This is a genomic window from Actinophytocola xinjiangensis, assembly GCF_001921215.1.
Taxonomy (GTDB): Bacteria; Actinomycetota; Actinomycetes; order Mycobacteriales; family Pseudonocardiaceae; genus Actinophytocola; species Actinophytocola xinjiangensis.
On the sequence record NZ_MSIF01000035.1, the window covers coordinates 1 to 56114 of the forward strand.

Consider the following 56114-nt stretch of genomic DNA (forward strand, 5'->3'; position numbering starts at 1 on the left):
GCCTCGCCGTCCGCTCCCGCCGCCGCCCCGGCTGCCGGTGCCCAGGACCCCGACGGCCACCCCGGCCGGCGGACCGCCGGTCCCGCCGCCGGTCCCGCCAGCAGCGCCGCCGCCGCGCCGGGACAACCGGATGCTGCTGTTCGGTGCCGGCGGGGCGGTGGCCGTGGTGGTCGCGGTCGTGCTGGTGGTGGTGCTGAACGGCAGTGGCTCGGGCAGTGGCTCGGGCAGTGGCTCGGGCAGTGGCTCGGGGGACGGGCCGCCGTCGTCGTCGGCGGCGACCGGCCAGCCGCCGCCGACCAGGATCATCGCCCAGTACGAGTACCAGTTCGCGCTGCCGGAGGGCTGGTCGCAGTCCGGCGCCGACGAGAACCTGCTGCGCACCGAGCTCAAGCCGCAGGGCGCGGAGAGCGGCCGCGACCGGTTGCTGGTGGAGGAGATCCGGCTGGCGTTCGACAGCTCCACCGACCGCACCCGCGCGGTGACCAAGCTGCGCGACGACTTCGAGCGCGCCGGGGCCACCTACGCCGACTTCGACGAGCGGGCCTCCTTCGGCGGCCGCGAGGTCGTCAGCTACTCCGAGCGGCTCGCGGACGCCACAGTGGACTGGTACGTCGTGTTCGACGGACGCACCCAGATCAACATCGGCTGTCAGTACGCCGACGACAGTCCGGCGGCGCGGGACGTGCGCACCGCCTGCGAAACAGTTGTCGCAACGTTGACCGTCACCGGCTAAGCAGTCGCTACGCTCCACCCGGAGGTACCTATGACCGGGCAGGATGGCGGTTTCCGGGCTGCGTCGGCACGCTTCTCGGCCGAGGTCGCGGCCGCGTTGACCCGCGCCCGCCGGGCCGCGAGCGAGGCGAAGGCCCAGTCGGCCGAGTTCCGCAAGAAGACCAGCGAGCTGGCCGAGCAGGCGAAAACGGGGCGGTTGCGCGGAGTTCACCGCGACCAGGTGGAGCCGACCGGTGAGGCCGCCCGCACGGACGCGGCGAAGTTCAGGAACGACAACGGGTTGCCCGTCGAGGACCTGCCGGCCGCCGACGCGCTGATCGGCCGGCTGCCCGAACCCGAGCCGGTTCCCGACGACGATGATCTCGACGAGGACTTCTCCCAGCACGCGGTCATGGTCGACGTGGACGAGCGCGCCGTGCCGGCCGAACCCGTCCAGCCGGTCCAGGATCCCCCCGACGATCGCCCCGACGATGGTTCCCGCGACGTTTCCCGAACCCGCGAAACCGTCGGATCCGACTCCACTGTGCCGCCGAACACGCCGCCGAACGTGGGGACCGTTCCCGACGACGAGGACTTTTCGCAACAGCGAATCCTGTTCGACGTGAGCGGTGAAACCTACCGCCCGAGCGCGTTTCCGGACTCCGTTCTCGGCCTCTCCGACGAACAAAACCCCAGCTAGAGCGCACTTTTGCGGGATTGCCAGAGCAAACGTCCTTGTGCTGCGGGAAATCTGTTGACCCAGCCTGTCCAAACGCAACTGACCAGCGGTTCCCCACCGGGGCGTTCACTGACGCAACGACCTCGGAACAGGTGGCGACAACGTGGAACCGAACGTGGCAGGGTCTACGTCGCAGAAGGCGTACGAACCAAGAAGCGTACGACCACCACAGACCCGAACGAAGGGGGCTAAGTCCCGATGGGTGACTTCAAGACAGGGACAGAGCAGCTCGCGACCGCGGCCGACCAGATGGTCGACACCAACGAGCTGCTCCAGGACAACGGCCGCAAGCTGGCCCAGGGTGTCGACTCGGTGCAGGGCGCCTGGTCCGGTGCCGCCGCCACGGCGTTCACCAACCTGATGACGCAGTACCAGGCCGACTTCAAGACGCTGAACGACTCGCTCTTCCAGATCGCCGAGCAGGTCACCGGTTCGTCCCGTGACTACGCCCAGCAGGAAGAGACCGCGGCGTCCGACGTCTCCGCCATCATGGCGACGCTGGAAGACGGCTGATCGTTCCTCATCCCCAGTCAGACACTCGTCATCACATCTAGGAGTTAGGTTCAATGGGCGACATTAGGGTTACATTCGGCTCCCTGGAGGAGCTGGCGGGCACCATCAAGTCCCAGGTTGCGGCCATCGAGGGCAACCTGGACACCCTCGGCAACCAGATCCGCAACCTGGAGCAGGACTGGGAGGGTGGCGCGTCGGCCGGCTTCCAGACCACCAAGACCCAGTGGTTCACCTCCGCCGACCACCTCCGCGCGGTGCTGGCCAAGATCGAGATGGCCGTCGTGCAGAGCACCGACGGTTACCGCGACACCGAGCAGCGGAACACCGCTCGCTGGGAGTGAGTCGGTAGCTCCACACCGAACATCACGCGAGAGGGGCCCGGGAGATCTCCCGGGCCCCTCTCGCGTGCTGGGTGTCAGTTGCTGTTCTGGCGGGCGTTGAAACCCGCCCAGAACTCGTCGGCCTTGGCCTTGTCGGTGATGACCGTCACGTCCTTGGGGCCGGGCGCCTCGGGGAAGTCGTCCTCGGTGGCCTTGCCCAGCACCTCGTAGCCGATCTGGATCTCCAGCGGGACCGCGTCGCCGTCGGTGATCTTGCCCCGGATGTCGAACCCGGTGAACCGCATCTTCTCGTTCAGCGAGAACGTCACCGGCACCATCGACTCGCGCATCGGGTCGGTGATCTCGTCACGCTGGTCGTCGGGGACGGTGATGAAGCCCTCGTCGAGCATCAGGCCCAGCAGCGCGCCGGTGGTCACCTCGTAGCCGTCGTCGGTGCGCACGACCTCCCGCGGCAGCCGGTCCGGGGCCTCCAGCTTGGTCTGGGCCAGCGCGTTGTCCAGGTGGCAGGCCACCCACGCGGTCAGCAGGAAACAGGTCTGGAACCCGCCCTGGTAGAGCGTGGGCACCGACACCCAGGGGGTCGGCGCGAGGTTCTTGTGCCGCTCGTCGAGACGCACCAGGTCGACCGGCGCGTCCGGCTGGTGCAGGATCGCCGACTGGTCGCCGTCCTCGTTCTGCCGGCGCAGCAGCAGCGTCACCGGCGGCTGGCCGAGCTTGTACGACTCGTGCTCGGTGGTGATCTTGGTGTCGCCGTGGTTGAGGTAGTTGTAGACCCGCGCGTGCTCGTCGCCCAGACCGCCGAAGTGCTCCTGGAACGCCTTGAGCGCCTTGTCGACGATGACCAGGTCGGCCGCGGCCTGGTTCGGTACCGGCGCGCCGGCCGTCGGTTGCGCGCACCCGGCCAGTACCACCAGCGTGGCCAGCCCCGCGACGAGTCGTCGGATCACCATGACACCCCTCCTGATCACCCGGCTGCACGGTAGTCGAGGGCCGGCGTGAGGGCACAGGTCCCGGCTCAGAAGGGGGGCGCTTTGACCCTGCTCACGGACGACGGGTATCTTCCTGTGTTGTTGCGCGGCGCGGGCTCGTGCCCGTTGACGCCCGCGCAGGCACCCAGACGAATGACGACGAGGTAGATCCGTGCGCACGTACAGCCCGAAGCCTGGCGAGGTGGACCGCACCTGGCATGTCATCGATGCCGAGGACGTGGTGCTCGGCCGGCTTGCCTCGAATGTCGCCACGCTGCTGCGCGGCAAGCACAAGCCGACGTTCGCGCCGCATGTCGACACCGGTGACTTCGTCGTCATCGTCAATGCCGACAAGGTCGTGTTGACCGGCAACAAGCGTGACCAGGCCTTCGCCTACCGGCACAGCGGCTACCCCGGCGGTCTGCGCAAGCAGTCCTTCGGTGAGCTGCTGGACTCCAGGCCGGAGCGGCTGCTGGAGAAGGTCGTCAAGGGCATGCTGCCGAAGAACAAGCTCGGCCGCGCCCAGGGCAAGAAACTGAAGGTCTACGCGGGCCCCGACCACCCGCACGCCGCCCAGAAGCCGACGCCGTTCGAGATCGCCAAGGTCAGCCGGTAATTCCGGCTGCCAGCACGAATTGAGGACCATTGACTACCCCTGAGACCGACGCCGCCGAGCCGGTGGCCGAGCCCGCCACGCCGCGCGTGACCGGGGAGACCGCCCAGACCGTCGGCCGGCGCAAGGAGGCGGTCGTCCGCGTCCGCCTGGTGTCCGGCACCGGCCAGTTCGTGCTGAACGGCAAGTCCCTCGAGGAGTACTTCCCGAACAAGGTGCACCAGCAGCTCATCCGTGAGCCGCTGGTCATCCTGGACAAGCCCGAGGCCTTCGACATCCGCGCGAACCTCAAGGGCGGCGGCATCACCGGCCAGGCCGGTGCGCTGCGCCTGGCGATCGCCCGCGCGCTGATCGAGATCGACAGCGAGGACCGTCCGGCGCTGAAGAAGGCTGGCTTCCTCACCCGTGACCCCCGGGTCAAGGAGCGCAAGAAGTACGGCCTGAAGAAGGCCCGCAAGGCGCCTCAGTACAGCAAGCGCTGATCACCCGGCACGAGCTGGTGTGGATCACGCCGTAGCTTCACCGAACGCCACGGCCGGTGCGACAACGCATCGGCCGTGGCGTTCGCCGTTTTCGCCCTCTGGAGGTTCCCCCAACGATGGCGCGCCTGTTCGGTACCGACGGTGTCCGTGGACTGGCCAACGGCGATCTCGGCCCTGAGCTGGCCCTGTCCGTCGCGGCGGCGGCCGCCAGGGTGCTGGCCGCGCACGACAGCTCCCACCGGCCGGTCGCGGTCGTCGGCCGGGACCCGAGGGCCAGCGGGGAGATGCTGCAGGCGGCCGTCGCCGCCGGGCTGACCTCGGCCGGCGCGGACGTCATGCAGGTCGGCGTGCTGCCCACTCCCGGCGTCGCCCACCTGGTCGGCGAGCTGAACGCCGACCTGGGCGTGATGATCTCCGCCTCGCACAACCCGATGCCGGACAACGGGATCAAGCTGTTCGCGGACGGCGGGCACAAGCTGGCCGACACCATCGAGGACGAGATCGAGGCCACCATCGCCGGCGGGGCCGGGTTCACCCGCCCGACCGGCGCCGGCGTCGGCCGGATCTACGACATCTCCGACGCCCTGGACCGCTACCTGGCGCACCTGCTCAAGGCCCTGCCCAACCGGCTGGAGGGCCTGCGCGTGGTGGTCGACTGCGCCAACGGCGCCGCCTGGGCCGCCGCCCCGCAGGTCTACCGGGAGGCCGGCGCCGAGGTCATCGCCATCCACGCCCTGCCCGACGGCGAGAACATCAACGACGGCTGCGGGTCGACCCACCTGGAGGACCTGCGCGAGACGGTCCTCGCCGAGCGGGCCGACCTGGGCATCGCCCACGACGGCGACGCCGACCGCTGTCTGGCCGTCGACGCGGCCGGCAACGAGATCGACGGCGACCAGATCATGGCGGTGCTCGCGCTGGCGATGAAGGAGGCCGGCGAGCTGACCGACGACACGCTGGTCGCCACCGTGATGAGCAACCTCGGCCTGCACCTGGCGATGCGCGAGCACGGGGTCACGCTGCGTACCACCGCCGTCGGCGACCGGTACGTGCTGGAGGAGCTGCGCGCCGGTGGCCTGTCGCTGGGCGGTGAGCAGTCCGGGCACCTGGTGCTGCCGGCCTACGCCACCACCGGCGACGGTCTGCTGACCGCGATGCGGCTGATGGCCAGGATCGCCGACACGGGGCGGCCGCTGGCCGACCTGGCCGGGGTGATGACCCGGTTGCCGCAGGTGCTGGTGAACGTGAAGGTCGCCGACAAGGCCGCGGTCGCCACGTCGGCGACGGTCAACGAGGCGGTCGCCGAGGTCGAGGCGAGCCTCGGCGAGACCGGCCGGGTGTTGTTGCGACCGTCGGGCACCGAACAACTCGTCCGGGTGATGGTGGAGGCACCGTCACACGAGGAGGCCGAGGCGGCCGCCCAGCGGCTGGTCGGCGTAGTCTCCGCGGCGGGCTGACCACTGCGTCACTGAGGGAGCTCCAAGCATGCCGCAGGGCTTCGAGTACGACCCGACGATCGTTCGCGCCCGCGCCATGACACTCCGAACTCCCCGCACGTCGGCGGCCGACTTCGGTGCCGCGTGGTCCTGTCGCGGGGCGGCTTTCCGGGTGTCGCTGGCGGTTCTGGCCGAGGACCTCACCCACCTGCCGTCGACGCTCACCGCCGCCGACCTGGCCCCGCTGCGCACCTTCCCGCTTCGGGCGGCCGAGGCGAACGACGAGCCAGACGCCGCTGCCGCCGCGAAGCCCGCCTCCAGCGCCGGAGCCGCCTCCTCGGCCGAGGCCGGCGCGGAGACGACCGGGTCAGCCCCGGAGGCGGACGGGAAGGCCGACACCTCCGCCGGGGAAGCTGGAGCGGCCGCGAAGGCCGGTGCCGCTGCCGAGAAGGCCGAGGCCGGTGCCGTCGGGGAGGCCGAAGCCATCGCGCCCGAGGCGGCGGAGTTCTCCGGGGATTCGTGGGAGATCGTCGGCGGGGCGTTGGGCGGGGTGTCGGCGCAGCGGCGGGGGGAGCTGCGCGGGCTGCACTTCGGTCGGGTCCGGGAGGACCTGCGGCGGCTGGACGCGGTGGCGGACGCCCTCGACGGGCAGGCCCCGCTCACCGACTACGCCCGGGCGTTGCGCGGCGCCGTCGCGGGGTTGCGTTCGGCGTTGGGGGCGGCGCACCGGCGGCTGGTCGCCTACCGCGCGACGCTGGAGGCCGGCTCCGCCCCGGCGAACGCCACCGCGGACGTCACGTCCGATGTGGACGATCTGCTCGGGTCGGCGCTGGCCGGGCTGCGGGCCGTGGTCGCGGTGCGGCCGTTCAGCGCGGGGCGGCAACTGCTGGCGCTTGGCCGCCAGGTCACGGTCGTCGACGGCGGGATCGACCACGTGACCGTCACCATCGCCGACGGGGCCGGCGACCCGACCACCTACGACCTGGACTTCGACGCGGCCAGCGGGCAGGCGCTCACCCCCGCCCGGACCCGCCCCAGTGCCCGGCGGATCCCGGCCGGTACCAACGGAAAGTGCGTCTTCGACCACCCTGGGGTGACGGTCACCGTCGAACGGGACCTGTTCGACGCCGCCACCGTCATCCTGACTCTCGACGACGGCCGCGCCGAGCCCAGCACGCACACCGTCGCGGTGTCGCCGGCGCCCGTGCTGCCCCGGGTGCCCGAGCAGGCCGCCGGGTCCGACGAGATCGCCGCCGGCGGCGCTGCCGGCAGCACCGCCGGCAGCACCGCCGGCAGCGCAGTCGGCACCGCAGCCGGCACCGGGTGGAGCGTGCACGGCGACCTGTTCGACACCCGCGACCCGGTGCACAGCGTGCACGGCGTCCTGTCCCTCGACGACCGACCGGGGAACTGAACCAGGTTTGGGTATGCAAATACCTGGTGTTGGCATGTCCTGGACCTGCTGATAGGTACATTCTGGGAGCGGATGGAACGGCACCGGCGGCCGATTCGTCACGTCGAACGTTGCGTCGCGCACGCACCGTGCCTTGATTCTGAGGGGGAACCGGTATGACCAGCCACTCGACCTCCGGCGGCGTCGCAGCCCCGGAGGGGTACACCACCGACACCGACCAGATGGGTTCGTCGGGCCGCACCATCAACAACGCGGCCGAGGACGCGCAGGACGAGGTCGAGGACCTGAGTCAGACCGAGCTCAGCGCGCAGGAGTTCGGCACCGCCCACTCCGAGAAGCACGGCGACTACTCGGCGGCGATCCAGCTGCTCGGCGAGGGCGCCACCGCCATGTGCACCAACCTGATCTCCTTCGCCGGCCAGCTCGGCGGCGCCGGCCAGTCCTACGCGTCCGAGGAGGCCTCCGCGACCAGCACGGTCACCGCTTCGGGGAGTGACCTTTGAGCCACTCCTGGGAGGACGTCAGAGCCTTACTCGACGACCCGTTCGTCGACGCCGACACCAAGGAACACCTGCTCGGCGCCTACATGCAGGAAAACGGGATGGCGTACGGCTCCATGGTCCTGTCGGACAACATGCCGCCGGAGGTCCGCCAGTACTACGACCAGTACCCGATCCGGGGCGGCGACTTCGACCAGGGCTCGCTGGACGAGGTCTACGACCGGGCGCAGGGCCAGTCCGACGAGGCCGGCTACGCCTCGCGTCTCGTGCAGGAGGACCTCGCCGAGAACACGTCCACTTTGGACGGTATGACGGCGCCGACGTCCTCGTCCTCCGGGGTCGCGACCTCCGACGAGCTGTTCGACCTCGCCCGGCCGGCGCTGCGGGTGTTCGAGGACTTCATCCCGGTCAACGACAAGGTCCCCGGCGACTCCGTCGGCCCGGCCGGCCGGTTCACGATGGAGGACGTCAACACCAAGTTCGACGAGCAGCTGGGCATCTCCTTCAAGAAGTTCCTGGAGGATGCCGAGCGGATCCGGGCCGCGCACGAGGCCATCACCAACCTGGACACGACCACCCAGACCGAGCTGAACACCGTCTACCAGTCGTGGACCGGCCCGGCGGCCAACGCCTCCTACCAGTACTACTCCGAGCAGATCGAGCCCAACTCCGCCGAGCTGATCGAGTTCCTGGCCGCCACCCCGGACACCATCACCACCACGGTGGAGAACGTGTTCGCCGAGTGCAAGGCCAAGGCCGACTACGTGATGGGCATCTACACGCCCACGATCGGCAACGCCACCCCGGACATGGCCGGCAAGGTCGTGGCCCTGGCCAACGGTGACGGGCTGGACAGCGAGGACAAGATCCTCGAGGTCGCGGCCTGGGTCGACTCGGTGTGCGGCACCGACATCGAGAACCGCATCCGCGACGACGACTGCGAGCTCAACGACGAGAACAAGGCCTACGTGCAGAGCGAGTGCAAGGCCTGGATCCGGGACTCGTTCAACCCGCACCTGCACGAGAGCCTGTACGAGACGTTCGTCCAGACGTGTGAGGACACCCTGGACGCGATCAACGCCTACTACGACGAGCTGAACAGCTACCTCGGCGACTACGAGAACGACTTCGGTGAGGCGCCCCCGCCGTTCGCCGGCGACCAGGGTCCCGGCGATCCCGGTGGTCCGGGTGACGGCGGCGGCTCGGGTGGCGGTTCCGGTGGGGGTTCGGGCGGTGGCTCGGGCGGCGGCTCCGGCGGTGGTTCCGGTGGTGGTTCCGGGGGCGGGAACCCGGAGATCCCCGAGATGCCGTCGCCGACGGGGCCCGGTGGCGGTCCCGGGGAGGCCCCGGAGGTGGAGACCCCCGAACTGCCCGGCGACCCGTCAGACCCGGCGGACCCGTCCGATCCGGACGCGTTCGCGCCGACGACACCGACGGCTCCCGGCGAGCAGGAGACCGTCACGATCGACGACGGGGAGCGTTCGATCGAGGTGACCAGCCCGGACGGCCAGGGCCAGGTGACGGTGACCGTCGATGACGGCTCCGGCGAGCCGAAGACCTACACCCTGGACTTCGGCGACGGCACCGAAACCCCGGGCACGCCAGGCACTCCGGGTACGCCAGGCACTCCCGGGGCTCCGGGCGGCCCGGTGACCACCCAGCCCGGTTCGGCGTTCGGCCCGGAGGGCAGCCAGCCGCCGACGGTCGACGAACCGATCCAGCCCGGCGCCGACGGCAAGTGCGTCATCCAGGACGGCGACCTCACGATCACCGCCGAGCGTCCCGAGGGCTCCACCGACACCGTGATCGTCACCGTCGACGACGGCTCGGGTGAACCGGTGACCTACAACCTCGACTACTCGGGCGAGGAGGGTGAGGCCACCGCGCGTCCGCTGCCGGCCATGCCCGCCGCCCCCGGCGGCGGTGGCGGCGGGGAGGACGTCCGGATCATGCCGGCCCCGCTCGACCCCGACGGGCCCGGCGACCCCGAGGCCCAGTTCGGCCTGCCCGACCCGCGCGGCCAGTTCGCCGACACCGGCGCCCCGCTGCCCCAGGGCCAGTTCGTCGACGGTGGGCCCGGTGGCGGCCCGGGCGGTCTGCCGGATCCGCGCGGCCAGTTCGCCGACGGTGGCTTCGGCGGTCCGGGCGGCCCGGACCCCCAGGGCCAGTTCGGCGGCGGCCCCGGCGGTGGCTCCGGTGGCGGCCCCGGTGGGCTGCCCGATCCGCGGGGGCAGTTCGCCGACGGCGGGTTCGGTGCTCCCGACCGGCAGGGGCCCTTCGGTGGCCTGCCGGACCCGCAGGGCCAGTTCGGCGGCGGTCAGGGTGGTGGTCCGGGCGGTGGTCCGGGTGGTCTGCCGGACCCGCGTGGGCAGTTCGCCGACGGCGGGTTCGGCGGCGAGCCGGGGCGGTTCGGCCCGATGCCCGCCGAGTTCGACGTGCGGGACCCGGGGGCCCAGTTCGGGGTGACGTCCGCGCAGTCGGCCGTCGGCGGGTTCGGCGAGGGGCTGTTCGACGAGGACGGCGGCGGCTCCGGCGAGGCCGGGTCCTTCGGCGTGCCGCGCGAGGGCGACTACACCGGGACGCCCGGTGACGGGCCGGGTGAGGCTGGACTCGCCAGCGCGGCGGAGGATGATGGAGCCCAGCAGCACGACCAGCGGGACGGGTCCTCGGGCGGCGGTTCGGACGGCAGCGCGTCCGGCATGGCCGGCGGGATGGGCGGCGGCATGCCGATGATGGGCGGCGGTGGCGGTGGTGGTGGCGGCGGTGAGCAGGAACGGGCCGGCAGCCAGTGGCGCACCACCGGCGACCTGTTCGACGACGTCACCGATGTCCAGGTCCGTGGTGCCTTCGGCGAGGGCAGCCGGTAGCAGGGGAGGGTGAGATGGGCGCGCACGACAGGGCGGCCAAGGCCCGGGAACGCATGGACCAGGTCCGCCGGGAGATGTCCGAGCGGCGGGCGCTGCGTGCCCGCAAGGCCCGCGAGGCCAAGGACCGCTCGGCGGACAACCTGCGCAAGCAGGGAGCGGTCTCCGCGCAGATGACCAAGCACCTCAAGGAGATCGGCCGGCGGCGCGCGCAGGCCGGCGGCTGGGCCACCGAGAAGACCGAGCGTGACCGCGACTACGTCATGGGGTTCGGCAGCGAGGACGAGGACGGCAAGCAGCGGTTCACCTTCCGGCCGCCGCCGCCCCGGGCGCGGACCCAGCCGGGCGGCATCGGGTCCCTTGAGGACGATCCGCCGGCGCCCGAGCCGGCCCTGCCGCCGCCCCCACCGCCCCCGCCGCCGCCGCCCGCGCCCAGGGCGGTGCCGCCGCGCCGGCCGGCCGCCCGGCGCGACGAGATCGACGACGACGACGACTTCTCCAACCAGTCCTGGATGCGGCGCAAGTGAACGCGCGGGTCGCCGAGCGGGCCGGGGAGATCAAGGCGGTGGTGTGCCGGGTGCTGGAGGTCGACGAGGCCGCCGTGTCCCCGTCGGACAACTTCGTCCAGGTCCACGGCGCCGACTCGATGAAGCTGATCGAACTGCTGGCGAACCTGGAGATCGAGTTCGACGTCGACGTCGACTCCGCCGAGTTCGACCGGATGGTCGACCTGAACGGCGTCTACGACGTGTTGAGCACCGCGCTGGAGGGGTGAGGCGGCGTGCGTCGGGTGGTGGTCACCGGCCTCGGCGTGGTGTCGAGCATCGGGACCGGGGCGGTCGAGTACGCCGCCGGGCTGCGGGCCGGGCGCAGCGGTGCCCGGCCGATCGGCGCGTTCGACACCACCGGGTTCGCGCACGCGGTGGGCTGCGAGGTCGTCGGGTTCGAGCCTCGGCGGTGGCTGGCCGCGCCCGCGACGCTGCCCAGGGCCGCCCAGTTCGCCGCGTCGGCGGCCACGATGGCGGTGCGTGACGCCGGCCTCGACGGGCTGGCCGACGCGCGCACGATGATCTCCGTCGGCACCACCGACGGCAGCGGTGACCGGGGCGAGCGGATCGCCGGGGCGGTCGTGCGGGGTGCGGACGTCACCGCCGCGCAGGTGGCCCAGGTGCCGGCGTCGTGGCTGTCGGTCGGTGTCGCCCGCGAACTCGGGCTGTCCACTGTGGACGTCTCGACGGTGGCGACGGCGTGCGCCGCCGGCAACTACGCCATCGGCGACGGCTACGACGCGGTCGCCACCGGCGACGTCGACGTCGCGCTGTGCGGCGGCGCGGACGCCATGTGCCGCATGACCTTCACCGGGTTCTACCGCCTCGGCGCGGTCGACCCGGTGCACTGCCGGCCGTTCGACACCGACCGCAAGGGCATCCTCACCGGCGAGGGCGCCGCCGTGCTGGTGCTCGAACCGCTCGACGCCGCGCTCGCGCGCGGCGCCCGGATCTACGCCGAGGTCCTCGGCCACGGCCTCAACTGCGACGCCGGCCACCCGGTGGCCCCCGACCGCGAGTCGGTGGCCCGCTGCATGCGCCTGGCCATCGAGGACGCCGGGCTGGTACCCGGCCAGGTCGACCTGATCTCCGCGCACGGCACCGGCACCCGGGCCAACGACGTCACCGAGTGCGGCGCCATCCGTGACGTGTTCGGCGACACACCGCCGCGCACGGTGGCGGTCAAGTCGATGCTCGGGCACACCATGGGCGCGGCCAGCGCGCTGTCGGCCGCCGCGTGCGTGCTGGCCCTGGCGCACGGGTTCGTCCCGCCGACGATCAACCACGTCCGCACCGACCCGGAGTGCGCGGTGGACTGCGTGCCGAACACCTCGGTCGAGGCTGACCTGCGGGTGGTGCAGAACAACGCGTTGGCCTTCGGCGGCAACAACTCCGTCGTGCTGTTCGGCAGGAAACCCTGATGGCGCTCGAGATCGCCGCCTGGTCGGCCACCTCCCCGTTCGGCCACGGCCACGACGCGTTCGCCGCCGGGGTGGCCACCGGCGCGCCGGCCCCGGCCGCCCAGGTGTCCGACGAGTGGTTCCCCGGCCCGGACACCGCCCACCTGGTGCCCGACTTCGACATCCAGGACCTGTTGGGGCGCAAGGGAACCGGCGTGATGGACCGGACCACGGCGCTGGCCGTGCACACCATCGGCCTGCTCGGCGAGCAGGACCAGCGGGTGCGGATCGACGCCAGGACCGGGGTCGTACTGGGCACCACCAGCGGCAGCACGCTCACCCAGTTCACCTTCACCGCGCACTCGCTGACCCGCCGCAAGCCCTACCTGGTCGACCCGGCGCAGATGCCCTTCGCCCTGATGAACAGTGCCGCCGCGCGCGGCGCCAGCTGGCACGGGCTGACCGGGCCGAACACCACGCTGGCCGCCGGGCGGCTCTCGGCGGTCGCCGTGCTGCGCTACGCCGACCGGCTGCTGCGCACCGGCCGGGCCAGCGGCCTGTTCGCCGGCGCCGCCGAGGAGTACAGCGGGCCGCGCGCACTGCTGGAGCGCCGCGCCGGCAACCGGGCGCGCCTGGGCGAGGGCTGCGCGGTGCTGTTCGTCCGGGCGGTACCGGAAGGGAACCGATCGGCGGCCGCGACGGTCGTAGCGTTGGACACCCGCCTCGCCGGGGACGGCGAGCAGCGGGCCGCCCTCACCGCGAGCCTGCGGCACGCCCTCACCGGGGTGGCGCCGGAGGAGGTGTGGGGTCTGGCCGTGTCCGGAGTGGACGGCGTGGAGAGCGAAGCGGTACGCGAGGTGTTGGGGATGCCGGTCGAGCGGGTCGTCGAGCCGAGCCGGCTCGTCGGCGACACCGGTGCGGCGTCGGGCGTGTTCGGCCTGGCGGCGTTGCTGGCGTTGGCCGAACGTGCCGGCGCCGCTCGGGGCCGGGTCGCGGTCGCCACGGCCGTCGAACGGGACGGGATGGTCGGCTGCGTGGTGGTCCGCCTGCCCGGCGGACCGGTGGGTGAGGGGAGCGGGACATGAGCGTGCGGGACCGGGCGGCACTGGCGATCGCGCGGATGGACCAGACCCGGCGGGAGATGGCCGAACGCCGGTCGCTGCGCGAACGCAACTCCCGTGAGCTGCTCGCCAGGACGGCCAAGGCCATGCGTGAGCAGGTGCCGGGGATGATCGAGGCGGCCAAGCAGGCCGCGGCCGTGGCCCAGCACCGGGAGAAGGCCGGCGGCTGGGCGACCACGAGCACCGACCGCGACCGCAGCCACGTCATGGGTTTCGGTATCGACGAGGAGAACGCGGGCGGCTACCGGCCGCCGGCCGCCCAGCCGGGCAGGACCGCGTTCGTGCCCGGCCAGGACGACGAGCGGCCGGCCGGACAGGCGCCCAGCGCCCCGCCGGCCCCGCCGGCCCCGGCCGCCCCGGCTCCGGCCGCGCCGCCGGTGAGAGCGGCGCGCGCCCGGCCCCCGGACGAACTCGACCTCGACGACGAAGACGACTTTTCCAACCAGTCCTCGTGGCTGCGCAACCGGTAGGGGTAGTTGATGAGCAGGTCGTGGACCGAGGTCAAGGCGCTACTCGACGACCCCTACGTCGACGGGGACACCAAGGAGCATCTGCTCGCCTCGTACATGAACGAGAACGGTTATCCGTTCAACATGGACGAGCTCGACCCCGAGGTGCTGGAGTACGCCGAGAGCTACTCCCTGGAGGGCGGTGACTTCGACCAGGGTTCGCTGGACGAGGTCTACGACCGGGCGCAGGGCGAGTCCGACGAGAACGGGTACCAGAACCGGCTGACCACCGAGGCGCTGGACGAGGCGCGGACCACCATGGACGACCTGGGGTCGCCGACGCTCACCAGCGGCCCGGAGACCTCCGACGAGATCCTCGAACCGGCGCGCGAGGGCCTGGACGTGTTCGAGACGTGGTTACCGATCAACGACCAGGTGCCGGCCGGCATGCTCGGCCGCCACGGCCGGATCGCCCTGGGCGACCTGCAGACCCGCTACGACGAGCAGCTGGGCATCAACTTCCGCAAGTTCCTCACCGACGCCGACCGGATCCGCACGGCCAACACCGCGCTCACCGAGCTGAACACCACGACCGAGGGCGAGCTGAACAGGACCTACGAGTCGTGGACCGGCCCGGCGGCCAACGCCTCCTACCAGCACTGGTCCGAGCAGATCACGCCGAACATCGCCGAGCTGCTTGAGGCGACCGCCGCGGCGCCGGGGCTCATCGAGACGACCGTGGAGAACCTCTACGCCGAGGTCCGCTACAAGGCCGAGCAGGTCATCGACCTGTACCAGCCGCTGATCGGCCTGGCCACCCCGGACATCGCCGACTCGCTGGTGAAGATGGCCGCCGGTGAGGACATCGGCAAGGACCGGCAGATCCAGGTGGCGTCCTGGCTGGACCGGACCTACGGCACCGAGTACGAGGACTTCTCCAACAGCATGGACCTCGTCTGGGAGATGGTCGTCATGCAGATGGTCGAGTTCTCCGGCAACTGGGTGCGCAACGCCTTCAACCCGGAGCTGCACGACTACCTGTACGAGAACTTCATCAGCCTGTGCGACGACACGAAGGAAGCGGTCGACGGCTACTACGAGGAGCTGAACTCCGCCCTCGGCGAGTACGACAACGACTTCAGCGAGGCCGGCGCCATGCCGCCCGGCCCGGAGGGCCCCGGCGGCCCGGGAGACCCCGCCGGCCCCGGCGGTCCCGGCGGCACGGGCCCCGGACCCGGCGGCATGGGTCCCGGTGGCGGTCCTGGCGGCGGTGGCCCCGGCGGCGGTGGTCCTGGCGGTGGTGGTCCCGGTGGTGGCGGTCCCGGTGGCGGCTCGCCGGCCATGCCGGAGATCCCCGAGATGCCGATGCCGACCGCGCCGTCGGGCCTGACCGACCCCTCGGGCGCGGGCGGCGGTCCCGGCGGCGGTCCCGGTGGTGGCCTCGGCGGCGGCCCGGGCGGCATCCCCGGGATGCCCTCGCCCGGTGACCCCACCGGTCCCGGCGGGATGCCGCTGGTGCCGGGCATGCCCGGGATGCCGGGCGGCGGCCCGGGAACCCCCGGCGCCCCCAAGCAGGTCACGATCCGCGACGGCGACCGCACGATCACCGTCGGCCAGCCCGACGAGCAGGGCCGCAGCACGGTGACCGTGGACAACGGCACCGGCGAGCCGTCGGAGTACGTCGTGGACTGGACCGACGACCCCGGCGAGACCGCCGAGGACGGCGTGATCCGCGCGGTCGACGGCAAGGCCGTGATCAAGGACGGCGACGCCGAGATCACCCTGGAGCAGCTGCCCGGCCCGACCGACCGGCTGAAGATGACCGTCGACGACGGCACCCCGGAGACCTACGACGTCGACTTCGGCCCGGACACCGAGGTGCCCGGCCTGCCCGACCCGGCGGCCCCGTCCCTGCCCGGCGCGTCCAGCTTCGGCCCGGACGGCGGCGGCGCGGGTGGCGGCGCGGGTGGCGGCGGCCTCGGTGGCGGCGGCGGAGGTGGGCTCGGCGGTGGTGGCGGCGGTGCGTTCAGCGGCGGCGAGACACCCGGTGTCGGTGCCGGCGCCGGTGGTGGCACGGCCGGCGGCGCGATGGTCGGCGCGGCCGCGCCCGACGGCGGCGACCAGCGGGCGGCGGCGGCCGGTGGCGCGGCGGCCGGCGGTGCCGGTGGCGGCGCCCCGATGGGCGGCATGCCGATGGGCGGCATGGGTGGCGGCAGTGGCCAGGGCGGAGACCAGACCCGGCAGAGCAAGTGGCGCACCACCGGCTCGCTGTTCGACGACCCCGACCCGGCGGCCAACTTCAGCGGTGTCGTCGGCCGCGACCCGGCGGAGAAGCCCGCCAAGCCCAAACGCTAGGCGGGGCGGTCGGTGCCCTTGAGATCGGCGTCCAGGACCGCCTGGAAGCGGGTCTCGCCGGCCAGGTGGACCAGGAAGAACGCGGTCAGCATGATCCGCGCGACCCGCTGGGTGGTCGACTCGGCCTTGCCGGGCAGCAGCAGCGTCGACCAGTGGCGGCCCTCGGTGAACCCCAGGTGGGACGCCTTGGTGACCGTCCGCAGCTGCGCCGGGCCGGCCCAGTTCGCGGCGATCGCGCCCACGTTGCCCGCCGTCGGCGCGACCAGGTCCTGGCCGGCGGCCAGGTGCAGCGAGGGCATGGCACAGCGGCTGGCGGCGTCGGAGGCGTAGGGCCGGGTCTGGGTGGCGGCCAGGGTCGCGACCGCGCGCACCCGGGAGTCGTCGGCCGCCGCCAGCACCGCGCAGCCGCCGCCGACCGAGTGCCCGGCCAGCCCCAGCTTCTCCGGGTCGACGCTGATGTCGCCCTCGCCCAGCCGCACCCCGACACACACGTCCAGCGCGGTCCGCAGGTCGGCGGCGAACAGCCGGTGCGAGGCCAGCGGCCCGAGCTGGGTGCCCGGCGCGGCCACCACGAACCCCCAGGACGCGAGGTGGCGCAGCAGACCCCGGTAACGCGCGGGCGGCTGCAACCAGCCGTGTCCGAAGGACACCGCCGGTAGACCGAGTCCGCTCGTTGGCGTGTACACCACGCCCGGAAGGCCGACCAGGGCCAGGTCGCCGCGTAGCACCCGGTGGGGCCCTCGGTGGGTCAGCTCCTCGATCAGGTGTTTCGGCTTGGTCACCAGCTTGGGTGGCATGGTCGATGACCCTAGCGACAGTTCCGTCGTTACGCTCTCAAGGAGTCCGGAACGGCCCGCGGGTGGAGTGGCGCGTGTATGGCGTGTGGACGGTTGACCAGGTCAGGGCCGCGGAGGACGTGGCGCTCGCGAAGGCCCCCGACGGGGCGCTGATGCGCCGGGCCGCCTTCGCGGTCGCGGTGCGCGCGGCGGCGATGCTGCGCGCGGCCACCGGCGGGGTCGCCGGCCGGCACGTCGTGCTGCTCGTCGGCTCCGGCAACAACGGCGGCGACGCGCTGTGGGCGGGGGCCTTCCTGCGCCGCCGCGCCGTCGCGGTCACCGCCGTGCTGTTCGCCCCCGACCGCACCCACCCGCCCGGCCTGGCCGCGTTGCGCCGCGCCGGCGGCCGGGTCGTCGACGCCGGCGACCAGGTCGCCGCGGGCCGCCGTGACCTGGTCACCGGCGCCGACCTGGTGGTCGACGGGATCGTCGGGCTGTCCGCGCGTGGCCCGCTGCGCCCGGCCGCCGCCGCGTGGGTCGCCGCCGTCACCTCGCCGGTGCTGGCCGTGGACCTGCCCAGCGGCGTCGACCCGGACACCGGCCACGCCGAGCCGTCGGCGGTGCGCGCCGACGTGACGGTGACCTTCGGTGCCCACAAACCCGCGCACGTGCTGGCCGCCCCGCGCTGCGGCCTGGTCCAGCTGGTCGACCTGGGCCTGGACCTGCCGGCGCCGGACCTGGAGGTGCTCGGCCCGGCCGACGTCGGGCGGGCGTGGCGGCTGCCCGGACCGGCCGACGACAAGTTCACCCAGGGCGTGACCGGGGTGGCGGCCGGCTCGGCGACCTACCCCGGCGCGGCCGTGCTGGCCGTCGGGTCGGCCGTGCGGGCGACGTCCGGGATGGTCCGCTACGCCGGCTGGGCGGCCGACGAGGTGCGTTCCCGCTGGCCGGAGGTGGTGGCCACCGGCTCGGTCGCCGACGCCGGCCGGGTGCAGGCGTGGGCGGTCGGGCCGGGGCTGGGCACCGGGCAGGCCGGCCGGGACGTGCTGGCCGCCGTCCTCGACGCGGGCGTTCCGACCTGCGTGGACGCCGACGGCATCACGCTGCTGGCCCGCTACCCCGACCTGTGGGACCACCGCGAGCCGGACCGGACCGTGGTGCTGACCCCGCACGACCGCGAGTTCGCCCGGATCGCCGAGCCGCTGGGCATCGAGTTGGGCACCGACCGGGTGGCCGCGACCCGCGAGCTGGCCCGCCGGCTGAACACGGTCGTGCTGCTCAAGGGCCACGCGACGGTGATCGCCTCGCCGGGCGGGCGCACGCTGGTCAACGCGGCCCGCTCGGCGTGGCTGGCCACCCCCGGCTCCGGTGACGTGCTGACCGGGCTGGTCGGCGCCGCGCTGGCCGCCGGCGGCGACCCGCTGGTGGCGGCCGGGGCGGCGAGCTGGCTGCACGTGCGGGCCGGTGAGCTGGCCGCCGGTGGCGCGCCGACCTCGGCGTCGGCGGTGGTCGCCGCGGTGCCAGGGGCGGTCCGCGCGGCGCTGGTGTCGGCCGGCCGGGCGCCGGGGGAGACGGGGGAGCTGTGCGACCATGAACGGCGTTATGGCTGATCGAAATCTGCCGAGGGCCGAGGTCGTGGTCGACCTGGAGGCCCTGGCCCACAACGTCGCCCTGCTGGCCGGGCGGGCCGCCGCGAGCGGGGCCGCCACGATGGCGGTGGTCAAGGCCGACGGCTACGGGCACGGCGCGGTCCCGGTGGCCCGCGCCGCGCTGGGCGCCGGCGCCAGCTGGATCGGGGTCGCCTCGCAGGCCGAGGCGCTCGCGCTGCGCACGGCCGGCATCGACGCGCCCGTGCTGAGCTGGCTGGACACCATCGACACCGACTTCGCGCCCGGCATCGCCGCCGGGATCGACGTCTCGGCGTCGAGCACCCGCGAGCTGGGCGCGATCATCGAGGGCGCGCGGGCCGCCGGTGCCACCGCCAGGGTGCACCTGAAGATCGACACCGGGCTGTCCAGGAACGGTTGCCCCGCAACGGAATGGCCCGAACTGGTGGCCGCCGCGAACGCCGCGCCCGAGGTGGAGACGGTGGCCGTCTGGTCGCACCTGGCGTGCGCCGACGAGCCGGGGCACCCGTCGATCGACCGGCAGGCCGACCGCTTCGCGCGGGCCTGCGCGGCCGTCGACGGGCGCCCGCTGCGCCACTTGGCGAACTCCGCCGCCACCCTCACCCGGCCCGACCTGCACCTGGACCTGGTGCGCGTCGGGATCGCCATGTACGGGCTGAACCCGGTGGCCCAGCCGGAGGATCTGCGTCCGGTGATGAGCTTCCGCTCGTCGGTCGTGCTCACCAAACGGATCGCCGCCGGCGAGTCCGTCTCCTATGGACAGACGTGGACCGCCGCCACCGACACCAACCTGGCGCTGGTCCCGGCCGGCTACGCCGACGGTGTGCCGCGCGCGCTGTCCGGCCGGCTGCACGTGTGGCTGGCCGGCCGGCGCCGCCCGGTCGTCGGGCGGGTGTGCATGGACCAGCTGGTCGTCGACTGCGGCGACGACCGGGTGCCGGTCGGCGAACAGGTCGTGCTGTTCGGCGACGGGTCGGCCGGCGAACCGACCGCCACCGAGTGGGCCGACACCCTGGGCACCATCGACTACGAGATCGTCACCGGCCTGTACCGGCCGAGGGTCACCCGCACCTACCGGGGCGCCGAGTGACGGTCTCCCGCAGGGTCGGCGCGCTCGTCGGCGCCGCGGTCGGGCTGGCCGCCGCCGGCACCGCGATCGCCATCGGCGTCGCCCGCCGCCGAGACGAGCCCCCGGAGGGCGTGCGCACGCTGCCCGCCGACCGCACCGTGAGCGTGCGCACCGACGACGGCCTGGAACTGGTGGTCGAGGAGGTCGACCCGGCCGACGGCGGCGCCCCCGAGCTGACCGTGGTCTACGTGCACGGGTTCGCGCTGTCCCGGCGGTCGTGGCACTTCCAGCGGCGCGCGCTGGCCAGGCTGACCGAGCCGAGGGTGCGCCAGGTGCTCTACGACCACCGCAGCCACGGCGGGTCCGCCCGCGCCACCGAGTCCTCCAGCACCATCGACCAGCTGGGCCGCGACCTCGGCACGGTGCTGGACGCGGTGGTGCCGCACGGCCGCGTCGTGCTGGCCGGGCACTCGATGGGCGGGATGACGATCATGGCGCTGGCCGAGCAGCGCCCGGAGCTGTTCGCCGACCGGGTGTGCGGGGTCGCGCTGATCGGCACGTCGGCCGGCGAGGTCGGCAAGAGCGGGCTGCCGCGCCCGCTGCTGTCCCGCTACAACCCGCTGACCCGCAACCTCGGCCGGCTCGCCGACTGGCAGCCCGGCCTGGTCGAACTGGCCAGGGCGGCCGGCGGGCAGCTGACCCGCCGGGCCGTGCGCTCACTCGCGTTCGGCTCCCGCGACGTGGCCCCCGAGCGGGTGGACTTCCTGCTGGAGCTGCTCAACGCGACACCGGTGCGGGTGCTGGCCGACTTCATCGACACCCTCGGCACGCACAACCGCTACGCCGCGCTCGCCGGCCTGCGCCACACCCACGTCCTGGTGCTCAGCGGCGACGCCGACCGGCTGACCGCGTTCAGCCACGCCGAGCGGATGGCCGCCGAACTGCCCGACGCCGACCTGGTGCGGGTGCGCGGCGCCGGGCACATGGTGATGTTCGAGCAGCCCCAACTGGTCGACGACCACCTGGTGCGGCTGGCACAACGCTGCGTGCGCGGCGAGGGAGAGGGATGACCACCGTGGAACTGCCCACCGAGGCGGACACCGTCGACCTCGGCCGCCGGATCGGTGCCCTGCTGGTGCCCGGCGACGTGGTGCTGCTGGCCGGCCCGCTCGGCGCGGGAAAGACCGTGCTGGCCAAGGGAATCGCGCAGGGCCTGGGGGTGCTCGGCCGGGTCAGCTCGCCGACGTTCATCATCGCCCGCGAGCACCGCCCGGCCCCCGGCGGCCGGGGCATCCCGCTGGTGCACGTCGACGCCTACCGCCTCGGCGGCCTGGACGAACTCGACGACCTCGACCTGGACACCACCCTGGTCGAGGCCGCCGTGGTCGTCGAATGGGGCGAGGGCGCCGGCGAACGCCTCTCGGCCGACCACCTGCTGATCCGCCTCCACCGCCGCGACGACGACTCCCGCCTGGCGAGCCTGGAGCCGCACGGCACCTGGACCGAGCGGCTCAGCCCAGCGCACTGATTCCGGCGCGCGGGGTTCCGTCTGGTGCTGTGTGGTGTCTGGGTCGGGTGGTTTGGCTCGGTTCGCTGTTTTCGGCGTGCTGGCTCTGCCTGGGGCTGTGCGGTGCCGGGTCGAGTGGGTTCGGCTCGGTTCGCTGATTCCGGTGCCCTTGGCTCCTGGCGCCGTCGTGCACCGCGTTGCCAGGAGCCGATGTTGTCCACAGGCGCCCCGATCGCGGACCAGAACTGTCGGTCCCGCGCAGTAGGCTGGAAAGCGGGGGCCCCCGCCGGCCCCGGGGTCAGTACGGGTGGTCGTGGGCGGGGGTGGTGGTCAGGTTCTCGCGGTGCAGCCGGTGCCGGCCCCATTCGCCGAGGGGGCGCAGTGCCTCGTTGAGGGCGGCGCCGTCCTCGGTGAGGGAGTACTCGACCTTCGGCGGCACCTGCGCGTGGACCTCGCGGTGGACCAGGCCGTCCTCCTCCATCTGGCGCAGGTGTTGGGTGAGCATCTTCTCGCTGACGCCCGGCAGTCCGCGCCGGAGCTCGCTGAAGCGCCGGACGCCGTGGGCGTGCAGCTCCCACAGGACCAGGCCCTTCCACTTGCCGCTGACGACGTCCAGCGCGGCGTCGATGCCACAGACGTACGGTCCCGACCTCGGTCCCTTCGCCACGGTCCCCGCCTTCCGCTAACCAATTGGTAAGTACCGAAGAATATAGTGGGTACTTACCAAATCCGGCGTCACTGTCCAGCATGGACGTATGACTTCAGCCACCACCCCGGACACCGTCGCGGTTGTCGGGCTCGGCGCGATGGGCAGGGCGCTGGCCGCCCGGCTGCTCGACACCGGCCACGGCGTGACCGCGTGGAACCGAACCCCCGGCCGGGACGCGGACCTGGGAGTACGCGCCAGCGCCACCGTGGCCGAGGCGGTCGCCGCGTCGCCGCTGGTCGTCGCCTGCCTGCTGCGGCACTCCTCGGTGCACGAGACCCTCGACCCGGTCGCCGGCCGGTTGCGCGGCAAGGCGTTGGTCAACCTCACCACGACCACGCCGAACGAGGCCCGCGAACTGGCCGGGTGGGCCGCCGGGCACGGGATCGACTACCTGGACGGCGCGATCCTGGCCGTTCCCGACATGATCGGCTCGCCCGGCGCGCAGGTCTACTACAGCGGCTCGCGGGCCGTCTTCGACCGGTTCCGCACGGTGCTCGACGCGTGGGCGACCAGCACCTTCGACGGTTCGGACGCGGGCCGGGCGTCGCTGATCGACCTGGCCATGCTGTCGGGGATGTACCAGATGTTCGCCGGTTTCCTGCACGGCGCGGCCATGGTGGGCTCGGAGGGCATGTCCGCCACCGACTTCGCCGCCCGCGCGACCCCGTTCATCAGCGCCATGACCGACGGTTTCGCCGGCTTCGCGCAGGTCGTCGACGGCGGTGACTACACGGTCGCCGGCCAGCAGAGCCTGGACTTCTCCGACCTGTCCGACATCGTGCGCGCCAGTGAGGAGCAGGGCGTGAACTCGGCGACGCTCGCGGTGGTGCAGGCCCTCGTGAGCCGCCAGATCGCCACGGGCCACGGCTCGGAGGGGTTCGCGCGCCTGTACGAGAGCTTCCGCGCGCGGGCGGTCCGGTGACGGTTGCCCGGCCGGCGGGCGTGCTACTCGGCCGGCACGTACACGCCCCGTTCGGCCGCGACGGCCGCCGCCGTGGCCGCGCGGTCGGCGACGGTGTGGTCCGGCGGTGTGGCGGTGGTCAGCAGCCGGTAGTACAGCGGGGCCGAGACCGCGCGGATCACCTCCCCGGGGTCGGTGCCGGCCGGCACCTCGCCCCGGGCGATCGCCTGCTCGACGCACGGCGCCCACTCGGCGACCCGGGTCTCGTAGAACTGGTGCAGGGCCTGCGCGGTCCGCTCGTCGCAGGTCGCCGAGGCGATGAGCGCGGCGAACAGGGGGCCCTGGCGGGGGTCGGTGAGGGTGTCGGCGACCAGGCGGGCGTTGGCCGTGAGGTCGCCGAGCAGGGTGCCGGTGTCGGTGCGCGGCAGGGACTCCTCGGCCATCTCGTCGAGCAGGTCGGCGACGAGCGCGGCGACCGTGCCCCACCGCCGGTAGACGGTGGTCTTGCCGACGACAGCGCGGCGGCCGATCTCGGCCAGGTCCAGGTGTCCGAAGCCCTGCTCGGCCAGCATGTCCCCGGCCGCGCGCAGCACGGCCGAGCGCACGCGCGCGGACCGGCCACCGGGACGTGTGGTCGTCATAACGGGACTCCGGTTCCTTTAGTGGCTCACGTGGTGCTAGCTTAATGGAACTATAGTTCCGTTAAGGGAGGGTGTCATGGAGTACCGACAGTTGGGGGCCTCCGGGCTGCGGGTCCCGGCGCTGGCCTTCGGCGCCGGCACGTTCGGCGGTCGCGGCGACCTGTTCGGCGCCTGGGGCAACACCGACCTCGCCCAGGCCAGACGCATCGTCGACCTGTCGCTCGACGCCGGCGTGACCCTGTTCGACACCGCCGACGTCTACTCCGACGGCGCGTCCGAGGAGGTGCTCGGCGCGGCCCTGCGCGGGCGCCGCGACCGCGCCCTGATCTCCACCAAGCTCGGTCTGCCCACCGGCGACGGCCCCAACGACGCCGGCTCCTCACGCGCCCGGCTGATCACCGCCACCGACGCCGCCCTGCGCCGGCTGGACACCACCCACCTCGACCTGTTGCAACTGCACGCCTTCGACGCCTACACCCCGATCCCCGAAGTGCTGTCCACATTGGACGACCTGGTGCGCGCGGGGAAGGTCCGCTACGTCGGCGTCTCCAACTTCGCCGGCTGGCAGCTGATGAAGTCCCTGGACGTCGCCGACCGGCACGGCTACCCGCGCTACGTCGCCCACCAGGTCTACTACTCGCTGGTCGGCCGCGACTACGAGTGGGACCTGATGCCGCTGGGCAGCGACCAGGGCGTCGGCGCGGTGGTGTGGAGCCCGCTGGGCTGGGGCCGGCTGACCGGAAAGATCCGCCGCGACCGCCCACTGCCCGAGGTCAGCCGGCTGCACCGCACCGCCGCCCTCGGCCCGCACGTGCCGGAGGCGCTGCTCCACGACGTGGTCGACGTCCTGCTGGAGCTGTCGGCGGAAACCGGCCACACCGTGCCGCAGATCGCGCTGAACTGGTTGCTGGGCCGGCCGACCGTGGCCTCGGTGCTCATCGGCGCGCGCACCGAGGAGCAATTGCTGGACAACCTGGGCGCCGTCGGCTGGTCGCTCGACGCCACCCAGATCGCCCGCCTGGACGCGGTGAGCGCCGTGCCAGCGCCGTACCCGCACCACCCGTACCGCGTCCAGGAGGGGTTCGCCCGCCGCAACCCGCCGGCCGCCTGAGCGCCGCCCCGTAGGCTGGAACCCATGCGCGCGGTGATTTTCGACTGGGGTGGCACGCTCACCCCGTGGCTGTCGGTCGACTACCGGGCGGCGTGGCGCAGCTACGCCGACGCCCTGCACCCCGGCGACGTCGACCAGGCCACCCGGGTGACCTCGGCGATCCTGGCGGCCGAGGCCGACGCGTGGCGGGTCGCCCGCGACGAGCACCGGGCGTTCACCCTCGGCCAGGTGCTCGCCACCGCGCAGGCCGCCGAGCACCCCGGCGGGTTCACCGCCTACCGCGCCTACTGGGAGCACGCCACCTACACCGACCCGGAGGTCGCGCCGCTGCTCACCGGGCTGCGCGCGCAGGGGCTGAGGGTCGGCGTGCTGTCCTCGACACCGTGGCCGGCCGCCTGGCACGAGGAGGTGCTGCGCCGCGACGGTGTCCTTGACCTGTTCCACGCCACCGTGTGGAGCAGCGACCTGGAGTACACCAAGCCGCACCCGTCGGCGTTCCGCGCGGCCATGGCCGCCGTCGGCGTCGACGACCCGGCCGACTGCGTCTACGTCGGCGACCGGCCCTACGACGACATCAGCGGCGCGAAGGGCGTCGGGATGCGCGCGGTGCTGGTGCCGCACACCGAGATCCCGGTCGAGCAGCAGGTGCCGGTGGACGTGGAGCCGGACGCGGTGCTCCAGCGCCTGTCCGAGCTGCCGGCGGTCCTCGACCGGTGGCGCTGAGGGTCCGACTGGCCTGCGGCTACGCTTGAGCGTCGTGCTGGTTCTCGCAGTCGACACGGCGACGCCCTCGGTCACGGCCGGGGTGGTCGCCGTCGACGGATCGTCCCCCGAGGTGCTCGCCACCCTGGTCACCGTGGACGCCCGCGCCCACGGTGAGCTGCTCACCCCGCACATCCTGGGTGCGCTCGACGACGCCGGCCACGCCTTACCGGACCTCGACGCGATCGTCTGCGGGGTGGGTCCCGGCCCGTTCACCGGCCTGCGGGCCGGCATGGCCACCGCCGGTGCGCTCGGTCACGCGTTGGGCGTGCCGGTGCACCCGGTCCGCACCCTGGACGCCATCGCCGCCGGCACCACCGGCCACCTGCTGGTGACCACCGACGCCCGCCGCCGGGAGCTGTACTGGGCGACCTACGCCGACGGGGTGGCGCTGACCAACCCGGCCGTGGACCGCCCGGCCGACGTGCCGGCCGACGCGCCCCGCCGCGCCGGCACGACCCTCTACGGGGACGTGCTGACGATGCCGCACACCGGCGAGGAGTACCCGACCCCGCTGGGTCTGGTGACCGCCGCTCTGGGGCAGCTGGACCGTCCGGCCCGGCCGTTGGTGCCGCTGTACCTGCGCCGCCCGGACGCCACCGTGCCCGGCACCCGCAAGCGGGTGACGGCGCCGTGAGCGTGCGGCTGGCCCCGCTGGAGTACGAGGAGCTGCCCCGGGTCGCCGAGCTGGAACGCCAGCTGTTCGCCGGTGACGATCCGTGGAGCGAGTCGATGCTGCGCGCGGAGTTGGACCACGGCAACCACTACGTTGGCGCGCACGTCGACGATTCCCTGGTCGGCTACGCCGGTCTGGCCGTGGTCGGCACCCGCCGCGACGCCGAGGCGAGCGTGCACACGATCGGCGTGGACCCCGCGTGGCAGCGCCACGGTGTCGGCCGCGCGCTGCTCGGTGCCCTGCTGGCGGTGGCCGACGAGTTCCGCGCGCCGGTGTACCTGGAGGTGCGCACCGACAACGCCGCCGCCATCGGCCTGTACCGGGCGCACGGCTTCACCACGATCGGCCTGCGACGCGGCTACTACCAGCCCTCCGGCGCCGACGCGTTCACCATGGCCCGCCCGGCTCGGGTCGGCGAGGAGGCACAGTGAGTCTCGTTCTGGGTATCGAGAGTTCGTGCGACGAGACCGGGGTCGGCATCGCCAGACTGCACACCGACGGCCGGATCGAGCTGCTCGCCGACGAGGTGGCCTCCAGCGTCGACCAGCACGCCCGGTTCGGCGGCGTGGTGCCGGAGGTCGCGAGCCGAGCCCACCTGGAGGCCATGGTGCCCACCATGCGCCGCGCCCTGGCGGCGGCCGAGGTCGACCTGGCCGACATCGACGCGGTGGCCGTGACCTGCGGCCCCGGCCTGGCCGGCGCCCTGCTCGTCGGCGTCTCGGCGGCGAAGGCCTACTCGGCCGCGTTGCGGGTGCCGCTCTACGGCGTCAACCACCTGCCCGGTCATGTCGCGGCCGACACCCTGCAACACGGTGCCCTCCCGTCACCGGCGTTGGCGCTGCTCGTCTCGGGCGGCCACACCCAGCTCCTGCGCGTCGACGACCTGGCCACCAAGATCACCGAGGTGGGCTCGACCATCGACGACGCCGCGGGCGAGGCGTACGACAAGGTGGCGAGGATCCTCGGCCTGCCCTACCCCGGCGGTCCGCCGATCGACAAGGCGGCCGCCAAGGGCGACCCGGAGGCGATCCGTTTCCCCCGGGGCCTCACGGGTCCCCGGGACGCCAGGTTCGACTTCTCGTTCTCCGGCCTGAAGACGGCGGTGGCCCGCTGGGTGGAGAACCGCGAACGCGACGGCCTGCCCGTCCCGGTGGAGGACGTGGCGGCCTCGTTCCAGGAGGCCGTGGCCGACGTGCTGACGATGAAGGCCGTCCGCGCCGCGCACGAGCTGGGCATCGGCACGATGGTCCTGTCCGGCGGGGTGGCCGCGAACTCGCGCCTGTCGTCGCTGGCCAGGCAGCGGTGTGCCGAGGCCGGTATCGAGTTGCGCGTGCCGCGCCCCCGGCTGTGCACGGACAACGGCGCCATGATCGCCGCGTTGGGCGCGCACCTGGTGGCGGCCGAGGTCCACCCGTCCCCCCTGGACCTGAGTGCCGACCCCGCGCTTCCCGTGACCACGGTCTCCGTCTGAAAACCTATTACCAGCGGTAACATGTACCGATGGACGCCCCCCATGACGACGACGGCTACGAGGGCCCCGCGACCCTGCGCGTCGACGACACCGACCTCCCGGTGACGGTGACCCTCGCCGGCCACTTCGAACCGATCGACGGCAAGTACCACTGGTACGGCCGCATCCAACCCAACGAGTCCCTGACGGCGTTGCTGGGCACCCGCCGCGCCACGGCCAACCTGACCACGCCGACCGGCCAGGCGCAGGGTGACCTGACCGACCCCGACCCGTGGGGCCGCTACCGCATCACCGGCACCACCCCGCCGCCCTTCCCCACGGATCTGCACTGAGCACAGGCGTGCGGGGCCGACCACCTGGCCGACCCCGCCCGTCTCACGCCGTCCTCACCGCGAGAACGACGGCCGAATGTCCACCTCCGCCGCGTTCACGTAGGCGATCCGATGCCCGAACTGGACCTGCACGTAGGTCATCGCCCCACGAACGACCCGGTGATTGGCCGAGTCGAACGTCACCGCGTAGTAGTACTCCGACCCGGTGACCAGTCCCACCGCGTACTTCTGCCCGGCCGGCAGGGAGTACTGCAGGGGAACGACGGCCTGCGCCGGCACCCCTTCCGGGTAGGCCGCCGCCTCCGGATAGGCCCGCCCGTAGACCGGAACGGAATCCAGCCCACGCTTCGGCGTGACCACCAACCCGCCGGACCACACCGCCGTCGGCGCCGAGCGTGGGTTGTGGAACCACCCCTTCTGCCCCAGGTACCACACGGCGGTCCACTCGCCCTGCCGGTCAGCCACGGCGAACCGCTGCCCGGTCTCCACCCGCGACGAGTGGTCCGAGATGTGCATCGTCCCTGGCGAACCGTCCGGTCGCAGCCCGATGTCCTTGAGCAGCGGCGAGTCGAACGACGGTTCCGAGTGGAGGATCACCGAGGTCGATCCCCGGGAGGGGCAGGGCTCGCCGGTGGCGTCGCAACCGGTGAAGGCCGGTCGGTTCCGGTCGAAGTCCGGTTTGATCGTCACCAGGCCGGCGCGCTCGTTCCCGACGCCACGCAACGGTGCGCCCAACAGGTCGAAGTAGTGGCCCCAGTCCCAGTACGGGCCCGGGTCCCAGTGCATTCCCCGCACGGTCGAGGGAATGGTCCCCGGAACGTTGTCGTGACCGATGATGTGTGCCCGGTCCAGCGGAATGCGGTGCTTCGCCGCGAGGTAGCGCACCAGTTTCGCGGAGCTGCGGTACATGGCCTCGGTGTACCAGGTGCCCTGGGCCGCGAATCCCTCGTGCTCCAACCCGATCGACTTGGAGTTGACGTACCAGTTCCCGGCCTGCCACGCGACGTCCTTGGCCTTGACGTGCTGCGCGATGTGCCCGTCGGCCGACCGCAGGCTGTACTGCCAGCTCACGTACGTCGGGTCGGCGACCAGGTCCAGCGTCGTCTGCCAGCTGGCCTCGGTGTCGTGGATGACGATGTAGTCGATCTTCTGCGACTGCGGACGGTTGGCCTTGTCGTGGTTGCCGTAGTCGCCGTCGCCGAACTGTTCGTAGGGCGCCGGGAGCCACTCGCAGCCCAGCCCGCGCGGGCACTCGGCCTCCGACCGTCGGGTCTCGCGCAGCCCGAGCGCGTCGAGCTGACCGGTGTCGGGCGTGAGGTCGGTGGCCGCGAGCCGCACCCGCTGGCCGTCGTCGGTGACCCGGTCGGCGCCCTGGCCGATCGTGGCGAACACCTCGTCGGCGAACGCGGCGGCCGTGTCGGTGTCGGTGGCGCCGGAGTACCGGGCGACCGCGCCGTACCAGTCCGCCGGGTCGTCGCTGTCGATGCCGAGCGTGCGCTGGTGGTGGGCCAGCAGCGCGGCCCCACCGCGGATGTTCTGCGTGACGTCGGTCCGCAGGGTGGCCCGGTCGACCCCGGTCAGGTCCTCGGCCCGCTCGATGGTGCGCAGTGTCGGCGACGACAGGTCCACCGCGCGGGGCTCGGGCAGCAGCGTCGGCCGCGCGGTGTCGCCCCGGGGGTCCTCGGTCCCGCCGTCATGATGGCTTCCGCCGGCGTTGGCGGCGGCGACGTCGGTCAGGTGCATCGGCCCGTAACCCGCGCTGGTACTGGGAGTTCCGCTGTTGACGTTCCACCGGGACTCCAAATAGGACACTCCGAGTAGGACGCTGTCCGGAACTCCGAACTCGGCGGCCGCGGCGGCGTAGACCTCCTGGCGCCCCGGCACTTCGGCGGCCGCGTCGACCACCCCCACGCCGAGAGCCGCGGTGGCCACCGCGACGAGGAACACAGACGACCGGCGCATGGCGGCCTCCCCGGGAAGGGCGAATTCCGGACAGGATCACTCTGGTGTCCGCCACCGGGGCCGTCAACGTTTTACGTCCAAACGGCTTAGTTGGTAACAGACTGTCAGCCGGGGTGGCCCGCTCCGGCACGTCCCGGCGTGCGGTCATGGCCCCGCGCGAACGGGTCCCCCATGACAGTCACCACCCTCGTTGCACGGTTAGCAGTCGCATGGGTAGAGTGCCAGCGAACGGCCGACACCGCCCCGGCACCCGCGACGGCGGGGTGGCAGGAGCCGCAGCTACAAGGTAACTGCCAACGCAATCGAGTCGACCCGTGGAGGTCACAGCGGTGAGCGTGAACATCAAGCCGCTCGAGGACAAGATCGTTGTCCAGGCGAGCGAGGCCGAGGCCGTGACGGCTTCCGGTCTCGTCATCCCGGACACTGCCAAGGAGAAGCCCCAGGAGGGCAAGGTCATGGCCGTCGGGCCGGGCCGGATCGACGACAACGGCAACCGCGTCCCGCTGGACGTGGCCGTCGGTGATGTCGTCATCTACTCCAAGTACGGCGGCACCGAGGTGAAGTACAACGGCGAGGAGTACCTCATCCTCTCCGCCCGCGACGTGCTGGCCGTCATCAACTGACGCCTGGCGAAGTCAACCGCACGCCCCGGTGGCCCAGTGGGGCTGCCGGGGCGTGGTGCGTCTGAGAAAGGTAGGACATGCCCAAGCAGATCAGCTTCGACGAGGACGCTCGTCGGGCGCTCGAGCGCGGGGTGAACAAGCTCGCCGACGCCGTCAAGGTGTCGCTCGGCCCGCGCGGCCGCCACGTCGTCCTCGCCAAGAAGTTCGGTGGCCCGACGGTCACCAACGACGGTGTCACCATCGCCCGCGAGATCGAGCTGGACGACGCGTTCGAGAACCTCGGCGCCCAGTTCGCCAAGAACGTCGCCACCAAGACCAACGACATCGCCGGTGACGGCACCACCACGGCCACCGTGCTCGCCCAGGCGATGGTCCGGGTCGGCATGCGCAACGTCGCCGCCGGCGCCAACCCCACGGCCCTCGGCCAGGGCATCCAGCTGGCCGCCGACGCGGTCGTCGACGCGCTCAAGAGCAAGGCGACGCCGGTCAAGGGCCGCGAGAGCATCGCCCAGGTCGGCACCGTCGCCTCGCGTGACGCCTCGATCGGCGCGCTGCTCGGCGAGGCCATCGAGAAGGTCGGCGAGGACGGCGTGATCACCGTGGAGGAGTCCTCCACGATGGCCACCGAACTCGTCATCACCGAGGGCGTCCAGTTCGACAAGGGCTACGTCTCCGCCCACTTCGCCACCGACCCGGAGGCGCAGGAGGCCGTGCTGGAGGACACCTACGTCCTGCTGCACCGGGAGAAGATCTCCTCGCTCAACGACCTGCTGCCGATCCTCGAGAAGATCGCCCAGGCCGGCAAGCCGGTACTGATCATCGCCGAGGACGTCGACGGTGAGGCGCTGTCCACCCTCGTGGTCAACTCCGTGCGCAAGACGATCCGCGCGGTCGCGGTCAAGGCCCCGTTCTTCGGTGACCGGCGCAAGGCGTTCCTCGACGACCTCGCCGTCGTCACCGGCGCCACCGTCGTGTCCGCCGAGGTCGGCATCAAGCTCTCCGAGGTCGACCTGGACGTGCTGGGCAGCGCCCGGCGCGTGGTGGTCACCAAGGACGAGACGACGCTGGTCGACGGCGGCGGCGCCAAGGCCGACGTGACGGCCCGCGCCGAGCAGATCCGCAAGGAGATCGAGAACACCGACTCCGACTGGGACCGGGAGAAGCTCTCCGAGCGGCTGGCCAAGCTGGCCGGCGGCGTCGCGGTCATCCGCGTCGGCGCGGCCACCGAGACCGAGCTGTCCGAGCGCAAGCACCGCATCGAGGACGCGGTGGCGGCGACCCGGGCCGCGGTCGAGGAGGGCGTCGTGCCCGGCGGCGGGTCCGCGCTCGTGCACGTCGCCGCCGAGCTGGACGAGCTGGCCGCGTCGCTGGCCGGCGACCAGGCCGTCGGTGTGCGCCTGGTGCAGAAGGCCCTCGCCGCGCCGCTGGTGTGGATCGCGGCCAACGCCGGGGTCGAGGGGCCGGTCGTCGTCTCCAAGGTCGCCGGCCAGGAGTGGGGCCACGGGTTCAACGCCGCCAAGCTGACCTACGGCGACCTGGTCGCCGACGGCGTCGTCGACCCGGTCAAGGTCACCCGCTCCGCGGTCACCAACGCCGCGTCCATCGCCCGGATGGTGCTCACCACCGAGGCGTCGGTCGTGGAGAAGAAGGAAGAGGAGCCGGAGGGCGCCGGCCAGGGCCACGGCCACGGTCACGGCCACGGCCCGGGTTTCTGACCCGGCCACCAGCAAACAGCGGAACGCCGCGTCCGAATTTCGGACGCGGCGTTTTCGTTGTCCCCACGTTGGTCGGGTCGTGTCTTTTTCGTGACCTCACGTTCCGCGCGATCTCGAAACGGCATTCGGAATGGCGAACGCCGCGCAACCGGGGGTGGCGCGGCGTTCGGCTGTGACGACTGTCGAGGACTGTCGGCGGCTCAGGTGGCGACGGCGAGGGCCCGTTTCTCCAACTTGATGATCGCCTCGCGCTCGCCCTCGGACAGCCCGCCCCAGATGCCGTAGGGCTCGTGGACGGCGAGCGCGTGCTTGCGGCACAACGTCAGCACCGGGCACGCCTGACAGATGGCCTTCGCTCTCGCCTCGCGGCGGGCCCGCGCTGGGCCCCGTTCGCCGTCGGGGTGGAAGAAGAACGCACTGTCCATGCCGCGGCAGGAACCCTCGAGCTGCCAGTCCCACACATCTGCGTTGGGCCCGGGGAGCCTCCGAGTGTCTGCCATGGTGACCGCCTCCCTCGCCGGAAAATGGACGTACCGACTACTCCATTCGGTGCAGCGGGACCAACGCTAGAACCGCGCCAATGCTTGTTCAAGGGTGATCGACTCTTTGGCCAGGCATTTCAGCCGATCGGTGAAACAGATAGACAGAGCGTGTTCGTTGATCCTGTTGCCGGACGCTGTCGATCACCCGACGATGGGAGGGTGGCGACGTGAGGAGGCGTCCGTGGGCGATCATCGCGACCCCGTGTCGGGTGGGGTCTCACTCCTGCGACCGGCCGTCGCGGGGGACCCGGCCGAACCGACCCTGTCGGTGGCCGCCGTCGCGCGCCGGCTGGGCGTCGCGCCCGCGACCCTGCGCACCTGGGACCGCCGCTACGGCATCGGCCCGCGCGGCCACACCACCGGCCGCCACCGCCGCTACGCCCCGGCCGACGTCGCCCGCCTCGAACTGATGCAGCAGGCGCTGCTGCGCGGGGTCACCCCGGCCGAGGCCGCCGGCTACGCGCTGAGCTCGCGACGGCCCGCCGAGGGCGTGCGGATCATCGCCCAGCGGGACCGCCCGCCCGACATCCTCGACCGGTCGGCGTCGGTGGTCGGCATCAACCGCGCCGCCACGGCCATGGACGCCGTCGTCACCCAGCAGCTGGTGGAGGCCGCCGTGCGCGACCTCGGCGTCCTGGCCTGCTGGGACGGTGTGCTGGCGCCGGTGCTGGGCGCGCTGGGCGGGCACGGCGGGTGTGTCGAGGTCGCCAGGATGGTCGAGGAGTGCGTCCTGGCCGCGATGATCGGCGCGACGCCGCTGGTCACCGTCGCGCGCAACCCGCACCCGGTGCTGCTGTGCGGCGTGCCGGGCGAGCGGCGTGCCCTGCCCGTCTATGTACTGCGCGCGGCGCTGGCCCAGGCGGGCATCGGCACCCAGCTGCTCGGGCCGGACCTGCCGCCGGCCGCGCTGGCCGCCGCCGTGCGCCGCACCGGGCCGGCCGCGGTCGCCGTCTGGTCGGCGCGCGCCCGCCGGGGCGGGGCGGAGGTGTTCGGCGGGGTGCCGCGCACCCGCCAGCGGGTGCGGCTGTTCGCCTGCGGCCCCGGCTGGCTGGCCGACGACCTGCCCGGCCGGGTGGAGCGGCTCGACGGCCTGGCCGGCGCCGTCCGCCGGATCGAGGCCCTGGTCGGTGCGCCCCGGTGAGCTCCCCGGTCGGTTCACCGCACGACGTGCCGCACGAATTGCCACACGGCGTGCTGCACGATGCCGCGTTCGGAGCCAGGCCGGACCTGGAGGTCAGCGCCGTGCCGCCCGACCCGCGCGAACGCTGGCTGGCGGCGGTCGTCCTCGGCGCCCAGGGCTGGTACGCGCGTGCCGCGACTCTGCTCGACGAGCTGATGCTCGGCGCGGACCCGGTGCTGGCCGCCCTGGCCGCCGCGACGTTCGCCTCGCACCGCCGCCAGCTCGGCGGCCACGCCGACGCCCGCCGCCTCGACGCGGCCGGTCTGGGCCGGTTGGCCGGCGTGACCGTGGGTCGAACGGGTGAACACGACCCGGCGTTCGCCGGGCTGGTCGCCCTCGCCCGGTCGGACCTCCTGGTGGGGTTGGCGGCCGACGCGGTGGGCCTCGGGCGGCTGGCCGAGGCGCGGCGGCTGGTCGCGGCGGCGGACGCCTCGGTGCCGGCGGCCGGCTGGCGGGCCGGGGTGCGGGCGGGCTGGGTGCGGGCCGAGATCGAGCTGGCCGCCGGGCGGGCGGCCGACGCGGTCCGGCACGCCGAACCGGCGGCCGAGGAGGCCCTGGCCGGGCCGTCGTCGCGCCACCAGGTCAAGTCGTCGCTGGTCCTGGGGGCCGCCCTGGCGGCGAGCGGTCACGGGGCGCGGGCGGCGCGGCTGGTGTCCCCGGCGCTGGACCAGGCCGCCGACCTGGGACTCGTCACACTCGAGTGGCCCGCGGCGATGATTATGGCGGAGTTGGCACCCACCCGAGCGGACCAATTCTGTCGGTGTGCCGCAGTAGCCTTACACAGCGTGTTACGTCGGGCCGACCCGGTCGGCCGCCAGCTCGCGGAGCGCTCAGTCTGGGTGCCTCGCTTCGCTGGCCCAACCGGGTGACGGGGTGGGTACGGACATCTGGGCGAACTGGTCGGAAGAATTACCACCAGATCGTGTCAAGGTTCGCCCCGAAGCGTCCGATAGGGAGGAGTACGTCACTCGGCTGCAGGAAGGAGTCCCCGTGACGACGGTCTTGATTTGCGACGACCGCCGCGGCGTGCGGGAAGGCTTGACCCGTGTCATGTCCGCGGTTCCAGGGGTTAGTCGCATCGACTGTGTAGCACACGGTGACGAGCTGCTCGCCAGATTCTCCCGGGCTCCGGTCGACGTCGTCCTCGTCGGCACCCAGCGTGCTGTGCCGACCGGGGTCGAGGCGACCAGGCGTCTGGTCTCGGCGAACCCGCAGGCGAACGTGATCGTGTTCGGTGCGCCCGACGACGCCGGCAGCATCGCCGCCGCGATCGCCGGTGGGGCCAGGGGTTACCTGCGCTGGGACGCCTCGCGCCCGGAGCTGGTGGCCGCGCTCGCGCACACCCTGGCGAGCACCTCGGTGCCCGCCCCGCGCCAGCCCTCCGATCCCGGTGTCCAGCTCACCGATCGCGAGTTGCAGGTGCTGCGCGGCATGGCGATGGGCAAGAGCAACGGTCAGATCGGCCGCGAGCTCTACCTCTCGGAGGACACCGTGAAGACCCACGCCCGGCGGCTGTTCCGCAAGCTGGGCGTCCGGGACCGCGCGCAGGCCGTCGCTCACGGCTTCCGCCGCGGTCTCGTTTCCTGAATCACACTCGGCGAACCGGACGACGCCACCCGCACGCCATGCGGGGCAGGCGTCGTTCAGCGCGTTCCGGACAAGTTCGCTGGTCAGGCCGTCGCCGATCCACGCGTACGCGCGCGGATCGGACTCCGTTGCTCTGCGCGGTACGGTGGATGGGACCCGCTGGCGGGACGGGCCGCTCCCGGGTAAGTGATGGCTGACTGACTGTACCCGCACGTAACACTGAGGCTGCTCGCTGCGATGACCACATTGGGGGACGGACTGGATGCTTCCGTTGGGGCCGCCGTCGACGGTGACCCACGCGCCATCGACCGGGTGCTGGCGTCCATCCGGCCCCTAGTCGTGCGGTACTGCCGCGCGCGGGTTGGGAGGCAGGAGCGTTCGTTCGCTTCGGCAGACGACGTCGCACAGGAGGTGTGTCTCGCGGTGCTCACGGCATTGCCCAGCTACCGCGACCAGGGACGCCCTTTTCTGGCGTTCGTCTACGGCATCGCCGCGCACAAGGTCGCCGACGCGCATCGCGCCGCCGGGCGTAACCGTTCCGAGCCGGTGGCCGACGTTCCTGATGAACCGGAGACCGAGGCCGGTCCTGAGCAGCGCGCGATGCAGCAGGATCTGAGCCGCCGGATGAAGGAACTGCTCGAGGTACTACCCGACAAGCAGCGGGACATCGTCCTGCTGCGCGTCGTGGTGGGGCTCTCGGCCGAGGAGACCGCCGAGGCGGTCGGCTCGACACCGGGGGCGGTCCGGGTGGCGCAGCACCGCGCGCTCGCCCGGTTACGCAAGACGTTGTCCGCGGAGGAGGTGGTCTGAATGAACGATCGAGACGATCACGACTCGCCCGAGGAAGGCCGTCCTTTCGGCACCGCCGCGGATCTGGAACTCGACCTGTCGATGGTGCACGCCGACGACGAGTACCTCGACCTGCTGGCCGGCGCCGACCTGGACGACCCCGACGGTGTGCCCGACGACCAGCTCAGCGCGCTGCTGATGTCCTGGAGACGTGACGTCGAGGCCGAACCCGCCGGAGAACTCGTCGACCCGAAGCTCGCCACCGTCACCGTGCAGGCCGCGCGGCTGCGCCGCAAGCGCCGGCCCCGCCTGCTGGTCCCCGTCGCCGCCGCTGCCGCGGTACTCGCCATCGCCTTCGCCGGGATCGGCCTTGCCGCCCGCGACGCCCAGCCGGGCGACACGCTCTGGGCACTGGCCAAGGTGCTCTACTCCGACCACACCCGCTCGGTCGAGGCCGCCGAGGCGGTCCGCGCCGACCTGCGCGAGGCCAGGGCCGCGCTGACCGAGGGCCGGGTCGCCGAGGCGAAGTCCAAGCTGGAGGACGCGCACGCCGCGCTGCCGACCGTGTCGGTCGAGGACGGCCAGAAGGACCTGGAGAAACAGCACGCGTCGCTGGTCGAGCAGCTGCCGGGCAACCCGTCCGGCGAGGCCTCCAACCCGCCCAAGCCCAACCCGACCACCGCGCCCGACTCCGACACGCGACCGGGCGGGTCCGACTCGGGCACCAGCCCGACCTCGCCGTCCTCGCCGCCGGTGGACACCACCCAGCCGCAGGCCCCGGTCACCACGACCCCGCCGTCGGACACCACGACGCCCAGCGAGTCCTCCCGCAGCGAGACCACGCCCGGCTCCGGTGACACCGGCGGGGGCGGCGGCGGGACCGGTGGCGTCGGCGAGCCGGCCGGCGGCAGCGACAGTGGCAGTGGCAACACGATCAACGTCGAGCCCAACAGCGCGTTGGCGCCGCGCGAATGACGGAACTGGCGCCGGGGACCGTGTACAGCCAGGCACCGAGGTGCGCCGAGTGCGCCGGCCGGGCCCTGCTCGTCGAGCAGGCGGCGACCGCGCTGGTCGAGGAGTCACTCGGGCGGCTGACCGCGCGCCGCTGCCCGCACGGCGACGGCTGGCACGTTCACGACCCGGTGACCGAGACGGCGAGCCAGTAGCTGGTCGGTACCGCGGTCAGCGCTGGGTCAGCGCTGCGGTCAGTGCTTCTGCTCGGTCAGGGCCTGCTTGGCGGTGGCCGTGACGCCGTCGGTGAAACCCCGGCAGTACTCCCAGGACACGTAGGCCGCCGGGTTCGGGTCGAACGCCGGCTCGTGCGGGCGCATCCGGCCGTCGTTGAGCAGCTGTTCCAGCGACGCCCGCAGCAGCGCCCAGTCGTGGTAGTGCGGTTCCTGGCACTCGGCGCAGTCCACGACCACCCCGCGCACCTCCCGCTGTTCGAGCAGCGCCTGGTAGACGGCCAGGTCCCGCAGGTCGGCCAACAGTTCGGCCCGCTCCTGGGCGGAGACGGGCTCGTCGGTGACCGAGGCGGCCTCGTCGTCCAGCGCCCGCGCGGGGTCGTTGGGGTCTCCGGCGAACGGGTCAGGCGGTAGTGCGTCGTCCCTCACGACCACGCACGGTACCGGGCGGAGGCGTCGGTGGGTCCGGATACCATGGTTCAACGCGCCGCCGCCTGCGGAAATCGGCAAGAAGAAGGGCCACGATGACCACCGCTGAGGGAATCCCGGCCAAGTTCGCCATGCTCGGGCTGACCTTTGACGACGTGCTGCTCCAGCCGTCGCAGTCCGATGTCGTGCCGAGCGAGGTCGACACCAGCACCCGCCTGTCGCGCAACGTCACGTTGCGTGTTCCGCTGGTGTCCGCGGCGATGGACACCGTCACCGAGGCCAGGATGGCGATCGCCATGGCCCGGCAGGGCGGCATCGGGATCCTGCAACGCAACCTGCCCATCGAGGAGCACGCGCGGCAGGCCGAGACGGTCAAGCGGTCCGAGGCCGGCATGGTCACCGACCCGGTCACCTGCCTGCCCACCGCGACGCTGGCCGAGGTCGACGCGCTGTGTGCGCGCTACCGCATCTCCGGGGTGCCGGTCACCGACGCCGAGGGCATGCTCGTCGGCATCATCACCAACCGCGACATGCGGTTCGAGGTCGACCACACCCGCCCGGTCAGCGAGGTGATGACCACGGTCCCGCTGGTCACCGCCCAGGTCGGGGTGTCGGCCGACGCGGCGCTGGGGCTGCTGCGCCGGCACAAGGTCGAGAAGCTGCCGATCATCGACGGCGCCGGCAAGCTGCGCGGGCTGATCACCGTCAAGGACTTCGTCAAGACCGAGCAGTTCCCCAACGCCACCAAGGACCCGGACGGCCGGCTGCTGTGCGGGGCGGCCGTCGGCGTCGGCGAGGACTCCCGCAAGCGGGCGATGACCCTGGTCGAGGCCGGGGTCGACGTGCTCATGGTGGACACCGCGCACGGCCACTCGCGGGGCGTGCTGGAGATGGTGGCCCTACTGAAGAAGGAACTCGGTGACGCGGTGGACGTGGTCGGCGGCAACGTCGCCACCCGGGCCGGCGCGCAGGCGCTGGTCGAGGCCGGGGCCGACGGCGTGAAGGTCGGTGTCGGGCCGGGGTCGATCTGCACCACGCGGGTGGTGGCCGGGGTCGGCGTCCCGCAGATCACCGCGATCTACCAGGCCGATCTGGCCTGTCGGCCGGCCGGGATCCCGGTCATCGGCGACGGCGGCATCCAGTACTCCGGCGACATCGCCAAGGCCATCGCGGCCGGCGCGTCGGCGGTCATGCTGGGCAGCCTGCTGGCCGGCACGGCCGAGGCGCCCGGCGACGTGGTCCTGGTCAACGGCAAGCAGTTCAAGACCTACCGGGGCATGGGGTCGCTGGCGGTCATGCAGTCCAAGGGCGAGGCCAGGTCCTACTCCAAGGACCGCTACTTCCAGGACGACGTGCTCAACGAGGACAAGCTGGTCCCGGAGGGCGTCGAGGGGCGGATCCCGTTCCGCGGGCCGCTGTCCCAGGTCGTGCACCAGCTCGTCGGCGGGCTGCGGGCGGGCATGGGCTACACCGGTTCGGCCACGGTCGCCGAGCTGCAGAACGCCCAGCTGGTCCGGATCACCGCGGCGGGGCTCAAGGAGAGCCACCCGCACGACGTGACCATGACCGTCGAGGCGCCCAACTACACCACGCGCTGAGGCGCGCTCGCTCGGAGGTAGGACAGTGCGGGATCTTGTCGAGATCGGCATGGGCCGGACGGCGCGGCGCGCGTTCGGTCTGGAGGACGTGGAGATCGTGCCGTCGCGGCGCACGCGCTCGTCCAAGGACGTGTCCACCGCGTGGCAGATCGACGCCTACCGGTTCGACATCCCGCTGATCACCCACCCGACCGACGCGGTGGTCTCGCCGTCGACGGCGGTGGAGGTCGGGCGGCTGGGCGGGCTGGGGGTGCTCAACGCCGAGGGCCTGTGGGCCCGGCACGCCAACGTCGAGGAGGCGCTGGGGCGGGTGCAGGCGGCCGTCGACGACGCCGACCTGACGGCGCTGACCCGGGTCCTGCAGGAGCTGCACGCGGCCCCGATCCGCACCGAGCTGATCGCCGAGGCGGTCAAGAAGGTCACCGAGTCGGGGGTGACGGCCGCGGCGCGGGTCAGCCCGCAGCGGGCGGCCGAGCTGACCCCGGAGCTGCTGGCGGCCGGGGTGGAGATCCTGGTCGTGCAGGGCACGATCGTGTCGGCCGAGCACGTCTCGCGCGGCGGCGAGCCGCTGAACCTGAAGAACTTCATCGCCGACCTCGACGTGCCGGTGATCGCCGGCGGCGTGCACGACTACCGCACGGCCATGCACCTGATGCGCACCGGCGCGGCCGGCGTGATCGTGGGCTACGGCTCGGGTGAGGCCACCACCACCGAGCACGTGCTGGGCATCGGCGTGCCGATGGCCACCGCGATCGTGGACGCGGCCGCCGCCCGCCGCGACTACCTCGACGAGACCGGCGGCCGGTACGTGCACGTGATCGCCGACGGCGGTGTGCACGTCTCGGGCGACATCGCCAAGTCCGTGGCCTGCGGCGCGGACGCGGTGATGCTCGGCGCGCCGCTCGCCCTGGCCAGCGAGTCCCCTGGCGGCGGGCTGTACTGGACGGCCGCCGCCGCGCACCCGTCGCTGCCGCGCAGCCGGGTCGAGCCGGTCGCCGGCCCGGACGAGGTCGTCGACCTGCGCACGCTGCTGTTCGGCCCGTCGGCCGACGCCGACGGCCTGATCAACCTGTTCGGCGCGCTGCGCCGCGCCATGGCCAAGACCGGCTACTCGGATCTCAAGGAGTTCCAGAAGGTCGGCCTGACGGTTCGCGCCGGATGAGCGGCAGCGACAGAGCGTGCGCCGTCTGGACTGAGGGGCGCGCGCAGGCGCGTCAGCGCCGGGCACGCGACGAGGGAAGACGGCGTGTTGGCGGCGGAGCGGGAGCGGAGCGACCATGAGCACCTCCACCCGCAGGAAGGTCGTGGTCTCGGGCGAAGGGGTCGCGCTCGGGGAGGTGCTCGACGGGGACCGGGAGTGGCTCGGTTCGCGCGACGACGGGGCTTTCGACGTCGACGACGACGGGCGGCGCCCGGAGCACCATGTCCAGGTGCACCGGCTGGCGGTGGTGGACCTGTCCGACGGGGAGCTGGTGGGCCAGGTCAACTGGCACCCGGTCGGGCACGGGCGGACCAGGGCGTGCGGGGCGTGGAACATCGGCATGTCGCTGCTGCCGAACGCGCGGGGGCGCGGGGTCGGTGCGCGGACGCTGCGGCTGCTGGCCGAGTACCTGCTCGACACCACCGACCTCGACCGGATCGAGGCCAGTACCGACGTGACGAACGTGGCCGCGCAGCGTGTCCTGGCCAAGGGCGGGTTCCGCGCCGAGGGTGTGCTGCGGGGCGCGCAGCTGCGTGACGGGGTGCGCCACGACCTGGTCCAGTACGCCCTGCTGCGGAGCGATCTGGAGCCGCCGGCGGCGGGGTCGCCGCGTGCGGTGGTGGCGTCCGGGGACGGGGTGGCGCTGGCGGTGCCGGTGGCCGGTGAGCGGGAACGCTACGTGCGGGCCTCGGTCGGCGAGTTCACCGTGGACCGGGACGACCGGCCGCAGGTGATGGGGCCGTCGCACAGCACGCTGCTCAGCGTGCTGGACGAGCGGGAGCACACGCTGCTCGGCGGGGTCAGCTACCACGCGGTCGACTACGGCGGCACGGTCGGCTGCGCGGCGTGGAACATCGGCATCGCGCTGCTGGCCGGCGAACGCGGCCGGGGGGTCGGGTCGACGGCGCAGCGGCTGCTGGCCGAGTACCTGTTCGCCACGACCGAGGTGGACCGGGTGGAGGCCAGTACCGACGTCGACAACGTCGCCGAGCAGAAGGCGCTGGCCAGGGCGGGGTTCACCCGGGAGGGTGTGCTGCGCGGGGCGCAGCTGCGTGGCGGGGTCCGGCGGGATCTGGTGCATTTCGGGAAGTTACGTACTGACCAGTAGATAACGCGCCGGCCGCTGGCTAGCCTCAGTGCGTATGGACTACGACGTGGTGGTGGTCGGCTCGGGTTTCGGCGGCAGTGTCGCCGCGCTGCGGCTGACCGAGAAGGGCTACCGGGTGGCGGTGGTCGAGGCCGGTCGCCGCTTCGCCGACGACGAGTTCGCCGAGACCTCCTGGGACTTCCGCCGGTACCTGTGGGCGCCCGCGCTGGGCTGTTTCGGCATCCAGCGCATCCACCTGCTGCGGGACGTGATGATCCTGGCCGGCTCCGGCGTCGGCGGCGGCTCGCTGGTGTACGCGAACACCCTCTACCGCCCGCTGGCGCCGTTCTTCACCGACCGGCAGTGGGCCCACCTCACCGACTGGGAGGCCGAGCTCTCCCCGCACTACGACCAGGCCTCGCGGATGCTCGGCGTGGTCACCAACCCGTCGACCACCCCGGCCGACGAGGTGATGCGCAAGGTCGCCGCCGACCTCGGCGTCGCCGAGTCCTACCACCCGACGCCGGTCGGCGTGTACTTCGGCCGGCCCGGCGAGAACGCGGCCGACCCGTACTTCGGCGGCGCCGGCCCGGCGCGCACCGGCTGCACCGAATGCGGCTCGTGCATGACCGGCTGCCGCGTCGGCGCGAAGAACACCCTGGTGAAGAACTACCTGTACCTGGCGGAGCGGGCCGGGGCGAAGGTCCTGCCGCTGACCACGGTGACCGCCGTGCGTCCGCGCGCCGACGGCGGGTTCGCTGTCGACCTGCGGCGCACCGGCCACCGCACCCGGGCCAGCGTGACGGCCCAGCGGGTCGTGCTGGCGGCCGGCACCTGGGGCACCCAGCGGCTGCTGCACGCCATGCGCGACCAGGGCGTCCTGCCGGACCTCTCGCCGCGCCTCGGCGAGCTGACCCGCACCAACTCCGAGGCCATCATCGGCGCCGGGCGCACCTCGGTGGACCCAGACCGGGACTTCTCCCGGGGCGTGGCGATCACCTCGTCGATCCACCCGGACGAGACAACGCACATCGAGCCGGTGCGCTACGGCCGGGGCAGCAACGCCATGGGCCTGTTGCAGACCATCGCCACCGACGGCGCGTCGGCCACCCCGCGCTGGCTCCAGGTCCTGCGCTACCTGGTCCGTCACCCGGCGCGCAGCGCCGCGCTGCTGCGGGTGCGCCGGTGGAGCGAGCGGACGGTGATCCTGCTGGTGATGCAGAGCCTGGACAACTCGATCACCACGTTCACCCGCAAGGGCCTGTTCGGCCGCCGCCGCTACACCTCGCGGCAGGGCCACGGCGAGCCGAACCCGACGTTCATCAGGGCCGGCTACGAGGCCAACCAGCTGGCCGCCAAACACATCGACGGGATCGCCGGCGGGACCTGGGGCGAGGTGTTCAACATCCCGCTGACCGCGCACTTCATCGGCGGCTGCCCGATCGGCGCGACCGCCGACGACGGGGTGATCGACCCCTACCACCGGGTGCACCACTACCCGGGCCTGTCGGTGGTCGACGGGTCGGCGATCTCGGCGAACCTGGGCGTCAACCCGTCGTTGACGATCGCCGCGCAGGCCGAGCGGGCGTTCTCGTTGTGGCCCAACAAGGGTGAGCCCGATCCCCGGCCGGAGCCCGGCGCGGACTACGCGCGGATCGAGCCGGTCGCGCCGAAGGCCCCCGCGGTGCCGGCGAGCGCGCCGGGGGCGCTGTCCGTGGCAGGCTGGGACCGTGGCTAAGTCGTTCGCGTCCAGCGGAGATCTCGAGGCGAAGTCGGAGACGTTCACCGAGCTGGCGGACGGGGTGTACGCGCTGACCGCGGAAGGCGACCCGAACGTCGCCGCCGTGGAGGGCGAGGACTTCCTGGTCTGCTTCGAGGCGCGGGCCACCCCGGTGGCCGCCCGGCGGTGGCTCGACCTGCTGCGGGAGCGGACCGACAAACCCGTGCGGTACCTGGTGCTCAGCCACTACCACGCGGTGCGGGTGCTGGGCGCGAGCGCGTTCGGGGCGGGCGAGATCATCACCCACGAGCGGACCCGCGCGCTGATCGCCGAACGCGGGCAGGCCGACTGGGCCTCGGAACTGGCGCGGATGCCCCGGCTGTTCGAGGACCCGTCGTCGATCCCCGGCCTGACCTGGCCGACGCTCACCTTCGCCGACCGGCTGACGATCCCGCTGGGCGGAGACCGGGAGCTGGTGCTGGCGTACTGCGGGCGCGGGCACACGGCCGGTGACATCGTGGCGTGGCTGCCGGCCGAGCGGATCCTGTTCGCCGGGGACCTGGTCGAGGCGCGGGCCGCGCTCTACACCGGCGACGCGTTCCACCGCGACTGGGCGACGTCCACCTTGGACACCGTGGCGGAGTTCCCGGCGGTGGCGCTGGTCGGCGGGCGCGGGCCGGTGGTGCACGGCGAGGACGAGGTCCGCGCGGCGATCGCGCAGAGCCGCCACTTCCTCGACGAACTGTGCCGCACGGTCGGGCAGGTGCACGCGCGGGCCGGCACCCTGGCCGAGGCGTTCGCGGCGGCACACGCGGCACTGGTCGACGAGTACGGCGGCTGGCCGATCTTCGAGCACTGCCTGCCCTTCAACGTCGCGCGCCACTGGGACGAACTGGACGGGATCGACTGGCCGAGGGTGTGGACCGCCGAACGCGACCAGCGGGTGTGGGCGGAGTTGCAGTCCTGAGCGCGCGGGACACGCGGCCGGTGGTGATCGCGGGAGCCGGGCCGGTCGGCATGGTGGCGGCGCTGCTGCTGGCCCGCTGCGGGGTGCCCACCGTCGTGCTGGAGGAGCAGCCGCGGCGGATCGCGGTCGGCAGCCGGTCGATCTGCGTACAGCGCGACTCGCTGGACATCCTGGAACGGGCCGGGGTGGGGGCGGCGGTCGCCGAGTCCGGGGTGACCTGGACGCGCGGCCGCACCTACTACCGCGAGCACCAGGTCGCCGAGATCACCTTCCCGGTGCTCGGCGACAGCGCGTTCCCGCCGTTCGTCAACACCCCGCAGTCGGTCGTGGAACTGTTGCTGGAGGACCGGATCGCGGCCGAGCCGCTGGTCGAGGTGCGGCGCGGGCAGCGGGTGGTGGGCGTCGAGCAGGACGCCGACGGCGTCACCGTGTCCACGTCGGACTCAGAGGTCCTCGGCTCACACCTCGTCGGCGCCGACGGCGGGCACTCGGCGGTCCGCGAGTCACTCGGCCTGCCGTTCCCCGGAACGTCCTACTCGGACAAGTTCCTGATCGCCGACCTGCGCGCCGACCTCGGCCTCACCGTGCCGGAACGCCGGTTCTACTTCGACCCGCCGTGGAACCCCGGCCGCCAGGTCCTGCTGCACCCCCAACCCGGCGGCGTGTGGCGCATCGACTGGCAGGTACCGCACGACTTCGACCTGGACGCCGAACGCGCCGGCGACGGCCTCGACCGGCGGATCAGGGCCGTCGTCGGACACGGCGACTACGAGATCATCTGGCTGTCGGTCTACCGGTTCCACCAGCGGCGGGTACCGGCCATGCGCGTCGGGCGGGTCCTGCTGGCCGGCGACGCGGCGCACGTGATGAGCCCGTTCGGCGCGCGCGGCCTCAACTCCGGGATCTGCGACGCCGACAACGCCGCCTGGAAGATCGCCCTGGACCGCGCCGGGCGTGCCGGCCCCGGCCTGCTCGCCTCCTACGACACCGAGCGCGGCGCCGCCGCCGAGGAGAACCTGCGGGTCACCGGCGAGACCATGCGCTTCCTCGTCCCGGGCACCGACGCCGACCGCGCCCACCGCACCGACGTCCTGACCCGCGCGGTCACCGACGAACACGCCCGCGACCAGATCGACTCCGGCCGCCTCGCCGAACCCCACCACTACCCCGACTCGCCGCTCACCACCCCGGTTCACCCCGGTGCCGTACCTGGCGCCGAACCTGCTGCGGCCCGGCGCGCCCTGCCCGGACGCCCGGCTGGAGTGGGGCATGCGGCTGCGTGAACTCGTCGGCCCGCGCTTCGCCGTGCTCACCCACTGGTGCCCGTGGCGCCCGGCCGACGACTGGGAACGCGAACTCACCGGCCGGCCCGTGCCGCTGGACCAGTCCGCCGACGACACCCTCGCCCGGGCCATCGGGCTGGCGCCCCGCTCGCTCGCCGTCGTGCGCCCCGACGGGTACCTGGCCGCCAGGATCACCGAGCCGCAGGTGCCCGCCCAGCTCGCGCCGCTGGTCAGCGCGGCCCTGCGGCGCGCGACCGGGTGGTCGCCGGCAACCTGACCAACGCCAGGACGTCTACCAGGCGTGCTCACCCGCCGAACGTTCCTCGGTGCCGCCGCCGCGCTGACCGCCGGCGCGGCCACCGCCTGCTCGGGCACCACCGGCGACCCGCGTCCCACCCCGACCAGGTCCTCCACCGCCCTGCCGCCACCGACGACCACCGCCACGACCGAGCCGGGACCGCCCGACTGGGCCGGCCTGGCCGCCCGCCTGCCCGGCGGCCTCCACCTGCCCGGCCAGCCCGGCTACGACGCCGCCCGCCGGGTGTACAACCCGCTGTTCGACGGCCGCCGCCCGGCCGCCGTGGCCCGCTGCACGCGCGACGAGGACGTCCAGGCCTGCGTCGAGGTCGCCGCCGGGTCACGGATCCCGATCGCCGCCCGCTCCGGCGGGCACAGCTACGCCGGCTACAGCAACCCCGACGGCGCGCTGGTCGTCGACCTCAACCCGCTCTCGGGGGTGGAGGTCGCGCCGGACGGCACCGCCGTTGTCGGCGCCGGCACCCGGCTGATCGACGTCTACGCCGGCCTGGCCGCCGCCGGCCGCGCCCTGCCGGCCGGGTCCTGCCCGACCGTCGGCGTCGCCGGCCTGACCCTGGGCGGCGGCATCGGCGTGCTGGCCCGCAAGTACGGCCTGACCTGCGACCGGCTGGTGTCGGCGCGGATCGTCACCGCCGGCGGCGAGGTCGCCACGGTGTCCCAGGCCCAGGACCCCGACCTGTTCTGGGCGCTGCGCGGCGGCGGTGGCGGCAACGTCGGCATCGTCACCTCGTTCACCTTCGCCACCGAGCCGGCGCCCGAGCTGACCGTGTTCTCGCTGCGCTTCGGCGTCGGCGCCGACCAGGTGCTCGGCGCCTGGCAGAACTGGGTCGCCGACCTGCCCGACGAGCTGTGGACCAACTGCGTGCTCTCCGCCGGGTCCCCACCCGGCGTGCGGATCGGCGGCTGCTTCGTCGGCGACGAGACCGGCTGCCGGCGCCAGCTCGACCGGATCGGGCTCACCGCGACCTCGGTGCTGCTGTCCACCAGGAGCTACCTGGACGCCATGCGCTACTTCGGCGGCTGCTCCACCCGCGACCTCGCCCAGTGCCACCCGGAGACCGAGGGCGGACAACTGGGCCGCGAGTCGTTCGTCGCCTCGTCCCGCATCCTCGACGGGCCGGTCGACCCGGCGGCGGTGACCGGCCTGCTCGCCGGCCGAACCGGCCTTGACCTGCTGCTGGACTCCCTCGGCGGCGCTGTGTCAGCGGTCGCGCCGGGCGACACCGCGTTCCCGCACCGGGGCGCGCTGGCCAGCGCCCAGATCTACGCCAACACCGCCGCCGGTGCCCGGGCCGCCACCGACCAGGTCGGCGAGGTCCGCGACGGCCTCGGCGCACTGGCCGGCGCGAAGGGCTACGTCAACTACATCGACCCGGCCATGCCCGACTGGGCCGACGCCTACTACGGCCAGAACCTCCCGCGCCTGCGGGAGGTCGCCAGCCGCTACGACCCCGACGGCGTGTTCGCCTTCCGGCAGGGCCTCACAGCTCCAGACCGGTGAGCACCATGATCCGCTCCTCGGTGAAGTCGTTCATCGCGCTGCGGATGCCCTCGCGGCCGACCCCGGAGCCCTTCACCCCGCCGTAGGGCATCTGGTCGGCGCGGAAGGACGGCACGTCGCCCACGATCACGCCACCCACGTCCAGCTCGGCGCGGGCCCGGAACGCCACCTGGACGTCGCGGGTGAACACCCCGGCCTGCAGGCCGTACTGGGAGTCGTTGACCTGCGCGAACGCGTCGTCGATGCCGTCGGTGACCGACACCGCCAGCAGCGGGCCGAACACCTCCTCCGACCAGGCCTTGGCGTCGCGGGGGACCTCGGAGAGCACGGTCGGCTCCAGGCTCGCGCCGTCGCGCTTGCCACCGGCCAGCAGCTTCGCGCCCCCGTCGACGGCCTCCTGGACCCAGGTCTCCAGCCGCCGCGCGGCCGCCTCGTCGACCAGCGGGCCGACCTCGACGTCCGGGTCGTGCGGGTCGCCGGTGCGCAGCCGGCCCACCGCGCCCAGCAGCATCGGCAGGAACTTGTCGGCGACCTTGCGGTCCACCAGCACCCGCTGCACCGCGATGCACGACTGCCCGGCCTGGTAGTTGCCGAAGGTCGCGATCCGCTGCGCGGCGAAGTCCAGGTCCGGCCAGTCGGCGCAGACCACGGCCGCGCCGTTGCCGCCGAGTTCGAGCACCACCTGCTTGCGCGGGGCGGCGTCCATCAGCGACCAGCCGACCGGACCCGATCCGGTGAACGACACCACCGGCAGCCGAGGGTCGGTGACCAGCGCGGAGGTCTCCTCGTTGCCCAGCGCCAGCACCGAGAACGCGCCCTCGGGCAGGTTGGTCTCGGCGAGCAGCTCACCGAGCAGCAGCGCCGAGAGCGGGGTGCGCGGCGCCGGCTTGACGATGATCGGCGCGCCGACGGCGATCGCCGGGGCGATCTTGTGCGCGACCAGGTTCAGCGGGAAGTTGAACGGGGCGATGCCCAGCACCGGGCCGCGCGGCACCCGCCGCACGATCGCCAGCCGGCCCTCCGCGGTCGGATCGGTGTCCAGCCGCTGGACCTCGCCGGAGAACCGGCGGGCCTCCTCGGCGGCGAACCGGAACGTCGACACGGCCCGGTTGACCTCGACGTTGGCCCACTTGAGCGGCTTGCCGTTCTCGGCGGTGATCATCTCCGCGACCTCGTCGGCGCGTTCGCGCAGCGAACGGGACACGTGGTCGAGGGCGGCGGCCCGCAGGTGCGCCGGCGTCGTGCGGAACTCCTTGGCCACCGCCACCGCGGCGCTGACCGCGCGCTCGACCTGCTCGGCGGTGGGCACACACACGGTGGCGATCTCGTCACCGTCGTAGGGGTGGTGCACCGCCAGCGTCTGGTCGCTCTGCTCGGCCTGGCCGGCGATCCAGGCCGGCCGGGGGGTCGGCAGGTGCGGCTCTGTCGCGTTCATGCCCCCACCGTAGTTCCTTCCGGCCCGTGACATGCTTCCGTGGTGACGCAGAATCTCCACCGGCCGGTCATCGTCGTCGACTACGGAGCGCAGTACGCCCAGCTCATCGCTCGGCGGGTACGCGAGGCGCAGGTCTACTCCGAGGTCGTACCGCACACCGAGGACGTGGCGTCGCTGCTGGCGCGCGACCCGGCGGCGATCGTGCTCTCCGGCGGCCCGTCGAGCGTCTACGCCCAGGACGCCCCCGAGGTCGACCCGGCGCTGTTCGACGCTGGCGTGCCGGTGTTCGGCATCTGCTACGGCTTCCAGGCCATGGCCAAGGCGCTGGGCGGCACCGTCGAGCACACCGGCTCCCGCGAGTTCGGCCGCACCGAGCTGTCCACCGAGCTGTCCACCGAGCTGTCCACCGAGCCGGCCGCGCGGGGCGGCGTGCTGCACGCCGACCTGCCGCCCCGGCACCCGGTGTGGATGAGCCACGGCGACAGCGTCACCAAGGCCCCGGCCGGGTTCACCGTCACCGCCGGCTCCGACGGCGCGCCGGTCGCGGCGTTCGAGGACCTGACGCGGCGGTTCGCGGGCGTGCAGTACCACCCGGAGGTGGCGCACAGCCCGCACGGCCAGCAGGTGCTGCGCCGGTTCCTGCACGACGTCGCCGGCCTGCGCCCGTCGTGGACCATCGCCTCCATCGTCGACGACCAGATCGCCAGGATCGCCGCCCAGATCGGGCAGGGTCGGGCGATCTGCGCCCTGTCCGGCGGGGTCGACTCCGCGGTGGCCGCCGCGCTGGTCCAGCGGGCCATCGGTGACCGGCTGACCTGCGTGTTCGTCGACCACGGGCTGTTGCGCTCCGGTGAGCGCGGGCAGGTCGAGCGGGACTTCGTCGCCGCCACCGGGGTCAACCTGGTGACCGTCGACGCGGCCGACCGGTTCCTCGACGCGCTCGCCGGGGTCACCGACCCCGAGCAGAAGCGCAAGATCATCGGCCGGGAGTTCATCCGGGTCTTCGAGCAGGCCGAGCGCGACCTCAAGGCCGAGGGCGACTACCGGTTCCTGGTGCAGGGCACGCTCTACCCGGACGTCGTCGAGTCCGGCGGCGGCACCGGCGCGGCCAACATCAAGAGCCACCACAACGTCGGCGGACTGCCGGACGACCTGGCCTTCGAGCTGGTCGAGCCGCTGCGTGACCTGTTCAAGGACGAGGTCCGCCGGGTCGGCCTTGAGCTGGGTCTGCCGGAGATGATCGTGGCCCGCCAGCCCTTCCCCGGGCCGGGCCTGGGCATCCGGATCATCGGCGAGGTCACCGCCGAGCGGCTGGCGACCCTGCGCGCGGCCGACGCGATCGCCCGCGAGGAGCTGACCTCCGCCGGCCTGGACAACGACATCTGGCAGTGCCCGGTGGTGCTGCTGGCCGACGTGCGCAGCGTCGGCGTGCAGGGCGACTTCCGCACCTACGGCCACCCGGTGGTGCTGCGCCCGGTGTCCAGCGAGGACGCGATGACCGCCGACTGGACCCGGCTGCCCTACGACGTGCTGGAGCGGATCTCCACCCGGATCACCAACGAGGTCGCCGAGGTCAACCGGGTCGTGCTGGACGTGACGTCCAAGCCGCCGGGCACCATCGAGTGGGAATGAGCGAACGGGTGGCCTCCGGTCGGAGACCACCCGTTCGTGGTGTGAGGGGCGGGGACGCGCTCAGCGTTTGCGGCGGCCGCCGCGCAGCGAGGAGGCCAGCATCAGCAGGCCGACCAGGCCGGCGCCGCCGGCCAGCACCCACCTCGGGTCCATCGTGGGCACCCAGACCTGGCCGTCGGTGAGCACGTAGGCCGAGGCGAACAGCGTCGCCAGGCCGACGAGCAGGGTGAACAGGTCCGGCCAGCGCCGGGCCTCGGTACGGTCGTCGTCGCGCTCAGCCACGGTCCACATCCAGACTTCCGACGCCCACGTCGATGGTCATGTACACCTGGAGTCCGCCCGGCCCGTCGACGCCGTGGTCGACGATCTCGGACAGCTCGTCGTTGTCGATGCCGTCGCGCTTGTGGTCAAGGCAGTTGGTCGTGCCGACGTTGGTCCGGCAGGTCAGCCACACGTCCGCGTTCGGCGGCAGGTCCACCTTCACGTCCCCGACACCGAGGTCGATCCGGGTGTCCACGGTGCCCGTGTCGGGCAGTTCGGTCAGGTCGAGCTTGACCGAGCCGAGCGAGCGGTTGTACTCCGGTGTCACGTGCGCCACCTCGGTGGGCCGCGCGTCGATGTCCCCGACGCCGTGCCAGCCGTCCGGCGTGATCGCCGTCAGGCCGATCCCGATCACCGACAGCGGCACCGCCAGGCCGATCAGGCCCCGGCCGCCCCGCACGAACGACCCGGCGACCAGGCCAAGGCCCAGGACGGCCATCGCCACGCCGATGATGTGCTGCGCGTCGAGCCAGCTGTTGTCGGCGATCGACATGCCGGCCACCGTGATCAGCGCGACACCCACGGTCACCAGGCCGATGCGGGACCTGCGCCGGCGCACCGGCGGTGGCGGCGGCTCCTGCTCGTCCAGCGGCGGGTTCGGGTCTGGCAGGTCCCAGGCGAAGGGCGCGGCACCGAGCGGGTCCCACGAGGGCGGCGTGTTCCTCGGCTCGGGCTCCGCCACGCGCTCCTCGGCGGCCGGGGTCTCCTCCGGCAGCGGCACGGTCGTCCCACCGGCGGCCGGCGTCGACATCGGTGTCGACACAGGGGGCGGCACCGGGCTCGACATCGGCATGGTCGGCATGGTCGGCGGCACGGGGGGCATCGGCGGCATCGGGGGCATCGGGGCCTCCGCCGCCGGCCGAGGTGACGCGCTGGCCTGGTCGCGGCGCAGGTGGCCGCGTCCCCGGTGCAGCAGGTACAGCGCCCCGGCGCAGATCAGCAGGCCGAGGAAACCCGGGTAGAACCCGTTGAAGAACCAGCTGAACAGCGGGATGAACGACAGGCACAGCAGCACCGTGAACATCGACGACGTGGAGCTGCGCCCGCGCCCGATCAGCGACTCGAACGGCGACACCTCGTCGTCCTGCTCGGGCAGGAACAGCCAGCCCATCAGGTACACGACCAGCCCGGCGCCCCCGTAGACGGCCGCCACGACGAACCCGATCCTGACCAGCGTCGGGTCGATGCCGTAACGGTTGGCGATCCCGGCGGCCACGCCGGCGATCTTGCGGCCACGCCGCGGCCGTCTCGGCCGCGTCGCCCAGAAATCCTGTGCAAGCTCCTCCACGTCGGCCAGGCCGCCGCGGTTCGATCCCGTTGTCCCACTCACGGTAACGAGCATTCCCGCTGGTCGCGTTCGGCACATCCGGGACGACCCCTGAGTTTGACCCGGAGTCAGGGTTGGCGCGCTGTTCGGGGTATTTCCCCGATGATCCGGCATCCTGGACGTGTGACCATGGAGCGGTGGTCGTACAGCAGGTGGTGGTGAACTCGGACATCGAGCGCGTGCCGGCGAAAGCCCCGGAACCGGTCGACGACGTGCGGAAGATGCGTCGGCGGCGGTCCGGGCGTGCCGTGGCGGGGGTCGCCGGGGGGATCGCCGACCACCTCGACATCAAGGTCCTGTGGGTGCGGCTGGCGTTCGCCCTGCTGGCCGCGCTCGGCGGCGCCGGGGTCCTCGCCTACGGCCTGCTGTGGATGTTCGTGCCGCAGAGCAAGCGCGAGGAGCAGGTCAAGGAGGTCACCCGCAAGGAACGCCAGCAGGCGCGCGGGCTGCTCGCCCTGGGCTTCGGCCTGGCGCTGGGCCTGGGGACCCTGTCCGGCACGCTCAACGGCTGGGTGGCCGGCGGTGTCGGCGTCACCCTGGTCGGTATCGCGCTGGTCTGGCGGGAGGCCGACGAGTCCACCCGCAAACGCACCCGGGCCGGCGTCTCGTCGGTGCTGCTCGGCGACGGCGGACGCAGCGCCCTGGTCAGGGTGCTGTCCGGGGCCGCGCTGGTGATCACCGGGATCACCCTGTTCCTGGTCCGCAACGTCAACATCGACCAGATGCAGTTCGCGCTGCTGTCGGTGCTGGCCGCGCTGATCGGGGTGGCCGTGCTGACCGTGCCGTTCTGGCTGCGCCTGGTCCGCGACCTGGGCGAGGAGCGCCGCGAACGCATCCGTTCCGAGGAGCGCGCCGAGATCGCCGCGCACCTGCACGACTCGGTGCTCCAGACCCTCGCGCTGATCCAGAAGCAGTCCGAGGCCCCGCGCGAGGTGCTGCGCCTGGCCAGGGGCCAGGAACGGCAGCTGCGTGGCTGGCTGTACGGGCCGTCGGGCTACGGCAAGGGCGGTGACCCGTCGGACGCGATGAAGTTCGCCGAGGCCGTCGCGCAGGCCTGCGGCGAGGTCGAGGACACCTTCGCCATCCAGGTCCAGCAGGTCGTCGTCGGCGACTGCGAGCTGGACGAGAAGCTCACCGGCCTGGTGTTCGCCGCCCGCGAGGCCGTGGTCAACGCCGCCAAGCACGCCGGGGTGTCCGAGGTCAGCGTGTACGCCGAGGTCGAGTCCGACCAGGTGACGATCTTCATCCGGGACCGGGGCACGGGCTTCGACCCGTCGGCCGTGCCGACCGACCGCCATGGCCTGGCCGACTCGATCCGGGGCAGGATGGAACGCAACGGCGGCGAACTGCGCCTGCGGACCGCGCCCGGTGAGGGCACCGAGGTCCAGCTGCACATGCCACGCGCTACCGTCGGAGCCAGGTCGGCGTGAGCGCCGACAGGACAGAGAGGGAGGCGTGATGGCCGTCCGGGTGTTCCTTGTTGACGATCACGGGTTGTTCCGGGCGGGGGTCCGCGCCGAGCTGGACTCGATCACCGACGACATCGAGGTGGTCGGCGAGGCCGGCACCGTCGGTGAGGCGGTGGCCGGCATCGGGCACCTCAAGCCGGACGTGGTGCTGCTGGACGTGCACATGCCCGACGGCGGTGGCGCCGAGGTGCTGCGCCGGGCGCGGCCGGAGAACCCGGAGGTCGTGTTCCTGGCGCTGTCGGTGTCCGACGCCGCCGAGGACGTGATCGCGGTGATCCGCGCCGGCGCCAGGGGCTACGTCACCAAGACGATCTCCAGCCACGAGCTGGTGCGGGCGGTCGTGCGGGTCTCCGAGGGCGACGCGGTGTTCTCACCGAGGCTGGCCGGGTTCGTGCTGGACGCGTTCGCCGACCGGCCGGGTGCGGCCCCCATCTCCGACCCGGAGCTCGACCTGCTGACCCCGCGCGAACGCGACGTGCTGCGCCTGCTGGCCAGGGGTTACGCGTACAAGGAGATCGCCGCGGAGCTGTTCATCTCGGTGAAGACCGTGGAGACGCACGTGTCGAGCGTGCTGCGCAAGACCCAGCTGTCCAACCGCTACGAGCTGTCCCGCTGGGCGTCGGACCGGCGGCTGGTCTGAGACGTCAGCCGGTGGATCAGCCGGTGGATCAGCCGCTGCCCCGGCCGGTGCGCACGAAGTTGTCGATCATCAGCTCGCCGTCCTGCTCGATCAGGGCGAACGAGTAGGCCTCGGTCGACTTGCCGCCCTTCTTGCGGTCGAACAACAGGGTGGCGGCGACCCGGTTGCCGTTCGCGTAGGGCTCGCGGACCTTCACCGACTTGACCGTGCCCCAGAAGTTCGCGTAGCCCTCGAAACCGTCGGAGATGCCCTGCGCCCGCTCGGTCAGGTGCTCCCACGCGGCCTCCGGGTCGTCGGGTAACAGCGCGTAGTAGTCCTTGACGGCCTCGATGTAGTCCTCGTCGGTCGGCTCGTCGCCCTCGTCCTCGTCGTCCTCGGTGGTGGTCTCCTCGTCCGAGGTGGCGGTGTCCGGCGACGGCTGGGGCTGGGGCTGCTCCTGGGTGGTCGTCGGGCCGGCGCCGCCGGCGCCGTTGGTGCCCTCGGAGGTGAACAGGCTGGCCACGAGGATCCCGACGAGCGCGGCGGCCACGATCGCCAGCAGCGTCAGCACCACCGAGCGGACCTTGTTCGGCTGGGCCGGCGGGCGCGGCGGGCGGGAACGGGGGAGCGGGCCGGAGGGCATCGGCTCGCGGTGCGCGATCGGGCCGGGTCCGCTCGGCGCCGGCTCGGCGAACGGGTGGACGTCCAGGCGGGTGGAGTCCTTGGGTGGCTGCGGCCACTGCTGCTGGGGTGGGGTGGCGACCGGCGGGGGCAACCGGTTCCCGGCGATCCGGTCGGTCGGCCCGAGCGCGGCGGCGCTGGGGGCGGCGGGCAGTCCGGGCACCGGCCGGCCCTCGGCGACCGCGGCGAGGCCGTCCCGCGCGGTGATCAGCGACGGCCGTTCCTCCGGGTCCACCCGCAGTAACTGCATCAGCAGCGCGGTCAGCGGCCCGGCCTGTCTCGGCGGGGTGATCTTGCCGGCGGCCACCGCGTACAGCAGGGCCAGCGTGTTCTCGCTCAGGCCGAACGGCGAGTGCCCCTCGACGGCCGTGTACAGCGTCGAGCCGAGGCTGAACACGTCGGCGGCCGGCGTCGGGTTCTCGCCCTTGGCCACCTCGGGCGCCAGGTAGGCGGGGGTGCCGGCGAGCATCCCGGTGGCGGTGACGGTGACGTCGCCGGTGGCCCGGGAGATGCCGAAGTCGGTGATCTTGACCGTGCCGTCCTCGGCGAGCAGCACGTTGGCCGGCTTGATGTCCCGGTGGACGATGCCGGCCGCGTGCGCCGCGACCAGCGCGGACGCGACCTGCGTCCCGATCCCGGCGGCCTCGGCCGGCGGCAGCGTCCCGCGTTCGGTGAGCACGGCGGCCAGGCTCTTGGACGCCAGGTACTCCATGATCAGCCACGGGTCGTCGTCGTGTTCGGCGACGTCGTAGACCGTGATGGCGTTGGGGTGAGCCAGCCGCGCGGCGATGCGGCCCTCACGCATACATCTTCGCCGCGACTCCTCGGCCTGTGCCTCCGACAGCCCCGGCTGCAGCAGCATCTGCTTGACCGCGACCGTGCGGTGCAGCCGCTCGTCGTGCGCCTG

At 72.9% G+C, this 56114-nt stretch carries 57 protein-coding genes (1 of these 57 running past the window's edge); 46 read left to right on the forward strand and 11 right to left on the reverse strand.

Annotated elements, in window-relative coordinates:
* The 4 genes from BLA60_RS38195 to BLA60_RS38210 form a co-directional block, all read left to right on the forward strand.
* Positions 1-733: type VII secretion-associated protein (locus BLA60_RS38195; RefSeq protein WP_211288995.1), on the forward strand; the 733-nt coding region annotated here is incomplete at its 5' end.
* 30 nt (positions 734-763) lie between these two features.
* Complete coding sequence (locus tag BLA60_RS38200; protein WP_075137974.1) at positions 764-1411, forward strand: hypothetical protein; 648 nt, start codon at positions 764-766, stop codon at positions 1409-1411.
* Between the two features lie 237 nt (positions 1412-1648).
* Entirely contained in the window at positions 1649-1963 is a 315-nt protein-coding gene (locus BLA60_RS38205; protein WP_075137975.1) for a WXG100 family type VII secretion target, read from the forward strand.
* A gap of 53 nt (positions 1964-2016) precedes the next feature.
* Positions 2017-2304: a WXG100 family type VII secretion target gene (locus BLA60_RS38210; protein ID WP_075137976.1), complete on the forward strand. Its 288-nt coding sequence runs from the start codon at positions 2017-2019 to the stop codon at positions 2302-2304.
* Between the two features lie 74 nt (positions 2305-2378).
* On the opposite strand, the gene BLA60_RS38215 is transcribed toward BLA60_RS38210, so the two are convergent.
* Entirely contained in the window at positions 2379-3254 is an 876-nt protein-coding gene (locus tag BLA60_RS38215; RefSeq protein WP_075137977.1) for a hypothetical protein, read from the reverse strand.
* 190 nt (positions 3255-3444) lie between these two features.
* On the opposite strand from BLA60_RS38215, the gene rplM reads away from it, so the two are divergent.
* From rplM to BLA60_RS45975, 12 genes are all read left to right on the forward strand, one after another.
* Positions 3445-3888, forward strand: coding sequence for a 50S ribosomal protein L13 (gene rplM, locus BLA60_RS38220; protein ID WP_075137978.1), 444 nt, complete (start codon positions 3445-3447; stop codon positions 3886-3888).
* Positions 3889-3917: 29 nt separating this feature from the next.
* Positions 3918-4367 carry a 30S ribosomal protein S9 gene (gene rpsI, locus BLA60_RS38225; RefSeq protein WP_075137979.1) on the forward strand — a complete coding sequence of 150 codons (450 nt, stop codon included), beginning with the start codon at positions 3918-3920 and terminating at the stop codon, positions 4365-4367.
* 116 nt (positions 4368-4483) lie between these two features.
* Positions 4484-5824, forward strand: a complete 1341-nt coding sequence (gene glmM / locus BLA60_RS38230; RefSeq protein WP_075137980.1) for a phosphoglucosamine mutase — start codon at positions 4484-4486, stop codon at positions 5822-5824.
* A 28-nt stretch (positions 5825-5852) separates the two neighbouring features.
* A complete protein-coding gene (locus BLA60_RS38235; RefSeq protein ID WP_075137981.1) occupies positions 5853-7217 on the forward strand; it encodes a hypothetical protein in 1365 nt (454 codons plus the stop codon).
* Between the two features lie 155 nt (positions 7218-7372).
* On the forward strand, positions 7373-7720 hold the full coding sequence (locus BLA60_RS38240; RefSeq protein ID WP_075137982.1) for a hypothetical protein: 348 nt from the start codon (positions 7373-7375) through the stop codon (positions 7718-7720).
* On the forward strand, positions 7717-10584 hold the full coding sequence (locus tag BLA60_RS46365; protein ID WP_075137983.1) for a WXG100 family type VII secretion target: 2868 nt from the start codon (positions 7717-7719) through the stop codon (positions 10582-10584). The genes BLA60_RS38240 and BLA60_RS46365 overlap by 4 nt, the downstream gene beginning before the upstream one ends.
* Positions 10585-10598: 14 nt before the next feature.
* A complete protein-coding gene (locus tag BLA60_RS44005; protein ID WP_075137984.1) occupies positions 10599-11108 on the forward strand; it encodes a hypothetical protein in 510 nt (169 codons plus the stop codon).
* Positions 11105-11356: an acyl carrier protein gene (locus BLA60_RS38255; RefSeq protein WP_075137985.1), complete on the forward strand. Its 252-nt coding sequence runs from the start codon at positions 11105-11107 to the stop codon at positions 11354-11356. The genes BLA60_RS44005 and BLA60_RS38255 overlap by 4 nt, the downstream gene beginning before the upstream one ends.
* A gap of 6 nt (positions 11357-11362) precedes the next feature.
* Positions 11363-12550, forward strand: coding sequence for a beta-ketoacyl-[acyl-carrier-protein] synthase family protein (locus BLA60_RS38260; RefSeq protein ID WP_075137986.1), 1188 nt, complete (start codon positions 11363-11365; stop codon positions 12548-12550).
* Positions 12550-13614 (forward strand): beta-ketoacyl synthase N-terminal-like domain-containing protein, encoded by a 1065-nt coding sequence (locus BLA60_RS38265; protein WP_075137987.1) that lies wholly within the window; start codon positions 12550-12552, stop codon positions 13612-13614. The genes BLA60_RS38260 and BLA60_RS38265 overlap by 1 nt, the downstream gene beginning before the upstream one ends.
* Positions 13611-14120, forward strand: a complete 510-nt coding sequence (locus BLA60_RS38270) for a hypothetical protein (RefSeq protein ID WP_075137988.1) — start codon at positions 13611-13613, stop codon at positions 14118-14120. Before BLA60_RS38265 ends, BLA60_RS38270 begins: the two co-directional genes overlap by 4 nt.
* Before the next feature lie 9 nt (positions 14121-14129).
* Complete coding sequence (locus BLA60_RS45975; RefSeq protein WP_075137989.1) at positions 14130-16454, forward strand: hypothetical protein; 2325 nt, start codon at positions 14130-14132, stop codon at positions 16452-16454.
* Here BLA60_RS45975 and BLA60_RS38280 read toward each other — a convergent pair.
* A complete protein-coding gene (locus tag BLA60_RS38280) occupies positions 16451-17251 on the reverse strand; it encodes a dienelactone hydrolase family protein (RefSeq protein ID WP_075137990.1) in 801 nt (266 codons plus the stop codon). The two genes, BLA60_RS45975 and BLA60_RS38280, sit on opposite strands and share 4 nt — an antisense overlap.
* 74 nt (positions 17252-17325) lie before the next feature.
* On the opposite strand from BLA60_RS38280, the gene BLA60_RS38285 reads away from it, so the two are divergent.
* Genes BLA60_RS38285 through tsaE form a run of 4 tightly spaced genes read left to right on the forward strand, consistent with a single transcriptional unit; the run spans position 17326 to position 21455 of the window.
* Positions 17326-18840: an NAD(P)H-hydrate dehydratase gene (locus tag BLA60_RS38285; RefSeq protein WP_075138032.1), complete on the forward strand. Its 1515-nt coding sequence runs from the start codon at positions 17326-17328 to the stop codon at positions 18838-18840.
* Entirely contained in the window at positions 18833-19948 is a 1116-nt protein-coding gene (alr, locus tag BLA60_RS45980) for an alanine racemase (protein WP_075137991.1), read from the forward strand. The genes BLA60_RS38285 and alr overlap by 8 nt, the downstream gene beginning before the upstream one ends.
* Positions 19945-20997, forward strand: coding sequence for an alpha/beta fold hydrolase (locus BLA60_RS45985; RefSeq protein WP_075137992.1), 1053 nt, complete (start codon positions 19945-19947; stop codon positions 20995-20997). Before alr ends, BLA60_RS45985 begins: the two co-directional genes overlap by 4 nt.
* Entirely contained in the window at positions 20994-21455 is a 462-nt protein-coding gene (gene tsaE / locus BLA60_RS38300; protein WP_075137993.1) for a tRNA (adenosine(37)-N6)-threonylcarbamoyltransferase complex ATPase subunit type 1 TsaE, read from the forward strand. The genes BLA60_RS45985 and tsaE overlap by 4 nt, the downstream gene beginning before the upstream one ends.
* A 277-nt stretch (positions 21456-21732) precedes the next feature.
* Here the strand turns inward: tsaE and BLA60_RS38305 are convergent, their stop codons facing one another.
* Entirely contained in the window at positions 21733-22101 is a 369-nt protein-coding gene (locus BLA60_RS38305) for a winged helix-turn-helix transcriptional regulator (RefSeq protein WP_075137994.1), read from the reverse strand.
* A gap of 88 nt (positions 22102-22189) precedes the next feature.
* Between BLA60_RS38305 and BLA60_RS38310 the strand changes: the two genes are divergently transcribed.
* Positions 22190-23065: an NAD(P)-dependent oxidoreductase gene (locus tag BLA60_RS38310; protein WP_075137995.1), complete on the forward strand. Its 876-nt coding sequence runs from the start codon at positions 22190-22192 to the stop codon at positions 23063-23065.
* Between the two features lie 23 nt (positions 23066-23088).
* Here BLA60_RS38310 and BLA60_RS38315 read toward each other — a convergent pair whose 3' ends face one another.
* Positions 23089-23685 (reverse strand): TetR/AcrR family transcriptional regulator, encoded by a 597-nt coding sequence (locus BLA60_RS38315; RefSeq protein WP_075137996.1) that lies wholly within the window; start codon positions 23683-23685, stop codon positions 23089-23091.
* Between the two features lie 76 nt (positions 23686-23761).
* Here BLA60_RS38315 and BLA60_RS38320 point away from each other — a divergent pair, with 76 nt between their 5' ends.
* Genes BLA60_RS38320 through BLA60_RS38345 form a run of 6 tightly spaced genes read left to right on the forward strand, consistent with a single transcriptional unit; the run spans position 23762 to position 28037 of the window.
* The gene (locus tag BLA60_RS38320) at positions 23762-24796 is read left to right on the forward strand and encodes an aldo/keto reductase (RefSeq protein ID WP_075137997.1); all 1035 of its coding nucleotides are present in this window, start codon (positions 23762-23764) and stop codon (positions 24794-24796) included.
* Positions 24797-24820: 24 nt separating this feature from the next.
* The gene (locus BLA60_RS38325; RefSeq protein ID WP_075137998.1) at positions 24821-25519 is read left to right on the forward strand and encodes an HAD family hydrolase; all 699 of its coding nucleotides are present in this window, start codon (positions 24821-24823) and stop codon (positions 25517-25519) included.
* Positions 25520-25553: 34 nt separating this feature from the next.
* Positions 25554-26195, forward strand: a complete 642-nt coding sequence (gene tsaB, locus BLA60_RS38330) for a tRNA (adenosine(37)-N6)-threonylcarbamoyltransferase complex dimerization subunit type 1 TsaB (RefSeq protein WP_075137999.1) — start codon at positions 25554-25556, stop codon at positions 26193-26195.
* A gap of 2 nt (positions 26196-26197) precedes the next feature.
* Positions 26198-26665 carry a ribosomal protein S18-alanine N-acetyltransferase gene (rimI, locus tag BLA60_RS38335; RefSeq protein ID WP_075138000.1) on the forward strand — a complete coding sequence of 156 codons (468 nt, stop codon included), beginning with the start codon at positions 26198-26200 and terminating at the stop codon, positions 26663-26665.
* Positions 26662-27705 (forward strand): tRNA (adenosine(37)-N6)-threonylcarbamoyltransferase complex transferase subunit TsaD, encoded by a 1044-nt coding sequence (gene tsaD, locus BLA60_RS38340; RefSeq protein ID WP_075138001.1) that lies wholly within the window; start codon positions 26662-26664, stop codon positions 27703-27705. The genes rimI and tsaD overlap by 4 nt, the downstream gene beginning before the upstream one ends.
* A gap of 29 nt (positions 27706-27734) precedes the next feature.
* A complete protein-coding gene (locus tag BLA60_RS38345; RefSeq protein WP_075138002.1) occupies positions 27735-28037 on the forward strand; it encodes a DUF4873 domain-containing protein in 303 nt (100 codons plus the stop codon).
* A gap of 54 nt (positions 28038-28091) precedes the next feature.
* Here the strand turns inward: BLA60_RS38345 and BLA60_RS38350 are convergent, their stop codons facing one another.
* Positions 28092-29999, reverse strand: a complete 1908-nt coding sequence (locus BLA60_RS38350) for an N-acetylmuramoyl-L-alanine amidase (protein ID WP_075138003.1) — start codon at positions 29997-29999, stop codon at positions 28092-28094.
* A gap of 329 nt (positions 30000-30328) precedes the next feature.
* Here BLA60_RS38350 and groES point away from each other — a divergent pair, with 329 nt between their 5' ends.
* A complete protein-coding gene (groES, locus tag BLA60_RS38355; protein ID WP_075138033.1) occupies positions 30329-30622 on the forward strand; it encodes a co-chaperone GroES in 294 nt (97 codons plus the stop codon).
* A 77-nt stretch (positions 30623-30699) separates the two neighbouring features.
* A complete protein-coding gene (gene groL / locus BLA60_RS38360) occupies positions 30700-32337 on the forward strand; it encodes a chaperonin GroEL (protein ID WP_075138004.1) in 1638 nt (545 codons plus the stop codon).
* 200 nt (positions 32338-32537) lie between these two features.
* On the opposite strand, the gene BLA60_RS38365 is transcribed toward groL, so the two are convergent.
* The gene (locus tag BLA60_RS38365) at positions 32538-32837 is read right to left on the reverse strand and encodes a WhiB family transcriptional regulator (protein WP_075138005.1); all 300 of its coding nucleotides are present in this window, start codon (positions 32835-32837) and stop codon (positions 32538-32540) included.
* 223 nt (positions 32838-33060) lie between these two features.
* Between BLA60_RS38365 and BLA60_RS38370 the strand changes: the two genes are divergently transcribed.
* The 6 genes from BLA60_RS38370 to BLA60_RS38395 all read left to right on the forward strand — a co-directional run bounded on the left by BLA60_RS38370 (position 33061) and on the right by BLA60_RS38395 (position 37601).
* Positions 33061-34020 (forward strand): MerR family transcriptional regulator, encoded by a 960-nt coding sequence (locus BLA60_RS38370; RefSeq protein ID WP_342744818.1) that lies wholly within the window; start codon positions 33061-33063, stop codon positions 34018-34020.
* Positions 34017-34928, forward strand: coding sequence for a hypothetical protein (locus BLA60_RS38375; RefSeq protein WP_245812452.1), 912 nt, complete (start codon positions 34017-34019; stop codon positions 34926-34928). Before BLA60_RS38370 ends, BLA60_RS38375 begins: the two co-directional genes overlap by 4 nt.
* Positions 34929-35049: 121 nt before the next feature.
* Positions 35050-35646 (forward strand): response regulator transcription factor, encoded by a 597-nt coding sequence (locus BLA60_RS38380; RefSeq protein WP_075138006.1) that lies wholly within the window; start codon positions 35050-35052, stop codon positions 35644-35646.
* Between the two features lie 237 nt (positions 35647-35883).
* Positions 35884-36456, forward strand: coding sequence for a sigma-70 family RNA polymerase sigma factor (locus tag BLA60_RS38385; RefSeq protein WP_075138007.1), 573 nt, complete (start codon positions 35884-35886; stop codon positions 36454-36456).
* Positions 36457-37410 (forward strand): anti-sigma-D factor RsdA, encoded by a 954-nt coding sequence (locus tag BLA60_RS44020; protein WP_075138008.1) that lies wholly within the window; start codon positions 36457-36459, stop codon positions 37408-37410.
* Positions 37407-37601 carry a hypothetical protein gene (locus BLA60_RS38395; RefSeq protein WP_075138009.1) on the forward strand — a complete coding sequence of 65 codons (195 nt, stop codon included), beginning with the start codon at positions 37407-37409 and terminating at the stop codon, positions 37599-37601. The genes BLA60_RS44020 and BLA60_RS38395 overlap by 4 nt, the downstream gene beginning before the upstream one ends.
* A gap of 39 nt (positions 37602-37640) precedes the next feature.
* Here BLA60_RS38395 and BLA60_RS38400 read toward each other — a convergent pair whose 3' ends face one another.
* Complete coding sequence (locus BLA60_RS38400; protein ID WP_075138010.1) at positions 37641-38054, reverse strand: DUF5319 domain-containing protein; 414 nt, start codon at positions 38052-38054, stop codon at positions 37641-37643.
* A gap of 89 nt (positions 38055-38143) precedes the next feature.
* Here BLA60_RS38400 and guaB point away from each other — a divergent pair, with 89 nt between their 5' ends.
* The 8 genes from guaB to BLA60_RS46370 all read left to right on the forward strand — a co-directional run bounded on the left by guaB (position 38144) and on the right by BLA60_RS46370 (position 47723).
* Positions 38144-39646 (forward strand): IMP dehydrogenase, encoded by a 1503-nt coding sequence (gene guaB / locus BLA60_RS38405; RefSeq protein WP_075138011.1) that lies wholly within the window; start codon positions 38144-38146, stop codon positions 39644-39646.
* A gap of 25 nt (positions 39647-39671) precedes the next feature.
* Entirely contained in the window at positions 39672-40808 is a 1137-nt protein-coding gene (locus tag BLA60_RS38410; RefSeq protein WP_075138012.1) for a GuaB3 family IMP dehydrogenase-related protein, read from the forward strand.
* Between the two features lie 115 nt (positions 40809-40923).
* Positions 40924-41955: a GNAT family N-acetyltransferase gene (locus tag BLA60_RS38415; protein ID WP_075138013.1), complete on the forward strand. Its 1032-nt coding sequence runs from the start codon at positions 40924-40926 to the stop codon at positions 41953-41955.
* A gap of 34 nt (positions 41956-41989) precedes the next feature.
* Positions 41990-43672: a GMC family oxidoreductase gene (locus tag BLA60_RS38420; protein ID WP_075138014.1), complete on the forward strand. Its 1683-nt coding sequence runs from the start codon at positions 41990-41992 to the stop codon at positions 43670-43672.
* Complete coding sequence (locus tag BLA60_RS38425; protein WP_075138015.1) at positions 43665-44621, forward strand: MBL fold metallo-hydrolase; 957 nt, start codon at positions 43665-43667, stop codon at positions 44619-44621. The genes BLA60_RS38420 and BLA60_RS38425 overlap by 8 nt, the downstream gene beginning before the upstream one ends.
* Positions 44622-44641: 20 nt before the next feature.
* Positions 44642-45904, forward strand: coding sequence for an FAD-dependent monooxygenase (locus tag BLA60_RS38430; protein WP_245812454.1), 1263 nt, complete (start codon positions 44642-44644; stop codon positions 45902-45904).
* The gene (locus tag BLA60_RS45990) at positions 45891-46181 is read left to right on the forward strand and encodes a hypothetical protein (RefSeq protein ID WP_154814890.1); all 291 of its coding nucleotides are present in this window, start codon (positions 45891-45893) and stop codon (positions 46179-46181) included. The genes BLA60_RS38430 and BLA60_RS45990 overlap by 14 nt, the downstream gene beginning before the upstream one ends.
* Positions 46182-46205: 24 nt before the next feature.
* Positions 46206-47723: an FAD-binding oxidoreductase gene (locus BLA60_RS46370; RefSeq protein WP_075138016.1), complete on the forward strand. Its 1518-nt coding sequence runs from the start codon at positions 46206-46208 to the stop codon at positions 47721-47723.
* Here BLA60_RS46370 and BLA60_RS38440 read toward each other — a convergent pair.
* Positions 47704-49158, reverse strand: a complete 1455-nt coding sequence (locus tag BLA60_RS38440; RefSeq protein WP_075138017.1) for an aldehyde dehydrogenase family protein — start codon at positions 49156-49158, stop codon at positions 47704-47706. The two genes, BLA60_RS46370 and BLA60_RS38440, sit on opposite strands and share 20 nt — an antisense overlap.
* Before the next feature lie 42 nt (positions 49159-49200).
* Between BLA60_RS38440 and guaA the strand changes: the two genes are divergently transcribed.
* A complete protein-coding gene (guaA, locus tag BLA60_RS38445) occupies positions 49201-50790 on the forward strand; it encodes a glutamine-hydrolyzing GMP synthase (protein ID WP_075138018.1) in 1590 nt (529 codons plus the stop codon).
* Positions 50791-50850: 60 nt separating this feature from the next.
* Here guaA and BLA60_RS38450 read toward each other — a convergent pair whose 3' ends face one another.
* Together BLA60_RS38450 and BLA60_RS38455 are read right to left on the reverse strand one after the other, a co-directional pair.
* Entirely contained in the window at positions 50851-51081 is a 231-nt protein-coding gene (locus tag BLA60_RS38450; RefSeq protein ID WP_075138019.1) for a DUF3995 domain-containing protein, read from the reverse strand.
* Positions 51065-52441, reverse strand: a complete 1377-nt coding sequence (locus tag BLA60_RS38455; RefSeq protein ID WP_162293077.1) for a PspC domain-containing protein — start codon at positions 52439-52441, stop codon at positions 51065-51067. Before BLA60_RS38455 ends, BLA60_RS38450 begins: the two co-directional genes overlap by 17 nt.
* A 134-nt stretch (positions 52442-52575) precedes the next feature.
* On the opposite strand from BLA60_RS38455, the gene BLA60_RS38460 reads away from it, so the two are divergent.
* Entirely contained in the window at positions 52576-53868 is a 1293-nt protein-coding gene (locus BLA60_RS38460; RefSeq protein ID WP_425427130.1) for a PspC domain-containing protein, read from the forward strand.
* A gap of 28 nt (positions 53869-53896) precedes the next feature.
* Positions 53897-54547: a response regulator gene (locus BLA60_RS38465; RefSeq protein WP_075138021.1), complete on the forward strand. Its 651-nt coding sequence runs from the start codon at positions 53897-53899 to the stop codon at positions 54545-54547.
* Positions 54548-54575: 28 nt separating this feature from the next.
* On the opposite strand, the gene BLA60_RS38470 is transcribed toward BLA60_RS38465, so the two are convergent.
* Positions 54576-56114, reverse strand: partial view of a serine/threonine-protein kinase gene (locus BLA60_RS38470; RefSeq protein ID WP_075138022.1) — the 3' portion only. It continues 81 nt past the right edge of the window; 1539 of the gene's 1620 nt are visible here — the last part of the coding sequence; the start codon falls outside the window, past its right edge; its stop codon occupies positions 54576-54578.

Excerpts from the sequence above, each read along its gene's own strand:
- BLA60_RS38200 (WP_075137974.1), top strand. The coding sequence starts at position 764 with ATGACCGGGCAGGATGGCGGTTTCCGGGCTGCGTCGGCACGCTTCTCG.
- BLA60_RS38205 (WP_075137975.1), top strand. The coding sequence starts at position 1,649 with ATGGGTGACTTCAAGACAGGGACAGAGCAGCTCGCGACCGCGGCCGAC.
- BLA60_RS38210 (WP_075137976.1), top strand. The coding sequence starts at position 2,017 with ATGGGCGACATTAGGGTTACATTCGGCTCCCTGGAGGAGCTGGCGGGC.
- BLA60_RS38215 (WP_075137977.1), bottom strand. The coding sequence starts at position 3,254 with ATGGTGATCCGACGACTCGTCGCGGGGCTGGCCACGCTGGTGGTACTG.
- glmM (WP_075137980.1), top strand. The coding sequence starts at position 4,484 with ATGGCGCGCCTGTTCGGTACCGACGGTGTCCGTGGACTGGCCAACGGC.
- BLA60_RS38235 (WP_075137981.1), top strand. The coding sequence starts at position 5,853 with ATGCCGCAGGGCTTCGAGTACGACCCGACGATCGTTCGCGCCCGCGCC.
- BLA60_RS38240 (WP_075137982.1), top strand. The coding sequence starts at position 7,373 with ATGACCAGCCACTCGACCTCCGGCGGCGTCGCAGCCCCGGAGGGGTAC.
- BLA60_RS44005 (WP_075137984.1), top strand. The coding sequence starts at position 10,599 with ATGGGCGCGCACGACAGGGCGGCCAAGGCCCGGGAACGCATGGACCAG.
- BLA60_RS38265 (WP_075137987.1), top strand. The coding sequence starts at position 12,550 with ATGGCGCTCGAGATCGCCGCCTGGTCGGCCACCTCCCCGTTCGGCCAC.
- BLA60_RS38270 (WP_075137988.1), top strand. The coding sequence starts at position 13,611 with ATGAGCGTGCGGGACCGGGCGGCACTGGCGATCGCGCGGATGGACCAG.
- BLA60_RS45975 (WP_075137989.1), top strand. The coding sequence starts at position 14,130 with ATGAGCAGGTCGTGGACCGAGGTCAAGGCGCTACTCGACGACCCCTAC.
- BLA60_RS38280 (WP_075137990.1), bottom strand. The coding sequence starts at position 17,251 with ATGCCACCCAAGCTGGTGACCAAGCCGAAACACCTGATCGAGGAGCTG.
- alr (WP_075137991.1), top strand. The coding sequence starts at position 18,833 with ATGGCTGATCGAAATCTGCCGAGGGCCGAGGTCGTGGTCGACCTGGAG.
- tsaE (WP_075137993.1), top strand. The coding sequence starts at position 20,994 with ATGACCACCGTGGAACTGCCCACCGAGGCGGACACCGTCGACCTCGGC.
- BLA60_RS38310 (WP_075137995.1), top strand. The coding sequence starts at position 22,190 with ATGACTTCAGCCACCACCCCGGACACCGTCGCGGTTGTCGGGCTCGGC.
- BLA60_RS38315 (WP_075137996.1), bottom strand. The coding sequence starts at position 23,685 with ATGACGACCACACGTCCCGGTGGCCGGTCCGCGCGCGTGCGCTCGGCC.
- BLA60_RS38320 (WP_075137997.1), top strand. The coding sequence starts at position 23,762 with ATGGAGTACCGACAGTTGGGGGCCTCCGGGCTGCGGGTCCCGGCGCTG.
- BLA60_RS38325 (WP_075137998.1), top strand. The coding sequence starts at position 24,821 with ATGCGCGCGGTGATTTTCGACTGGGGTGGCACGCTCACCCCGTGGCTG.
- BLA60_RS38345 (WP_075138002.1), top strand. The coding sequence starts at position 27,735 with ATGGACGCCCCCCATGACGACGACGGCTACGAGGGCCCCGCGACCCTG.
- BLA60_RS38350 (WP_075138003.1), bottom strand. The coding sequence starts at position 29,999 with ATGCGCCGGTCGTCTGTGTTCCTCGTCGCGGTGGCCACCGCGGCTCTC.
- groL (WP_075138004.1), top strand. The coding sequence starts at position 30,700 with ATGCCCAAGCAGATCAGCTTCGACGAGGACGCTCGTCGGGCGCTCGAG.
- BLA60_RS38365 (WP_075138005.1), bottom strand. The coding sequence starts at position 32,837 with ATGGCAGACACTCGGAGGCTCCCCGGGCCCAACGCAGATGTGTGGGAC.
- BLA60_RS38385 (WP_075138007.1), top strand. The coding sequence starts at position 35,884 with ATGACCACATTGGGGGACGGACTGGATGCTTCCGTTGGGGCCGCCGTC.
- BLA60_RS44020 (WP_075138008.1), top strand. The coding sequence starts at position 36,457 with ATGAACGATCGAGACGATCACGACTCGCCCGAGGAAGGCCGTCCTTTC.
- BLA60_RS38395 (WP_075138009.1), top strand. The coding sequence starts at position 37,407 with ATGACGGAACTGGCGCCGGGGACCGTGTACAGCCAGGCACCGAGGTGC.
- guaB (WP_075138011.1), top strand. The coding sequence starts at position 38,144 with ATGACCACCGCTGAGGGAATCCCGGCCAAGTTCGCCATGCTCGGGCTG.
- BLA60_RS38415 (WP_075138013.1), top strand. The coding sequence starts at position 40,924 with ATGAGCACCTCCACCCGCAGGAAGGTCGTGGTCTCGGGCGAAGGGGTC.
- BLA60_RS38420 (WP_075138014.1), top strand. The coding sequence starts at position 41,990 with ATGGACTACGACGTGGTGGTGGTCGGCTCGGGTTTCGGCGGCAGTGTC.
- BLA60_RS45990 (WP_154814890.1), top strand. The coding sequence starts at position 45,891 with ATGCGGCTGCGTGAACTCGTCGGCCCGCGCTTCGCCGTGCTCACCCAC.
- BLA60_RS38440 (WP_075138017.1), bottom strand. The coding sequence starts at position 49,158 with ATGAACGCGACAGAGCCGCACCTGCCGACCCCCCGGCCGGCCTGGATC.
- BLA60_RS38450 (WP_075138019.1), bottom strand. The coding sequence starts at position 51,081 with ATGTGGACCGTGGCTGAGCGCGACGACGACCGTACCGAGGCCCGGCGC.
- BLA60_RS38465 (WP_075138021.1), top strand. The coding sequence starts at position 53,897 with ATGGCCGTCCGGGTGTTCCTTGTTGACGATCACGGGTTGTTCCGGGCG.